Below are 57,671 nucleotides of genomic sequence, written 5' to 3'. Positions count from 1 at the left end.
TGTACTATTCCTTTTTACCCACCTATAATGTCTATTATTGGCCTAATGGCTATGGGTCGTATGATTCTTATGACTATTGGCAAGGCCATTACAGCCGGTATGGGTGGTAAAGGCAAACAGGCCATACGTTAATCCGCTTTTTTACAATATTTTGAACCGGGGGCTCGCTATGAAGTTAATGCAAGATTTCAAAAAATTCGCGGTTAAAGGTAACGTAATGGATTTAGCGATTGGGGTCATTATCGGGGGCGCCTTCTCAACGATTGTGAATTCCATGGTGAAAGATTTAATCATGCCCGTTGCGGGTCTATTTACCGGCGGTTTAGACTTTTCAAATCGTTTCTTCCGGATCGGCTCAATACCCGCCACGTTTCAAGGCAACCCTCACTCTTATAAAGATTTACAGGGAGCAGGCGTAGCCCTTTTCGGCTATGGGAGTTTTATTACCGTCGTATTCAATTTCATCATCCTCGCCTTTGTCGTCTTTTTATTGATGAAATTTATTAACTCCCTGCGCGATAGTGCTCAGACCAGCGCCCCAACCGCTGCTACGCCAGAAGATGTTTTGCTATTGCGAGAAATCCGCGACACGCTCAAACAACCCAAATAAGAAGATTGCTTTAACTGTCTGCGGCGTCGGCTCGACTCATATGCTGCACGCCGCCATTGCCAACCCAACTGCGGATGCGTTTAGCATCGCCTAGGCGTGAGTATTTGCCCGTCGAGTCAAGCAATACGATAATTAGCGGGCGATTTTGAATCGTGGCTTGCATCACCAAACACTCACCCGCTTCACGGATAAAACCGGTTTTTTGCAGACCAATTTCCCAGCTTGGATTGCGCACCAGCGCATTGGTGCTTCGATACTGAAGCGCCTTTCTGCTAGTAAAGACATTATGATTCGCATCCGTTGAGAATTCACGGATCACTGGATACTGATAAGCGGCTTTGACCATTTTAGCCAAATCGCGCGCGCTGGAAACATTATGGCTGGAAAGTCCAGTTGGATCTAAAAAGTGCGTATCTTTCATCCCCAAGCTTTGGGCTTTTTGGTTCATCGCTGTAACAAACGCCAGCCGGCCACCTGGATAGTAGCGCGACAAAGCCGCCGCGGCACGGTTTTCAGACGACATCAACGCGATATGCAGCATATCAGCGCGCGATAAGCGCGACCCTACGGATAAACGTGAGCTCGTTCCTTTTTCAAAATCACGGTCCGCGTTGCTCACCTCAAGTATCTCCGTCAGCGGCAAATTGGCATCAAGCGTTACCATCGCTGTCATCAGCTTGCTAATTGAGGCAATCGGTAACACTGCCTGCGCATTTTTCTCAAACAACGCTTCATTTGTATTCTGATCAATCACGTACGCAACACTTGAACGCAACGCAAGCGCATCTGGCGTTTGATGTAAACCAAAGGAGCGCCCTAACGATGGCGGGGGCTTAAATGCGGCGTGACGCACATTCCTCATGCGCCGCACCTGCGCACGCTGCGCATAAGCTGGGCTCCGATACGCCGCAGTATGACTTTTTACATGGATCGTAGCCACCAATCTAGACGGGGCTGAGCTCGACTTACGCGGCGTATAGGGTGAGTCTGGCGCAGCCGGGACCCCAAAGGCTAACCGAGGTATGATACTTAACACCATCAGCAGGCTTAAATAAGCAACCGGCGGTAGCGCAGAGCGAATAAAGTTATTTCGCATGACCCAAAGCCAAAAAAAGTTGTGATAGCCGATTCGTGCTATGTAATTCTAGCAACCTAAAACATATTTATCAGTGTAGCTAAGGCTTTTATAAATAACCATTACAAACTGTATCAAAGTAAGCGCACACCAAGAGGCGCTTATACGGCTTGCATTTTACGTTTGCGCTCTGAGACTTGCATCATATGGGTGGCGATCACGACACCAATTGTTACAACTGTAATAAAAATCGTAGCAAGCGCATTCATTTCTGGATTCAGACCCAAACGCACACGCGAAAATACGACTAACGGTAAGGTTGTCGAGCCGGGCCCCGACAAAAAGGATGACAGCACGAGGTCATCAATGGATAAGGTAAACGATAGCAGCCAACCGGCAATCAAGGCCTGTGAAATTAAAGGTAAAGTCACCGTAAAAAATACCTTAATTGGCGTTGCGCCAAGATCAAGCGCGGCTTCTTCTAGCGCTGGATTCAAGTCGCGCACGCGCGATTGGACAATAATAGCCACATAAGAAATCCCTAACATCACGTGACCCGCCCAGATCGTGAGGATCCCTCGTTCAGTCGGCCACCCCAAGAAATTACTCAGCTCGACAAACAGCAATAACAACGAAATCCCTTGAATCACCTCAGGAATCACTAACGGCGCATTAATCATCGCGCTATACAGCGTAAAGCCGCGAAAACGCCCCATCCGCGCCAACACAAAACCCGCCCAGGTGCCAATCGCCACCGAGGCAAAAGCGGTGAGCGCGGCAATCCGTAACGATAGCCATGCAGCCGCAAGCAGCTCTTTGTCATGCAGCAGCGCTTCATACCATTTTAAGGAAAACCCGGTCCATACCGTGACTAAAGCCGACTCATTAAAAGAGTAGACAATCAAACTGATAATCGGCGCGTATAGAAAAAAGAAACCCGTGCCCAGCATGGCAAAGCGTAATGATCGGTGTGGTTTGATCATGACTTGCCAGCAAGCTCTTTGACTTGAGAATGCTGAAACAGCGCCATTGGCACCAATAACAGTAATACCATTGCACAAGTGACAGCTGAAGCCATAGGCCAATCAGCATTATTAAAAAATTCATTCCACATAACGCGGCCAATCATTAAAGTGTCAGCGCCGCCCAGCAATTCTGGAATCACATATTCCCCTACTGCCGGAATAAAAACCAGCAGACAACCGGCCATAATGCCATTTTTTGAAAGCGGCAAGGTAATTTGCACAAAAGCTTTCCAGGGCCGCGCCCCCAAATCATGGGCGGCTTCTAATAAACGTAAATCCATTTTGACTAAATGCGCGTAGAGCGGCATCACTAGAAAAGGCAGATATGAATACACCATCCCGATATATACCGCGATATTGGTGTGATAAAGCTCGATTGGCGTTTCGATCAGACCGGCCCAGATTAAAAAATTATTCAATAAGCCGTTATTCTTCAAAATACCAATCCAGGCATAAACGCGAATCAAAAACGAAGTCCAAAAGGGCAGCATGACCGCCATCAGCAAGATATTACGCGTGACTGGGTTTGAGCGAGCAATGTAATACGCCATCGGATAACCGATGAGTAGGCACAGTACAGTAGAAATCGCCGCTACTTTCAATGAATTCACATAGGTAGCAAAGTACAGGTTATCCGTTAATAAAAACCCATAATTGGACAGTTGCAGCGTGATCTTGAGCACGCCCTCTTTGAGCACCGCCAGCTCACTATAAGGGGGGATCCCGAGTCGCAAATCTGCAAAGCTGATTTTAACGACTAACAAAAAAGGGACGAAGAAAAACAGCAAAAGCCAAATATAAGGGCCGGCGATGACCGCGGCGCGGCCTTGTGGGGCTAAGCGTTGCAGCCAGGCTTTCATTTTGTCAGCACCACGCCCGACTCTGGGCTCCAACTAATAAATACTTCATCGTCGTAAGTCGGCGCCTGCATTTCCGTGAGCGCTAAACTTGAAACATTCGCCACCACCATTTTGCCGGAATCAAGCACCACATGGTAAAGCGTATAACCACCGCGGTATGCAATATTGTCCACTTTACCGTGCGCCCAATTGTAATTTTGGGCCGGCGCTTGGCGCGTGACAGCCACTCGTTCTGGGCGCACAGAAATCGTTACTTCCATGCCAAACTGGCCCGTCACGCCATGGCTCACGTATAGAGGCTTAGGCAATTCTGCGCTTTCCACAAAGATATGATCCGCCTCATCCTCCACGATCGTGCCAGCAAAAAAATTCGTTGAGCCAATAAATTCAGCGCAAAAGCGGCTATTCGGATATTCATAGACTTCTTGCGGCATGCCAATTTGCACAATCCGCCCAGCCGTCATCACCGCCAGTCGGTCCGCCATGACCATGGCTTCTTCTTGGTCATGCGTGACCATGATACAAGTCACGCCGACTTTATCCAGAATATCCATCAATTCAATCTGCGTACGTTGCCGAATTTGTTTATCCAACGCCGACATGGGTTCATCAAGCAGCAGCAATTTGGGTCGTTTAACCAAGCTGCGCGCGAGCGCCACACGCTGCTGCTGACCACCTGACAGTTGATGCGGCTTACGCTTAGCCAAGTGGCTCATTTGCACCAGCTCAAGCGCGCTTGCCACGCGCTCTTGAATTTCTGCTTTGGGTCGGCCTTCTTGCTTAAGGCCAAACGCGACATTAGCTTGCGCCGTCATATGCGGAAACAACGCATAAGACTGGAACATCATATTCACCGGACGCCGATATGGCGGCATTTGGGCCAGGTCTTCGCCATCAATCAAAATGCGGCCTGAGGTCAAAGTTTCAAAACCCGCTAACATCCTAAGCAAGGTCGATTTGCCACAACCTGAACTGCCAAGCAGGGCAAAAATTTCCCCTCGTTTGACCGACAAACTGACATTTTGCACAGCCGTAGTCGCGCCAAATCTTTTTACGGCGTCAATAATTTGGACAAAGTCGCTTTCCTGGCTGTGCAGACTCAATGGCTTAGCAGGCGTAACGGGAGGGGGCCAGCCCAATCCATGCGATGAATCTCTGCTCATTAAAACTTAATACCTTTACAATAAAAAAACAAATACTAAAAACCGGTTTTAAATTCAGTCCATAAACGCGTCATTAACCGCGCCGTCTCAGGCGGTAACGGTTTAAGCAAAAATAGCTTTTTAATCATCTCAGAGCTGGGATAAATTGCCGGGTCATGCGCCACTAAAGGGTCTAAGTACTGCTTAGCGAGCATATTCGCACTCGGATAATAGACTTGATTCGTAATTGCCGCATGGACTTGCGGGGTTTCAATATAATTGATCCATTGTAGCGCTGCCTCTTTATGTGGCGCATCTTTCGGGATCGCCATCACATCAAACCAAATCGGTGCCCCGCTCTGCGGAATAAAGTATTGAATTTGATAATCTTTCTTTGCCTCACGCGCGCGCCGCCCAGCAATCACAATATCGCCAGACCAGCCAAAAGCAAAGCAAATATCCCCGCCAACTAAATCATTGATATACCCCGATGAGTTAAATTGCGTAATATAAGGCCGGATCCGCTTAAGGACTTGTAACGCCTGTCTATAATCATCTGGATTGGTGCTATCTGGCGCTTTGCCAAGATAATGTAGCGCTGCGGCAAACAACTGATCTGGCGCATCGAGCATAGACACACCGCAGCTTTTTAACTTCGAAACATATTCCGGATTAAAGAGAATATCCCAACTATCCAACGCCACCTCTGCGCCCAGCACCTGGCGTACTTTGGTGACGTTATAACCTAGCCCTGTTGTACCATAGGCCCAAGGAACAAAATAACGGTTATCTGGATCGGCACCAGCGACAATTGCCATCAGCTGTGGATCAAGATGCTTAAGATTAGGCAATTTTGACTTATCGAGCGGCTCAAAAATGTCTGCCGCGCGCAAGCGGCCTGCATAGTTGCTAGTGGGCATCACCACATCATAACCAGAGCGCCCGGTTAAAAGCTTCGCTTGCAACGTGTCAGCACTATCGTAAACGTCATAACGCACTTTAATGCCAGTTTGCTTTTCAAAGCCCGCAATCGTATCCTTTGCGATATAGTCAGACCAGTTATAAATATTCAGCCGTGCCTCATTGGGGCCGGCCCACGCAAAGGGAGCGACACAGATGAATGCGAGCAAAAACTGCGGCCGGCGGAAAAGGCGTTGAAATAAATTGAGCAAAAACGATGCAGCAGAAAAAGCTCGACAGCGATTCATTTTAATCTTCATTTTACGCTTCCTGATTTTAACGCGAGGCGAAACCTGCTCTTGAAAAACGCAAAAATATCACCAAAGTCTAGCGAAAGCGACCATCGTTATAAAAAATATACGATACCGTCGTAATAAACTTACAGCTCTGTTGTTGCAAACCCTATCTTACTTTAGAGGCCTATATGAACGCTCCTCGCATCCTCGTCTTTGCTGGTTCACTGCGCACCGGTTCCCATAACCTTTCGCTGGCCAAAGCAGCCGCTCAGCAACTCGAGGCGCTTAACGCACAGGTGACTCTATTAGATCTAGCTGATTATCCACTGCCAATTTATGACGGCAATCTAGAGGAAGCCAGCGGCGTACCAACCGCGGCACAGACCTTGCATGCTACCCTAGCTGCGCATCAGGGCGTGTTTATTGCCAGCCCTGAATACAATGCCAGCGTTCCACCGTTGCTCCTGAATGCCATTGCTTGGATCTCTCGCGTCAATGACAATGGCGGCAAACTCGCTGCCTTTGGCCAGCCTATTTTCGCGATTGGCAGTGCTTCACCAGGCTATTATGGAGGATATCGCGGACTTTTAGCGTTGCGTCATTTATTAACCTTAACCCTGAACAGTCGGGTTTTGCCACAGATGGTCACCGTCAGCCAGGCACACCTCGCCTTCAATGAACAAGACCAACTTAAAGATGAAGCCGCGCAAAATATGCTGCAAGAAATGGCAAAGCAACTCGTAAAAGCAGCGCACACTGTAAAATAACGTCACTTGATTGCTTTACTCAGCACTAACCTCACGCCACAACGCGATGTCCTCCGAACCTCATGATCTGCCCGATAGCCCTTGTATTGGCGTTTGCTCCACTCTTTTTGACGAGGTCTGCATGGGCTGCGGGCGGACCGCATTTGAAGTGTCGAACTGGGTATTCTTCAGTGATGAGGAAAAGCGCTTAGTATGGCAGCGCATTATCAAAGAAAAAAAAGCCATACGTTTTACACGCGGGCCAACTTAGATAGAAACATACCTGATGACAAGCGTTTCGCGTTAAGCTAGCGTAGGTTGCATCCGGCAACCTGCCTTTTAACCCATGTAACCCATTCATCTAAGAGGTTATCGTACTCAGCTCCTCATACCTGCGCATTCTCGGTATTGATTGCATTAAAGTGGCTTGATGTACCGCATAAAGTTGAAACGGTAAAGTTAGGCGACCCCGAATATCGCAAGCTCGCGCCGTTAGGCATGGTGCCGGCGATGAAGGCCCCACTCTACGGGGGAAGCAATAAAAGCCGTTAATCCTGAGTAGAACCCAGCATCATGGATAGTTTAAAGTTCAGCGGAATTAGAGGAGCGCTCTCATGAATATGACTACATACGAATTGGATATTTCAAACACGTTTTTCAATTGTTATTGGGTTAAGCAAGGTAGCATCTAAGTCCCTCTCTCTCCGGAGAGCTATACAGATGCTGACACAATACCCCTGCACCTCGAATTGATTGCGTTGTTTTTGATTGAACTTGAGAGGATAAAGACCCGGTTAAGCCTTTATTTTACAAGGCATTTCGGTTTATTTTAGGGGAAAATGATTGTTACTACTCTATGTAGTTGGCGGAGCGGACGGGACTCGAACCCGCGACCCCCGGCGTGACAGGCCGGTATTCTAACCAACTGAACTACCGCTCCAGGCAAAAGATGAAATACTTCTATCATCTACTTGACGCAATCCAGTCAAACTGACTTGATATTTGGCGTCCCCTAGGGGATTCGAACCCCTGTACTCACCGTGAAAGGGTGATGTCCTAGGCCTCTAGACGAAGGGGACAAATTCAGTACTTACGAAAGCATCGAATTATAACGGCAACACTTTAAATTGTGAAGCTTTCTTTGCTTTTTTTAATTGGTGGAGGTAAGCGGGATCGAACCGCTGACCTCTTGCATGCCATGCAAGCGCTCTCCCAGCTGAGCTATACCCCCACAAAGAAAACGCGATTTTAAAGAGCAAATCATACTTTGTAAACAGTTATCTTGCTAATCAGCAGGGCAATCGTGCTATAAAAGTCTTGTCAGCTATAACAACCCGCGGTTGAACTAGCGATCCAACCTTACTTCAAGCGGTTGGTCAGCATTCTGGAAAATCACCAAATTGTGCTACGTTTGCTCCATCTTCAATTTGTATTCGGAACGCATTTATATCATGTCAGATGACGTTATAGATTGATTGATATGTTGTTCCAGCTTCACAATCTCATCTATCACCATTGCGAAATTCGGTACCTCACCAAAAATCATTTCGGCCATCGAGCGGGCTGACTGCAGCATAAGCATAGCTATACTGCTGCGAGATCATTGTACGCACTTGCGGTCGATGGGGTTTTTTATGCCAGCAATAACGCACATCACTGATCCGGCCAAAACGCGCTTCATCCTGAAACATCAGCCGTATGGGCTATGGGGTGGGAAAGGCGGTTATTTCTTCTGCAAGCCGAGTGGGGAGTTTTTTTTCAATCTTCTTGATCACAACAGCCGCTTTATGGTGGCGCTTGCTCGGAGCCAGCTTGCGCCAGCCATGACGAACTCCACTTGCTTTATGGGCCACACTCTTCTCCTTTGGGGCATGACCATATTATTCATTATTTATATTATGTGCGCCTTGCTAGGCACGTATGAACTTTCTGTTGCTTACGAATGAGTGACGCGAGCCAGTCTTGCTAAAACTGTGGTGCGGCCAAACAACTCAAGCACGGCATCAATCGATGGCGTATGTGTAGTTCCCGCTACCAGCAAGCGCAAGGGCATCGCCAACTGCGGCATTTTCAGCCCGTGCGCTTGCAGCACGGCTTTAAGCGCTGCATTAATTTGAGGGCGTGCCCACTCAACCGCGCTTAAACTCTGCGCAAGCTCAGCCAATGCTATGCGTACAGGCTCGGTTAAGCACTGCGCCATTTCATCTAGTTGAGGCTCTGGCGTTCGATAAAAAATCAGTGCCGCCGCCGCTAATTCTTTTAGCGTTGCGGCTCGATCTTTCAGTAGCGCAACCACGCCAATTAACGCCGGCCCTTGCGTCCAATCTACTTCCAGCGCTACTAGAAACGGCTGTACGAGCTCAGCCAAACGAGCCTCATCTGCATGCTTAATATAGTGCTGATTCAACCACTTGAGTTTATCTGGGTCATATTGAGCGGGCGATTTACCTAAATGCTCAAGATCAAACCAAGCCACCAACTGCTCGCGCGAAAAAATCTCGTCATCGCCATGCGACCAACCTAAGCGTGCCAAATAATTGAGCATGGCTTCTGGCAAATATCCCTCATTCTGATATTGCATCACACTCATTGCGCCATTGCGCTTTGACATTTTTTCGCCATTCTGATCTAGCACAGTCGGTAAATGCGCATAAATAGGGGGCGTGTAGCCAAGCGCCCGCAAGATATTCATTTGGCGTGGCGTGTTATTCACATGATCATCACCGCGAATCACATGCGTAATGCGCATATCAATATCGTCAATCACAACACAAAAATTATACGTTGGCGTACCATCTGGCCGCGCAATAATCAGATCGTCCAGCTCTTGGTTCGCAATCTCAACCCGCCCTTTAACCGCATCCTCCCAAATCACTGAGCCAGTAGTTGGATTCTTAAACCGTACAACAGGTTTAACGCCAGCAGGCGGCGGGGGTAGTTGTTTACCCTCCTCGGGCCGCCAACGGCCATCGTAGCGCGGCTTCTCACCTCGTGCACGCTGCTCATCGCGCAGTGTATCCAGTTCCTCAGGGGACATATAACAGAGATAGGCCAAACCGTCCGCTAGCATTTGATCGATTACCTCGCGGTAACGGTCCATGCGCTGCATTTGATAAAAAGGCCCCTCATCCAGATCAAGTCCAAGCCAAGCCATGCCCTCAAGGATGACGTCCACCGCCTCCTGGGTTGAACGCTCGACATCCGTATCTTCAATGCGTAGGATAAACGCGCCCCCCGCTCGGCGCGCAAAAGCCCACGGATAAAGAGCGGAGCGAATATTACCTAAGTGAATGAAACCTGTTGGGCTGGGTGCAAAACGGGTACGTACAGTAGAATTTTTAGTCTGATCCATACGCAGAATTATATCTCAGGAATAGGCAACGCCAGCGCGCTCTTTAACGCCATCCCCACGCCACAGTTATGGAGTGCCCCCCATATCCGCTCGATGATACCTTGCAATTACCCACAATTTTGAGCGGGTTCGAAGCCGACCTGTATATCGATGAATTTTCGCATTCCTCTCCAGATAACAGTATTGCCCGGAGGGGAATCGTTGGCCCGAGCCATGTAGCCGCCAAGTTGGGCGAGCTTGATGATATATCGTGTAAGAAGTTTGGCATTTGAGGTTTTCGGAGTATCTTTAACCCGTTGATCAAGTCGCTGTATAAAACATAAGGGTTTGCGAGCGTATATTGGCAAAAAGTTGTCATTCTTAATTCGTTTTGTAAATTAAGACCTTGCAAGAAATATGAAGCTAGAGATTCATATTCAAGCTACGGCTGTGCATAAAAGAGAAAACTTATCGCGCTTCCGGCAAATAAGAGCCGTTGCCAAGATTTAGCCAATCTAAAGAATGCCCTTGTCTCGCCTGCCTTTGAGAAAGATATGGGACACTTTTCCACGTGGTTATGCACAATATCTGTGGATATGTCTGGGCTGCCTTACCTTTTATAAGGGCAAATCTTATCTTTCTAAAGATAGGTATAAGAAAAAGTATCCGAGTGCTGGAACAATGTATGTCGCCTCAAGGTTCTACATCGCATGCTTGGCTCAACAGTGTTGCGATAGCCTCTAATGGCTGCGGATATTAAGGTTTGCTGAAATCGAAATATAGGATATTCGACCAGTTCCCTAGGCCCAAATTGTAGACTGGTTGTAGCGGATCATCATGCGATTCGACGGCTGGTGGTGACTTCACGCCAAAAAGCTTGGCAAGCCACCCCACTGGCTTGGGCTTCTCAACAGGCTGCGGTTCCAGGCTAGCAAGCGCTCGTTCGACTTCTACGTCAAGATTCCTGATTTCATCGAGAAGTTGGGCATTTTGTTCTTGGATCGGCTCATCATCCATATCGAATATTTCTCCGCACTCAAGGACAAAATACTTGTTGATGCTGTGTTTACTTGCGAGGAATTGAAGTGTTTCCTCAACCAGAGGTCTTGCTGTAGGGAGAGTAATTTTATTCAAAAATTCCTTGAGGCGCTCAACGCCGAGTGCGTAGTCGCCGATTAGTGCGATGTCGTCCGGCATATCCCAAATAGAAGATTTGCATGGCCTTGGATTGCCAGAAAGGAGCAGTTTGTAAATGATAGGGATATCGTAATTCCACTCAGAAATTCCTGTAAACGTGCGCGTCTCCTTCTTCACATCAGGGCCGGGGACAACATTGGTTGAATACAAGTAGCTTCGGTTTGCCATGAGTTTTTCTCTAAAAAGTAAACAGCTTCTCTACCCTGCACTAGTATATGAATATGCACGTAAGCAGGATTAGATCTATTCAATGAACCCCAACAAAAGAATCGCCCCCGTGATAGTGAGTGCTCCTCCTAAGCGGGTCGCTATCTGCGCAAATGGCATGAGTTGTAGGCGGTGTGCCGAAGTCAGAATCGCAATATCGCCAACACCGCCCATGCCACTGTGACACGTATTAATAAGAGCGCTTTCAATTGGATATAAACCGATCCACTTCCCTACAAAAAACCCCACTGTAGTCAGCGTAAAGACCGTGACGACAATTGTAACAATATTGGCTAGGTTGAAAGCCACCATTAAATCAGCCCAAGAAGTGGTTGTTACCCCAATGGCAAATAGCAAAGGATACGTCACTGCTTTAGAGAAGAAACGATAAACTGTACGAGCCCCATTTTCTAATTTGGGTGAAATTGTACAAATGAGTTTGACCAGCACCACAAGAAATAGCATAGCGACGGGAGCAGGCAAGCCAATCAGCTTATGGACTACGATACCTACGATATAGAAGGAGATCGCGATCATGCCTGTAACTGCAATCTGCTCAACCTTGACCGATGAAGTATTAATGGGCTTTGCGAGTACTTCCTCTTCAACATCGTATAAACGCCCTTCTCCACTATAGCGGCTATAACGCCTGCCCAATTGATTCAGCACGCTTGCACAAATAATCTCGACCAAATTCCCCAGCACGATAGCCGGTACAACTTGGGCAAATATCTGGTCTTGTGGAGTATTCAAAATCTCGCCATAAATCGCGCCTTCGCCAATGCCACCCGCCATAATGGGAATAACGATAAAAAGAAGGTGTGATGAGCACTTAGTCCAAAGGCCATACCGGTAGCAGGATAATGCCAACCCTCCTGTTCATTAGCCTTTGCCAATAAATACATTTAAATAAAAAACTAAACTTCCATATTTGATCACACTGCAGAAAGTAGCGCCTCTTTTTAAGCGCCAAAAGACTGCTATCAACTGATGAGTTATTCATTTTACTATATCTCCTTGCCCTAAATCCTCATTTAACCCTCGCTACCAAAAACAGCCTCTGGCATTTTTTTAAGATGCTATTGATCAGAGCGCACCTAAAGAAAGCAACGGCATTTACACACCGTTGCTTAAAGAGATGGATATACATGGAACTTTGTTGTATTAAAGGTATGCCAGCCTCTAATAAACCAGTTCCGGCATTAGTATGGCTAGAAAAAATATTTACCGAATAGGAATCTTGATTTTTATGGTTGTCTTACTTAGTAAAAGTGATCGCTATGTTTGAGTGTGCCATTTATCAATATGTCACATTTAAACTACTGTATGTTTAATCAGTTGCGAGTTTTCTCCGCTTCAAGCATATTAGCTCACTACTCGTTGAGCAACGTAAAAAAACAAATATGCAGTCCAAGTTTTTCTAAACTCACTCTATACTTTTTAGAGCAGTGCACTTTTGGAGCGGAGGCAATGATTATCAATCAGAAGCGATTACGCTATTTTCATGCAGTTCATAACTACGGGCAGGTCCGAAGAGCTGCAGATCATCTACATACAGACTGCTCTGTTATTGCACGCCAGATTTATTTATTGGAACAAGAGATAGGAGCTAGATTGTTTGATCGGCGCCCTAGAGGCATGGTGCCGACTGAGGTAGGCGATTTATTACTTGAATATTATCACCGTAGCCAAAGTGCTCAGCAAGATTTTGAAGTAAGTTTACAAGAATTAGGCAGTATGCGCCGAGGCAACATAAATATTGCTACGTTCTCTAGTTGCGTTGATGTACTTATGGACGAGGTAATTAATGATTTTTATAAAGATAACTCTTCCTGTTTTGTTGGAATTCAAGAAGAAAACAGCACATCTCGCGTGATAAATCAACTACTCTTAGATGAAGTTCACATAGGAATTATTCACAGTAATTATTCTGATCATCCAGAAATATCTAAGTTAGCGCCATCAAATTTTTCCCCAAGCCAAAGGCCCAAAGTCAAGTATTTGCGAACTGAAAAGCGCTGCCTAAACTCCTTTACTTACGGAAAAATTTGATGGCGTCAACTTATAGATTTTTTGTTCCGCTGCAAGCATTGTTCGTATTCGGTTAAATGACTGACGTAGAGCAGCATTGAAGTAGATTTTTTAGTTTTAAGCAGGATATTAATAATGGTCAAAGTGGTGAATGTAATATCGGCTCAACAGATTCCCAAAGCTTACACTTCATCTAGTGAGGCGAGACAAACCGCAGATGATGCTAACACGGCGACGCACTCCTCTACTGTTGATCTTACCCCACCCAATTCGGCAGGCATTTCGTGTAATTCTTATCAAGAGTTCGATGTACCTTCCTCAGGCGTAGTCCTAGAAAATGGCCCTGCGGTGCGGATGGTCTTAAATAAAGTCATAGGCTATCAGCCATCCAAGTTCGAGGGCATCGTAAAAGTCGCGGGACAACTCGCTCAACTCGTATTTTCTAATGCCTATGGCATTCATTTATGGGGATGCAATTTCCTCAATATCAGCCGTATTATATTTACGACAGGTGAGCCGATTATAGGGAGCGACGGCAATCTCGAAGCCTTTCACGTGAGCAAAGGTCATATTAAGATCAAAAATGCCACCAAGCTTAAGCAGTTTAATCAAATTGACCTCATCGCCTATTCCATCAAAATAAATGGCGAATTGCAGGCCAATAACATCAATATTAGCACTGGCAAGCATCAAGTCAATTACACGAATTTAGGCGTGCCAATGATTGCCTCTCAACAAAGGCAACCAGAGACGAGTATCGAGGTTGAGCACAATGATCAGGCAGATGCCGGTCGTCTGGAATTCGCTAAGAAAGCCCAGATACATGCTCATGAACACCTAAGAATTAAAACAGCCATCTTAGATAATTCAAGTCGTCAAATTCAATCAAACCGTGATTTAACAATTGAAGTAGATCGCTTAGACAATGCCGGCGCACTGCGTGCTCAGCGCGGCATTTCGCTGAAAGCGAAAACCCTGGAGAACCAAGCAAATGCCTTGATTGACGGGCAAATTCTGATACTAAACGCCCAAGAACAACTCAAAAATCAAGGTGTGATCCAAGGTAGCACTGTAGCCATCAGTACGCAGAACTTGATCAATGATGGCACAGAAGATGCAGAAGAACATCACGCTGGAAAAATCATCGCAAAGCGTCAACTTACCATTCAAGCGCAGACGTTGCACAACCAAGAACAGGGGTTAGTGTATAGCGATGGCGAGTTAACGATAGGAGACATTCCAGATACTCCGTACAAAGTGGATGGAGCAATGCAAGCGCTCGTTAATTCGAATTCTTCTACAATAGCGTCAAGCAAGAAGCTATCGATTCAAGCGGGTTATTTGGATAATGAAGAGGGGCAAATTAGAGCCGGCTCAGAACTTATTCTGAGAAGTCAAGCCTTGATCAATCGGCGGGGACGCATAGAAGCGGAGGGAGATCAAAGCGTATTGGATGTTCGAGCCAAGACGATTGATAATATTTCTGGCGGGTTGCTGAATGCGGGAACAGGCAAGACCCAGATTATTGCTCAGCAAGCGCTAAGCAATTCTAATCCTGAGGCCATCGAAGGAGCTGGGGCCATCTTGGGTAAAGGCCCGGTGATTATTCAGTCCCCTGAACTGATCAATGACGCCGGTGGAACCATTGTTTCAGGTCATATCATTAAAATAAAAGCGTCTCTCTTGGCGCATAGGCGAAGCATCTTATCAGCATGCCAGAGAATGGAGATTAACGCGGATCAATTCACCAGTGCCGGAGGATGGATAGTCGTGGGTGAAGACGAGAAATTTAAGCCGGAGATCCCTGCCCTATCCCCTTATATTGGTCAAGTAGGCGTGCTTAAAGTGCGTACCAAGAAAATGATCAACACTTGGCATAGAGGGGAGAAAGTACACCACACCCTGATCTGCGTACAAGGCAAAGTCAGCATAAAAGCACAGACTATCTACAACACGTATCAAACCCAGATTCTAGGGCAACACGTTAACCTAAGTGCAGTCAAACTTTTCTCCAACTCAAATAGTGCGATTTCTGCACGTGATGCATTCACGCTCACGGCTGAGCATTTTATCAATACTCATGGAGGAAGTTTACACAGCAAGGGAGGTATTCTGCTTGAGGTGAAAGAGCTAGAAAATCGAACGCGTGCTTTGATTGATGGCAGATTCTTGACGCTACTCTTACAGAATCAGCTCAAAAACAGCGGAGTTATTCAAGGTGGCACAATCATTATCGATGCACAAAACCTGATGAATGATGGCGAAAACAGGACAGATCGACAGCCAGCTGGAGCGATCATCGCGCGGCACCATCTTACGATCGGAGCGCAGGCATTACACAACCAAGAGCATGGGTTACTGCGCAGCGATGGTGACCTGAGTATAGGAGATACGCTTGATGCACAACACCAAGTAAAGAGCTCAATGCAGCGGCTTGTGAATTCGAGTTCCTCTACGATAGAGTCAAAAGAAAAACTATCGATTCAGGCAAGTCAGTTGGAGAATAAAGATGGGCACATTAAGGCTGGCTCAGAACTGATTCTGAGAAGTCAGGTCGTTAACAATCGACAGGGACGCATAGAAGCGAAGAGCGATCAAAGCGTATTGGATATTCAAGCCGATGCGATTAATAATATTTCTGGCTGGTTGCTTAATACGGGGACAGGAAAGACCCGGATTATTGCTCAGCAAGCGCTAGGCAATTTTAATCTTGCGGCACTCGAAGGAGCGGGGATAATTTTTGGTAAAGGCCCAGTGACTATTCAGTCCCCTAAGCTGGTTAATAATGTAGGTGGAGCCATTATTTCTGATCAGATCCTAAAAATAAAGACGCTCCGCTTAGACAATAAATTGAGCACTTTATCGGCCAGCCGGAAGATTGAGATAGACGCGGACGTGTTATGCAATGTTGGAGGATTAATAACGGTTGCTGAAGACGAGAAATTCAAGAAAGAAACTTCACACCCCATAGAAAGTCTGTCCCGCAATGCACCCTACGTAGGCATACTGGAAGTGCGGGCTAAGGAAGTAGTCAACTCTTCGGATGAAAATAAAAAAGCACAAAATACCCTGATCCGTGTACAAGGCAAGATCACAATACAAGCACAGGCTATCTACAACACGCATAAAACCCAGATTTTAGGGCAGCACATCAACCTAAACACAGAAAAGCTTTTCTCCAATTCAGATAGTACGATTTCTGCCAGTGATGCATTCACGCTCGTGGCTGAGCATTTCATAAATTCTGAGGGAGGGAATTTACAAAGCAAGGGAGACATTCTGTTTAAGGTGAAAGAGCTTGAAAATCAAGCACGTGCTTTGATTGATGGCAGGTTCTTGACGCTAACCCTACAGAATCAACTCAAAAACAGTGGAATCATCCAAGGCAGCACTGTAGTCATCGGCGCGCAGAACTTGATCAATGATGGTGTAGAAGACACCGAGAAACATCAAGCGGGGGCAATTATCGCGCGGCACCAGCTTACCATTGGAGCTCAGACCCTGCATAACCAGGAGCATGGGTTGCTGCACAGTGATGGTGAATTGACGATAGGGGGCTCCTTCAATGCTCAGCACAAAGCAGAAGGTCCAGCATACAGTCTAACCAATATGGCGTCCTCTACCATTGAGTCAAGAAAACCACTCTTAATTCAAGCCCATATTTTAGACAATCAAAACGGGCAAATCACGACGGGTTCCGATCTTATTCTGAAGAGTCAATTGCTCAACAATATGCAGGGCCATATAGAAACCCACGGTGCTCAAAGCGCATTGGATGTGCAAGCAGACGTGATTGATAATACCTCAGGCCGGATACTCCATACTGGCACAGGGCCAATGCAGATTTTCGCTCACGCTTCGATCATGAACCGTAAGGAAGAAGGCGTAAAAGGAGCGGGCTTTATCATCGGTAAAGGTCTGGTGACGCTCACGGCCCCTCAAATATTGAACGATGACGGGGCGACCATTCTTTCCCACCACACACTCAAAATAAAAACTTTTTATACAGATTCTCTGACATGCTGTTTATCCAATCTAGCCGGCACACTATCGGCGCACCAAAAAATTGAGATTGATACATATCAACTAGATAACAGCAAAGGTCTGATTGCCGTAGGGAAAGATGAAGCTTCTGAGCTGGAGATTTCAAGTGATCCAGACCGTTCCACACAGCCGACGTATCCAGGCAGTGTCCTTGAAATTCGTGCGCATACAGTCATTAACACGGAGGGGGGGCAAATCGTTCAAAGTGGACAGGGTCAGATCCAGCTTTTTTTAGATGCGAGCGGCGGTGGCTACATAGCACAAGGGGGCTTAATGAATGCCTGGGGTCGCATCACGATAGAAGCGCCGAATATTGTCCATACGAATAAGAGCCAGATGACGGGAAAAGACCTCAATCTGGTCATCGGAGAAAGAATTCTTAACCAAGCCAATGCAACGTTATTTGCCCGCGATAGATTGTCCTTAAAAGCCTTAGCGCTCGATAATATGCAACAAGGGGTTTTGCAAAGTGAGGGGCGCATCTTCATTTTAGCGATGGCTTTTTGTAACGAAGGCACGATACACAGCCAAGGGGAGATCCGGATCCTTTCTAATAAGATGCGTAACCGTCGAGAAAGTGGCACATTGACCCAGCACTTATTGCGTTTGGCGATTCACCCGGGCCTGATTACGGGCGATACGATTTTAATCAGTGCGCGTGGGCCTGACTCTCTGTTGAGAAATACGGAGAGCATGATTTTCGCGCAAAACAGCCTTCAAATCGGGGTTCATGAGATTCAAAATCGTGCCGGTGGTACGCTTTATAGTGGCGGTGATTTAGCCATTGGCAGTAAGCTGAATGCGGAGTCTATCGCGCAGGGTCGCAGTGAACGCATTCTCAATCATGGCTCCACGATGGATGCGGTGGGGGATCTAACGATTCATGCAAAAGCGCTAGTCAATCAAAATGCAAGATTCGAAATCGAAGAAAGGCTGATTGAGGAGCGGGGCATACACGAATGCCACGATGACCAGACAAACCAACGCTTTGATGGCTCCCAAATCGCCTGGCACGGCGACGTAGGGGGCCTCTACCGTGTGCACAGCTCCGGTCATGAAATATTTCGTTTTATCAACTATGTCTTTACGCGCCGAGTGACCACAACCAGGGTGACGCACAGCGAACCTGGCAAGATTCAGGCAGGTGGCGCGATCTCTCTGTCAGACCAGGTGATGAACGATAAAAGTCGGATCATTGCAGGAGGGGCGCTCAGCGACCTCGAAGGCAGGCCTGCCCAGATTGAAAACCGGGATGCCATCGGTCAACGCGTCACGACTGATCAGGGAACCTCGCAATACTCAGACAGAGACTGGCATGGTGGAATTAGTTTCTTCGGCAGCGGCGGTCGGTACTGGGAGCGTAAGTGGAGTGGGCAAGCCCCCTACCATCCTGCCCCAATGGTCGAGTATCACACGCTGACGGTCGCCGTCTCTCAAGAGCATACGGCAGTAGAGCATTCTGCGCCCTCTACCGCCTTAGTGCCGAGTTCTTCTGCTTTAAGCCGTAATACTTTATTAAATAGCGGTTTATTGCGCCTGAACACCGATCCCAATCAACGCTATCTGATCCAGATCGACCCCCGTTTTACCCGCAACAGCGACAGCGTTTCGAGCGATGTATTGCTGCGCTTACTGAATCTGAATCCTCAGCACATTCCTAAGCGCCTGGGCGATGGATTCTATGAGCAGCAACTGATTCGAGACCAAATTATTGGTCTAACGGGCCATTATTATTTATCCAGCTATCACAATCCCATCGCTGAGATTCGGGACTTGATGCACGCCGGGGCAGACTGGGCCAAACGTTTCAATTTGATGCTCGGCATTGAACCGACACCTGAGCAAATCAATGCGTTAACCACCAGCCCCGTCTGGCTAGTGAATCAACGTATTCAATTACCCGATGGCTCAGAACAGACGGTCCTCGTGCCTAAAGTGTATCTGGCCCCAAGCGATGCACCGGCCATCCCACGAAGCAATGCACTGATTTCAGCCGATACGATCGAGTTAGAGAGCGACCGCCCCTTTAAAAACACCGGAACCGTGCTCAGTCGCAGCACAACACGTATTCGCGCAAGCCAGATCGATAACGCGCGCGGCACGCTGGCCAGCCGGGGCACGCTCTCTATCCAAACCCGCGACGACATCGATAGCCGTGCTGGTAAGCTGATTGCCGTTAAAAAACTCACCGTACAGGCCGGCCAAAATCTACAGTTGCAAAGCCAGACGCAGACCACTCATGCCGCCAGCGGCAGCCGAACAAACTTAGCGGGCCTCACCCAGATCCAGGCCGGAGAGCTGGAAGCGACGGTGGGATCCGATCTCCACCTAGCCGCCACCCAAATTGAAGTGGAACACACGGCAAGGTTAGACGCTCAGCAAGATCTGATCTTAGGAACCGCCACCACCGGCTTGCAACAGAAGATCGTCTGGGATGAACGGAATGCCCTCAGCCTAAGCCAGCACACTGAAGTTGGCACCCAGATTCAGGCCGGCGCGCTTGAGCTGAAGGCTGGGCGCGATGTAACCGCAACCGGCGCGTATGTCAAAGCGGCAGAGAAACTCGCGGTAAAAGCCCGCCGAGATATTCATTTGGAAGCCGCGTATGAAGAGACGGATTTTAAGGAGTCTCATTATCATGAATCGAGTCACTTCTTCGGTTCCTCAAGCGAATTAACGCGCACCGCGCTGTACAGAAAACAAGCATTAAGCAGCACCTTATCTGGAGGCACAGTACAGATAGAAGCCGGACATGACCTGAATATCCTCGGCTCAAACGTGGCGGGGATGCATGATGTGGATCTCTATGCGGGAAATGCCCTCCAGCAAAAGGCGGTCGAACAGGCTGAGCGCACTCAGCGCTATTCCGTTCAAGTGTCAACAGCAACCTGAAACTGACCCACTTAAGCTACTGGCCAGCAACTTAAAATTGACCCACCCGATTTTCTTCTAGGGTCTGACGAGGCTGAATAATTCCAGCTTTGCGTTTATCTTTAAGTCTGAAGCTTTCTCCTTTAAGTTGAACGACATGGGCATGGTGAAGTAAACGATCCAACATGGCAGCAGTCAAGGTAGTATCGTTTGCAAAGGCCTGATCCCATTGGCCAAATGGCAAGTTGCTGGTCATGAGCAAGGCTGATTTTTCATAACGCTTGGCGATGACCTGGAAGAAGAGATTAGCCTGATCCCGCTCCATGGGGAGATAACCAATTTCATCAATGATAAGCAGTCGAGGGGCGTTGACATTGCGCTGGATGAACTGCGTTAACCGATCCTGCCGCTGTGCAGCAGCCATGGCGAGGATCAAATCTGCCGCGCAGATGAAACGTGTTTTTATCCCAGCTTGAGTAGCCAAGTAGCCCAAGCTAATAGCCAAATGTGTTTTACCGACCCCTGAGGGGCCAAGCAACACCAAGTTCTCAGCGCGCTCAATCCAAGTGAGCGCAGCGAGTTCTTGTAGGGCTTTTTTATGCACGCCATGCACCGCCGTAAAGTCAAACTGCTCCAGTGTTTTAATGGCTGGGAATCCAGCCATCTGAGACAGGATTTGCCGTGAACGAGTTTGGCGCGTGGCGGCTTCGGATTTCAATAATGCTTCGAAGAAATCGGCAAAGCTCAATTGATTGGAAACGGCTTGAGCGGCCAGTTGTGGGTACGCCTGAGCCATGGTGTCGAGCTTAAGTTGCTCACACCATTGCTCAATCCGTTGATGTTGTAACGCCATTAATAGGCTCCTGTGAACAGTTGTTCATAGATAGCCAGCTTATGCTGCATCGGCTGTTGGCTAAACTGCATCCAATTAGGCGGCAATACCACAGGCGGAGCGCTCTTGGTGTGTCCTAGATAAGGAGGTGGCAAGGATTGTAAGGCGGCTTTCTCCTGACTCAAGCGCGTTTGCACCCCCTCTTGCGTAGTGCCGTGCACGCGGACATTGGCCACTTCACTCAGCCACGTGCGTACTGCTGCATTCGCCGTGTCGACATCTAGATGAAGCTGATTCTGCACCAACCTGGAAGCTAACGGGTTATAAAAGCTGCGCCTCAAATAACCATTGAAACGTTCGACTTTACCTTTGGTTTTAGCTCGGTAAGGTCGACATAGTTTGGGGACAAAACCATAGTGTTTGGCAAAATCGAGGAAGGTAGGCTGAAAACGGTGAGCACCTGGGCCATACGCATCCCGTGCTAGTACAACCGTCTTCATATTGTCATAGAGCACTTCTCGCGTCACACCGCCAAAGTATTCAAAAGCGTGCTCATGGCAAGCCAACAGCGTGTCTAATTTCTCGTTGTTAACAAATTCGACGAAGCTAGCCCGTGACCAACCTAGTGTCATCACAAAAGCAGACAGCGGATATTTGCCGCGGCGAAATACGATCCAATCACACTGCATCTGCTCACCAGCTAACGTCTCAAACCGTACTAATCGCTCTTCAGGCCGTACCACCTGCAAACTACGGACAAACTGGCATACGCGTGAGAGTCCGCCTGCGTAGCCCAATAGCTTGACCTCTTGGCACAACACGGTTGCAGGCAATCGGCAGGGATGCGCCGCACGCAAGCGCTCTTCGAGATAGCGTTTATACGGATCAAGCTTATGTACACGGGCTTGACAAGGTTTGCGTTGCGCTGCATCCACTTCTCGCAGGTAGCGGCGCACCGTGTTACGCGATACCTGTAACTGTCGAGATATCTCTCGAATACTGATGCCTTGACGGGCTAATACTTTAATTTCCACTTGTTCCTCTACGCTTAACATATCCCGACAAAGGGACGAAATTTACGGGAGGTGGGTCAATTGCTAATTGCTCAGGTGGGTCAGTTTAATTGTGCTGGTGACACAAGAACGCTCCGGCTTATTAGAGAGCGGGAAATTCGGCGTGACGATCGGCACGCGAACCCAAAAAGACGCTCAAGAAAAGGAGCACACGCCCCAAATTGGCTCAGTCATAGGCAGCGTATCGGGTCCTGTCAGAGCGATTGCCGGCCGAGACTACGAGCAAAGCGGCAGTCAATGGGTGGCGCCCACCGGCGATATAGAGATTCGAGCCGGTCAAGGCAAGATTGAAGCGGCCTATGAGCAAAGCCGAGTCTGGCAGCGCAGTGAATGGCATCAATCGGGTCTAACGGTATCGGTCAGTGCGCCGGTGATTGCCGCGGCGCAAACGAATCGTCAGATGCTGCAAGCCAGTACCCAGGTCAGCGATGCGCGGATGCACGCGTTAGCGGCCGGTGCAGGCGCACTGGCGGCGAAAAACGCCTACGATGCGATCAAAGCAGATCCGAAAGCAGCCGGTGGCGCCACCGTGAGCGTAATGCTGGGCGAAGAGCATTCTGAAAGCGAGCAGATACAGCTCAGCCGGACGGCGCTCAACAGCACCCTGGCAGCCGGAGGGAATATCTCGATCCAGATCGGTGGCTTAGGAGAAGAGTCCACGTTGGATCTGATGGGCGCTCGCATCGAAGCCAAACAGAATATAGCGCTTAACGTAGAAGGCCGTCTGAAGGTGGAAGCGGCGCCGAATAGCCTGATTGAGCAAAGTCAGCAGCACAGCCAGAGTTCTGCAGTGGGGGCCGTGGCAACGCTGGGCAGCCAGAGCTCAGTGGGCGCATCGGTTGCACTCAGTGTAGGGCATGGCCGTACAAAAGGAGCGCAACTTAACTATACGCCAACTTTGATCCAGGCGGGTGGCACGCTAGAGCTCAAAGCAAAAAGCGATGTGCGCCTCAAAGGCGCTCAGATGGTGGGCAAGCAGGTTAAAGCCCAGATTGAGGGCGGCCTTGACATAGACAGTGTGCAAAACACGGCGAGGTACCAGAGCCACGCTCAAAGTATCTGTGGCAGTGCGACCGCCGGCTCTGTCTCAGCAGCGAGTCTGAACGTCTCACAACGCAGGATGGACAGTGATTATTTGAGTGTGGCAGAACAAGCGGGGATTCAGGCCGGAGAGGACGGTTTTCAGATCAGCGTTCAAGGGGATACGAAGCTGGTCGGTGGCGTGATTGCAGGTTCTGAGCAGGCGGTGCAGAAAGGAAAGAACACACTGATAACAGCGACCCTGCACAACACGGATCTGACGAATCAGGCGAGCTATTCTGCAAGCAGTATCAGCTTAGGCGGTGGGTACAGTCAAAGTGGCAAAGGAGTGGGCTCAGACCCATCAGGAAAAGCCATAACGCCGGCGCATAGCGGCAATCAACTGGCAAGCCGTGGAGGGATGAGTGCTGCGCTACCGATTGTGATGAGTGCTTCCGGTCAGGCAAGATCCACTACCCGCAGTGCGATCAGCGGTGCGGAGATGGTGATTACGGATGAGGCGCGGCAAATCGAGCTGACGGGACATAGCGCGGCCGAGACGATTGCAGACCTAAACCGTCATCCGGCACCGAGTCATCAAGCGTTAGCGCCGATTTTTAATCGAGCGGAGATTGAAGCCGGCTTTGATATTGTCCATGCATTAGGTCGGGAAACCAATACTTTTATCGTCAATCGGGCCCGAGACGCGGATCAAAAGCTCGAGCGAGCCAAGAGTATGGAGCTGCTGGCGGGTGATGAGTTGATGCCTGTAGGACAGCGGCAGGAATTGCTGGAAACCGCGGCTGAGTTGCGTACGCAAGCACAGACCGTGAATAAGCAATGGGGGCCAGGAGGCGCCTACCGTCGTATCGTCACTGCGTTGACGGCAGCGGCATCAAGCAATGTGACGGGGACGACGGCGCAATTTACCCAGGCCGCAGCGCTCAATTATTTGCAAAGCTTGGGAGCAGAAAGAGTCAAGCATATTGCAGATGGCCTGAATGATGAAACGATGCGTGCTGCGTTGCATGGGGTATTGGCTTATGGCGGTGCAGTCGCACGGGGGCAATCGGGTGGCTCAGCGGCTTTAGGAGCCAGTGCCAGTGTATGGGTAAATCATCTGTTAGGCCCTGTAGAAGGTTCTTCTGAAGAGGAGAAAGAAGCGCGCAAGAATATCGTCACCAGCCTAGTAGCGGGGGTAGCTAGTGTAGGAGGAGCTGATGCGACCTCTGCGCAGCATGCGGCGCAGATTGAAACAGAAAATAATGCTGCTGTGGTGCTGGCCGCACCGTTAGCATTCACCCCACCTGGGGTTGTTGTATTAAGCGTGGCAGCTGCGGGCTTAGTGGCATGGAATGCTTATGAAGCGTATCAAAAATATCGAGCCAATCATGCAGAACGAGTTAGAGAGGAGGAGGATCAATTAATACAACTGGTCCCGCCGATGATATTCACGCCGATGGAGCCACCGCAGCCACACCAAATTCCGGGCAGGGCGTGGCATCAGGATGAAGGGCCGTGGCTTGAAGGCAGGCCGGATCAATCGGGTGAGCATATCGTTCAGCCTTTGGTGAATCCAAGAGAGGTTCAATCAACAGGTAATGTGATGGTGAATCCGATTAGCGATGCGTTGGATATATTTGACACAGTCATTTTTAGTCAGAGGACGAAGGCCAATAGAGACAAGGATTACGTGCCGAATGCAGGCTCTGTGGATAATATGAAGCAGTTTTTTAATGAAACAGAGTTTGGGGCGAAAGTAGAACGTGTAGCCAGAAAAACAAATGAATTGTATGATGGGCAAAGTATATATAAAGCGACAGAAGAAATTGGGCGTGAAATAAGAAAAGGAGATCTTTTCTACTTAGATGGCAGCCACATGAATCATTTAGAAGTTCTTACCGAAAAAAGAGTTTTTAGGCATGTTTTAAACCTTGATGGAAAAATTAATGCAACAAAAACAAGAAAAGCCGAAGGCAGAAAATTAAATAAATAGGAAAAAGCAATGTTGGATTTTAATAAATTTAAATACCGTTTAATGGAATTTCTTCAATTTCACGGTTTGACATATGAGAATCTGAATGCTTTCTACAAAAGAACAGGGGACGTGGCATGGTATATTGACTGGAAGGCTGATTATAATAAATCATTTAAAATGGATATGGAGCGACTGGAAAATTCGATCGAGCTATATAGTAATGCATTATCCAAAAAAGATGAGCTAGCAGCTCAGGCAGGTCTTATATATGCCTCTATAAGTATTAAATTAGCGGCAAGCAGTCCATTTCACGCAATTTCAACTGATTTAACAAAGGTACTTAATAATAAAAATTATAATTGGCCTTCCTTTGGAAAAAATTATACCACTCCGAACAAATACTTCCATAATAAAATAAGTGAAACCGACCAAAAAGAATTGGTAGATTTGAATAAAATTCAAATAATTTTGATGGATTTCGTTAAGTCTTATGGTGTAACAGATGAGGAATTAGAGCGTGTAGATAAAAGAACGGGGCGTTTGATATGGGGAATTAATTTAAAAGATGACTTCAATAAATCATTCAATGAGAAGCTGCTAGCTTTGCAGATTGCTTTTGACGGATATGAAGAAGCATCGGTACAAAAAGATTGGCGTGCAGTTCGAGCCATCCTTCAGAGAATTAGGCTAATTAATTTTCAGTTATATAATTTTTCTAATGCAATTGGAACCGCTTTAGAGAATGCATGGTCAGATGAATACTTCAAATGGCCCTCTTTCCCGGAAGATTATAAAGTGCCAGCGCACTATAACTATGAAGAATGAACTAGGCCATAAAGCAAGGTGAGCTTCACTTTGAATGAGCAAAGCAGCTTCTGGCAATGTAACAGATGTGTGACCGAACAGTTTGTACAAAGCGGTGTCGTGAATTTGCTCCAACAGCACGGTGCAGGCTACGTTGGCGAGTTGGTGAAATCCGGGGCAATAAATGAAGGCAGTCCAGCGCATGCAGCGTTGCACGCACTGGTTGGGCTAGGTGGCCGCAGCTGCATCGAATCAAAGCCTTGACGCGGGTGCATTAGGCGGCGCTGTATCGAGCATTTTAACGCACGCCTTTAGTCCAACCCATCCAGATGAAACGCGTACTGAGCAAGAAGCCAAACACAATATTGCGACAACACTGGTTGCAGGTGTAGCAGCACTGACTGGAGTAGATGCGACCGTGGCTACGCATAGTGCAGCAGCGGCTATCGATAATAACTGGCTGGCTACAGAGCAAAAAGTACTGGCCCAAAAAGAATTAGATGCCTGTGAAGACGATATCGTCTGCAATGCAGGGACAATGATTAAATGGACTGGCGTTTCGGCGAAGCAAGATGCATTGACAATGTCGGGTCTAATCAGTGGTTTGTCTGAGGCGGGTTGGCACGATGCGGAAGGGGTGGTTGAATTTATTACAGATTTCCGCAATAACTTAAAAGGATTGGCCTCCCTAATTAACGAGGAAGTACGCGATCAATTAGGAGAAGAGATAGTTGCTGCATTAAATGCCAAAATCAACCGGATACAAGCCGCAGCAAGAGAAGGCGGCGACCAGAATGCATTACAGCTTGGCCGTGAGTTAGGCAATTTATTCTGGCAGATAGGCTCAATCGTATTGGTAGCAACAGGTGCAGCTAAGCTCACTGCATCGCTTGGTAAAATTGGGATCCGTTTAGGCAAAGAAACGGCAAAAGAGTTTTTGCATGTTGACTTAGCGAAAGCGGGAAGAACCTTAGGACCCAATGGCAAGCCGCTATTGGGCACTAGTTTGTTGGTAGCTGAACAAACAACTGCACGTGCTCCGATCCCAAGCCAAGTAATCACTACGGCTTCCAGGCTATCGAAATTTGAGCCTTTGGCAAAGGCGGGCAGTTCTTCTGTAGCTGATGGTAGACTGCTAGCAACCGCTAGCCAACCGTAAGAACGCCACGACCCCCAGGCTATTCGCCGAAATGATCCACAGCGATACTTTCGCTTTCGAACTTAAGAATGAGCGATATGGCCAAGAAGACATTAAGCGCCAAGATTTGGTCAGAGCATTTGTTATCAGCGAGAAAAGAAGGCCTGTCCTTGAGTGATTATGCCAAGCGAGAAGGGTTATCCAGAAAAGCGCTGTATTACTGGAAAAAAAAGTTGAGTGTAGTTGGAGAAAGAGTAGAGCCAAAGCAAGAAAGCAAATTTGTGTCGCTGCGGGTGTCGGAGAAGACAAGTGAGCCGCGCCTGTGCAGCAGCCTAATTCTGGCCTCAGGGGTGAGGCTAGAGTTATCAGGGGTGCCGTCCCCGGAATGGCTGATAGCGCTGGGTCGTGCAGCGCAAGGAGTGCGCTAATGCATCCAGGCTGTGAGATTGAGCAGGTCTATCTGTGCCAGGAGCCGGTTGATTTCAGGAAAGCGATCAACGGATTGAGTGCGCTGGTGGAACAAGAGTTGGGTCTTAACCCGTTTGGAGAAGCCCTGTATGTATTTGTGAATCGGCAGCGCACGAAGCTGAAAGTATTGTACTGGCATCGGAATGGATTTTGCCTATGGCTCAAACGGCTTGAATCGGAGAGATTTGCTTGGCCACGAGATGCACAAGGGGCGACACAAACAATAAGCGTACAGGAGTTTGAGTGGTTGCTGGAGGGTTTTGATCTGTGGCGAAATAAACCGCATAAAACGCTTTATTTTAATACGATTGCATAGGGGAAATTGTTAAAATACGGCATGCTTGAAAGCCCTGCCAAAGAATCGAATGTATCCCTAGAGTTTGATCTACCGGAGATCAAGCTGCCGGAGGTATTGCCCACGGATGTGGCAGGACTCACGGCGCTGTTGCACACGCAAGAGAAAGCCAGCAAGACGTTGTGGATGGAAGCCCAGAGCAAATTGGTCGAAACACAGAGCGAGTTGATCGAAGCGCAGAACGAATTGATCGAGGTGCAAGAGAAATTTAAGCGCCTGATCGAGCAAATTGTGCTGTCGCGGCGACGCATGTTTGGGCCCAGTAGTGAAGCCAGCGGCCAGGGCCGTTTGTTTGATGAGGCCGAGGGATTAGCCCAGGCGAGCACAGAGGCGCAGGAGATTGCCCCGCTGCCGGCCCAGTCAGAACGTAAAGATAAGCCGGCGCGTGGTAAGCGGGGTCCATTACCTGCGGAACTGAAACGCGTTGAGGTGGTGCACGAGGTGCCCGAAGCCGAGCGCAGCTGTGCCTGCGATACGCCCATGGTGGAAATTGGACAGGACGTGAGCGAGCAACTCGACATTGTGCCGATGCAGATACGCGTATTGCGCCATGTTCGTAAGCGCTATGGCTGCCCGAGCAGCCTTCATGCTCCAGTTACAGCGCCCTTGCCGCCCCAGCCGCTGCCTACGAGTAACGCAAGTCCGAACTTCCTGGCGATGCTGTTGACCGTTAAATTCGTCGACGGCTTGCCGCTGACCCGTTTCGCCAAGGTGCTGGATCGGCACGGTATGCCTGTGCCGACCCAGACCCTGGCGCGCTGGGTGATCGGTTGTAGCGCGGTGTTACAGCCGTTGCATAATTTGATGCGCGATACCTTGCTTGAAAGCGCTGTGCTGCATATAGATGAAACCGAGGTGCAGGTGCTTAAAGAACCGGACAAAAGTCCCACTTCGAAATCCTACATGTGGGTGCAAACCGGAGGGCCGCCTGGTAAGCCCGTGGTGATTTACGACTATGATCCTCGTCGAAACAAGGAGGTCCCGGTACGCTTGTTGCATGACTATCGCGGTTATCTGATGACGGATGGCTACGAGGGTTATAGCAAACTGGCCCAAACTGAAGGGGTCGAGCGGCTGGTTTGTTGGGCGCACGTGAGGCGGCGTTATGTCGACGCAGTTAAAGTCCAGCCCAAAAGCAAACGGGGTCATGCTGACGAAGCCGTTACCCTGATTGGTGAGCTCTATCACATTGAACGTCTTCATAAAGACGTGGATGATGAGACGCGCTGGCTTGCGCGTCAGAAGCAAAGCCTACCGATTCTTGAGAAGCTCCACACCTGGATGGAAAGGCTTGTGCCTGGTGTGACGCCGAAGAGTGCACTGGGTGAAGCGCTGTCCTATATGCGGAATCACTGGGGGATGCTGACACGCTATACCGAGCGAGGCGATTTGCCGATCGACAATAACCGCTGCGAGAACGCGATCCGCCCGTTTGTGATCGGTCGAAAGGCGTGGCTGTTCAGCCGTACCACAGCCGGTGCCCATGCCAGTGCTGTCATCTACTCGCTGATCGAAACCGCTAAGGCCAATGGTTTGGAACCCTACACCTGGTTGTGTTGCGTGCTGCATGATTTGCCCGCTGCAAAAACCGTTGAGGAGATCGAGACCCTGCTGCCTTGGAATTTTAACCCCCAGCGCACTCTCCTTTAGCTCCCGTTTATTCTTGGCAAAGTGAGCTAATGCTATACGGCCCGGCCAAATCTTGACTTCCATCTTTACCCTTACTCCGCCTATATTTAATTGGATGAAAGTATCGCTGCTGCCCATTCAGGCTACAAGCCTGGGGATCGTGGCGTTCTTACAGCCAACCAGCAAATATCACAAAAATAGAGGAAAAATTACAGTATTTCTTTGGGAAAGCAACAGGAACAAAGCACAGTACTGATCGCTCTATAGGAATGCTCCGCGAGCTTGAAAAAATCGGGCTATCCGATACTCCTGCCGCTCGGCAACACCTTGCTCAATCTATTTTAGATAGCTTATGGTAACCCAAAAAATATTGCAAAAATTGAAAAAGATGGTCAAATAGTACGTGTAGTACGTGAGTCGATGCTCATGGGGCCGCGTGGTGGTGCGACGCTCCAAACAACTTGGGAAGGTAACCTCCTGACAACAGGAAAGATATTTAAATCTGAGGGTGGTCGGTACATCCACAAACCAAGAATAGGAAAACAATGACGATTTCTATTAGTGAATCTTTTGGTCGCGTAAGCGACCTTGAGTACGAACTCAAGAATAAGCACAAAAAGTGGCTAATCTTAGGTACTAAGCAACAAGTAATTAATGAGTGTTACGAGCTTGAATCTGACTCAAATGAGCTTAATTTTGGGCTTGGTTTGGCAATTTCAAGTATGCTTGAAAAGCCTAAGTTGCTACTTGTCGAAAATCAACAAACCCTTTATGTAGGCTTTGATTCTTATCTTGCGGCGGTTCCTATTGTCCAACAATCTTCAACGATTAAAAGCTACGTGTCATGGCTAAGTGGAGATTTTTTTGATATGGCCCTATTAAAAAATGGGAACCTCTGCGTCGTTTATGAAATAGGCGCATTGCTTGTCAAGAAAGACTTAACAGAGATATGGCATGTTCCCACAGACATTATTTCAGATTGGGTAATTAATGATGAACAAGGGATACTTTCATTGACCGAAATGGATACAGGGAAAGTTATAAATATTTCAACCTCGACAGGTGCTATTTTGCCAGCTTGAGTAACGCTGGAGCAAGAAAATGAATACTAGAGAAAGTTCACTTTTAAAAACAGTTATTTCTAAACGCAATCTTGAGCACTCTTACCTGCTTGCACAAGCTCTATGATTTGTTGACGAAATGCCGGTGGATACGGCGCTTTGCTTTGACGCATTACAGACTCCTTTTAGGTAGTTTAAAAGTGTCCGTCAAAGGTCGTCAACACCAATCAACGCAATCTCAACAAGCTGAAAAATGGGAGCCAAACGCCGAGGAAATGGCCGAAATCCACGCCCGTGATATGCCAGAAGTCAACGACGAATTAGCGCTAAAACCACATGCTCGTCGTGAGCGCACCTCGACCAACATAGAGTAAATATCAGCAAGCGCATTTAAGGCCCCCAACTATAGCCAATGACAACTGAAAGATACCGTCTTTCAAGTCAAGCTGCGTATTTCATCCTATCGTGACCGGTCATTTCAGATTTATCGTGACCGCTGATTACAGAATTATCGTGACCGATTTTGGATAAAATTTTTGAAATCGGCAAGCTAGAAATGATCGGCGATTTGATAAGACTGTAGGCAAGTCGTGACCGATTTGGAGTAGAAGCCCTGTTGGATGCTAATCGTAGAAAACCTAATCTCAAAAATCGTGTTGAAGAAGCCACTGAAATAGCCGTGGCTGAGTCCGCTCTGGACCAACCCGCTTTTGGGCAAATCCGAGTATCGCACGAGCTGCGTAAGCGCGGTATTTTTGTTTCTCCATCTGGTGTTCGGTCTATTTGGCTGCGCCGCGACTTAGAATCGTTTAAAAAGCGCTTGCTCGCACTGGAGCAGCACATTGCTAAAACAGGTGATGTTTTAATAGAATAAGTCTGAAGAGTTGTATTTAAAATAGAGACTGTCAAACAGCGACCAAAATATGCTGACTCATCGTTATTAAAATTTTTCACCCTATTCAATTCAAGTCAACATATAGAGCGTTAATCCAAACTGAAAACTTGTCTTGAGCGACGTCCAGATTAAGAGAGTGCCAATACTTTCTTTGTTGTGGAATCCAAGCAATCCATATCCCGCTGCTGCGAACCCGTGAACAAATCAGCAGGTACGTGCCACGACATGCGCATTTTTCAATCTGCTACATCAAGTCGCCTGCGCGTGGCGAGCAGGAATCGACACATTCAGGTAGTCGTCAGTCAATACAAACTCGGCATCCTTGCCTGCGTAATCCTTTGTCAAAGGAACAATCTTGCGACGCACACCCATTCCGCGAGCATCAACGTAGCCATAGTCGCGCATGATCTCCACAATGATCGGATTGCGTGGCGACCGCTGTCCAGCCAACATTTTCTCAATGGTCATCGAATTTTGTAACGCGCCGGGGCTGGTCACTTCAAGGAGATTCAAGTAGTTGACTACCTCAACTTCTACCGGGCGGGTCCAATCGCGGTGAACAAGTGCATTAAGTAGCGCTTCACGGATTGCATCGAAGGGGTAGCGGTAACTTGATTCTCGGCGCAGCCCTTCGTTAATCTCGCTGGCCTCTTCGGAGATAAACGGGCGCATTCGATCAATCAGGCGTTCCAGCAGCCCATCTTCCACAATGTTACGTCCCGCCCCTGGCCTGCCCTCCCACAGGGCAACCAAAGGACCATCAAGCACGGTGTCATCCTGCGCTTGGTAATCCTTCATATCGCCCGCAAAAAACATCCACCGAACCCCTGCGTAGCGCAGACAACGGCGCGGGCTGCGCCCAAAAAGTACCAAGCCGGCAATTGTGCATGCAGCAGGGCCGTCAGGGCGGCCAACCATGAAGCCCAAGCCGGTCAACCGCTGCTCCCATTCTTCGGCAGATTGCGGTGCCATCTGATCGCCTGCGAGATTGACCAGGTAATCACTAAGGCGCGCCTGATCCAGATCATCCAGGTTGCTGCCGGATACAGGCAAAACCTCGGCATGCAGCATCCCGCAACTTTCAAACAACCGAGCTTGCTGCTCCCTGGTCGCCAGGCGCGATGTGCTGCCAACGCGAACGTAAATTTCCTCGCGATTGTTGTTGCGCACTACATAGGGCTTGGCGATACCCTGAGTAAGCGAAATGACTGCCACGCGTTTAGCATCTTCAAACAACACCTCTTCGTAGAACGGCATGGCCAGCGGATGCACATATCGGCCAAATACCGTATCCATCACCCACGTTTCCAGGTCAGCACGCTGAATGCCGCTGATGGTGCCATCATCCTCTACACCCAGAAGCAATTTACCGCCCTGAAAATTAAGCAGCGCAACAATCTCTTTCGCCAGTTGCTCTGGACGCAGATCATCTCGTTTGAACTCTACCCCAGTTTTCGCCGTTGGCGATGATTTCCAGTAATTCAGATTTCAACATAAGCCATCACCTCAAAACTCGTATTTTTCTTTGCGTTGGATAAACGCATCTCGCCCACCTTCGAGGATGTTAGCCACCTGATCGCGAATGACGGGTACATCAATCGAACCCTGGGCATCAAAGCTCAATGACCCGTGATTTTCAACTGCCGTGAATACACCGATCCACTCGGCGTCACCAAATACCGGAATATTGGCATTGTGTGTGGCGAATAAAAATTGACGACCGGTTTTCGCCGCGCGCAGTTCGTGGACGATATGCTCGGCAATAAAAGCGTTGTCCAGATTGTCTTCGGGCTGATCCATGATGAGCGGATCGACATTTTCCAATAACAGCATGTGCAAGATTGCGGTACATTGCTGACCAGTCGATAGCTTGTTCAGTGGCCGGAAATTAACCGCCGTCTGTCCATGCGACACATTCAGAAAGATGTCTATCCGGTGATCAAGTTCTAGCGCATCCAGTTCCATCAGACGAGACGCGGGTAGTCTCGTCAAAGCATCCGCGACCAAAGGCGTTAGCCCCCAATGGGCTTGAAGCTCTGCTGAGCCGCTGCGGATAGCTTGCGCCAATGCCGATGGGCTAATAGCATCCCACTCATCGATCCAAGACAATCGTTTTTCCCCTACGCCATCAAGTTTGCTATCTAGTAGAAAAATCTTCAGGGGTGTTCGATCTGCCTCGGCCACTACGTCTACTTTCAATTTTCCGTCCAGGCGGCGATTCAGCTTCTTGGCCGCACTCTGTAAGCTCTTAGTACGCTGATCGCGAAGATCAGACAGCTCCGCGAGTAGATTTCGACGCTCCTGCTGTTGGGACTCAAGCAGTTTATCGTGATTGGCCACGCGAGTTTCAAGCGGCTTGATACGCTCGATGTCCTGTAACAGCCGCTGATAAGCCGTTCCTACTTCCTGGCCGCTTTTCCCCGCTGTCGTCGGAAGGCTGCGCAAAGCTTTTTCCAACTCTGCTTCACCTTGCGCAATTGACTGCTGCCATAAGGCAAGTTGCGCCGTTAATTGCTGCTCACCGATTGCCAATTCAGATGTCAATTCAGTGAAGCGGCGTTCAAAATTCTGGCGCAGTTTATCCAGAATTGCCCGCGCCGGACTGAGCAACGCAGCATTTGGCAACCCTTCCAAAACTTTGTCGCTGATGAAAGTCAGGCCGGGCAAATTGTCGCAAAGGCTCGCCACGCGATCCTTCAAGTGCCGGATTTCTTCTTGGGTGCGCTCGACAATTTGACGTTCTCGCGCAAACAGCGGGGTCTTGGCAAGTTTCTCCTGAGTCCCCAGTGCTTGGAAGCCTTGAAGTTGCTCAACCAGTTTGGGCAAGCGTCCAATATGGGCCTTCAGATCATCAACCTCTCCCAACGTCTTGACCAGTTTTTGCTGGTTTTCTTGCAAGCGCTTCTTCAGAGTGGCGTTGTGCTGCGCGTAATCGCCATCATTAGGTAAAAAGCGATCCAGCAACTGAATCCTACTCTGCTCGTCTTGCGCCAGCTCGTAGATTTCATTCTGGCCGTAAATGTCGATCCCCGGCAATAGATCACGTGGTTGTAAGGTCGAGACATTGCTGCTCCCGTCAGACACGACTTCACGCACGATGGGCATTTTGCCAGCAGCGCCTGGTTATAATCGGCCTCACTCATGCCGTGCTCGCTGCCCCGGTAGGCACTGTTGTAGCCAACCAGGCACCTGCAAGGCGCAACGCCAGAAGCGGGCATACGTGTATTGATCGCTCATTTCCTTCTCCCCGCTAAGCTGCCGTAAGTGGGTGTCAATATGGGATACATCATCAGCTCGCCAGTTTCTCAAGCGCGCTCACCACCCCAAGCTGCACTCGATCGCCGCTGCCAGTCTTCTTTGTTTCAGCCGCCAAGTAGAGCGTCGTGTCATTGCTGTACAAAATGGATATCTTTTGAGAAAAAAGCCCGCAGCAATGCGAGCTTAAATGGTTTCTCGTGACTTCTAGGTATTAACTGTCACTGAGTGGCTAGGTCACTCCCACTCAATGGTCGCCGGCGGCTTACCCGAAATATCATAAACCACACGATTCACGCCACGCACTTCATTAATGATCCGGTTTGAGATCTGGCCCAATAATTCATGCGGCAGGTGCGCCCAATGTGCGGTCATAAAGTCTTGCGTTTGCACCGCGCGCAGCGCCACAACATATTCATAAGTACGCGCATCCCCCATTACACCAACGCTTTTAACCGGCAGAAAAACCGCAAACGCCTGACTGGTGAGTTCATACCATGACTTGCCTGTGTGTGGATCGATCGTATTGCGCAATGCATCAATAAAAATTGCATCGGCCTGCGCCAGCAAAGCAGCATATTCGCGTTTAACTTCACCTAAAATCCGCACGCCTAACCCTGGACCCGGGAATGGATGACGATACACCATTGATGCCGGCAAGCCCAGTGCAATGCCTAATTCGCGCACTTCATCTTTGAACAATTCACGTAAAGGCTCAAGCAACTTTAAATGCAAGGTTTCGGGTAATCCCCCTACATTATGATGGCTTTTGATTTTAGCTGCGCCAGGCTTGTTGCTCCCTGCCGATTCAATCACATCTGGATAAATCGTACCTTGCGCAAGCCATTTTGCATCAACCAACTGCTGCGCTTCGTGCTGGAATATTTCAACAAACTCCGCGCCGATAATTTTACGTTTTTGCTCAGGATCAGTTACGCCGGCCAGCTTCTGCAGAAAAGTTTCGCTTGCATTGACATGGATAACATTTACCCCCAGATGACTCGCAAAGGTCTCCATGACCTGCTCTGCTTCATTCAGCCGCAGTAGGCCATGATCAACGAATACGCACGTCAGTTGCGCGCCAATTGCCTTATGCAGTAAAGCTGCCGCCACCGAGGAATCTACCCCGCCAGAAATGGCTAAAATCACCCGCTCGCGACCGACCTGCCGACGAATCCATTGTATGGCTTCTCCGACATAATCACCCATAATCCAATCTGCACACGCGCCACAGGCCTCACGCACAAAACGCGTAAGAAGCGCTTTGCCCTGCGGGGTATGGGTCACTTCTGGATGAAACTGAACCCCATAAAAACGCTTAGCATCATCTGCCATAGCCGCAATCGGACAGGCATCCGTCGACGCAATCAGCGTAAACCCGGGCGGCATGGCGTTCACTTTATCACCATGACTCATCCATACTTTAAGTACGCCTTGGCCCGCATCCGTATGAAAATCTTCCAGCCCGTGCAAAAGTTTGGCATGACTATGCGCTAGAATTTCTGCATAACCAAATTCTCCTACATGACCGTGCTCGACCTTACCGCCAAGCTGCTCAGCCATCGTCTGCATACCGTAGCAAATACCCAACACAGGCACGCCCAGCTCAAACACAATCTGCGGCGCACGCGGCGTATCCGCTCCGGTCACTGAGTTTGGACCGCCCGATAAAATAATGCCTTTGGGTGCAAAATCCCGAATAAAAGCAGGTTCCACATCACAAGGATGAATTTCCGCATATACATGAGCTTCACGCACGCGGCGCGCGATAAGCTGAGTAAACTGCGAACCAAAATCGAGAATTAAAATTTTGTCATGCATGTGCATTTATTCCACTTGATAGTTCGGCGCTTCTTTCATAATCTGCACATCATGCACATGCGACTCACGAATACCTGCCGAAGTAATTTCAACAAAATTAGCCTGTGCGTGCATCTCTTCGATGGTGCGACAACCACAATACCCCATGCTTGCGCGCACGCCACCCACAAGCTGAAATAAAATGGCGCTAACGCTCCCTTTATATGCAACACGGCCCTCAATGCCTTCTGGCACCAGTTTATCGATATTCGCCGAATTATCTTGGAAATAACGATCGGCAGCGCCATCTTTCATGGCACCCACTGAGCCCATCCCGCGATAAGATTTATAAGAGCGGCCTTGATATAGAAACACCTCACCCGGCGCTTCTTCAGTACCCGCCAACATGCCTCCCATCATCACGCTATGCGCGCCCGCAGCTAACGCCTTAGAAACATCCCCTGAATAACGCACGCCACCATCTGCAATCACGGGCACCCCAGTCCCGGCAAGCGCGGCAGACACATTGGCGATTGCCGAAATTTGCGGCACTCCAACGCCTGCCACAATCCGAGTCGTACAAATTGAGCCTGGGCCAATCCCTACTTTTACACCGTCTGCGCCATATTCAACCAAAGCGCGGGCTGCGTCAGCCGTAGCAATATTGCCCCCCACCACTTCAATCTGCGGAAAATGCTGTTTAACCCAGCGCACGCGCTCAAGTACGCCTTGGCTATGGCCATGAGCCGTATCCACTACCAGCACATCAACCCCGGCTTGCACCAGTAATTCAATACGCTCATCATTTTCTGGGCCGACCCCAACGGCAGCGCCAACCCGCAGTTTGCCCTGCTCATCCTTACAGGCATCCGGATGTTCCGTCGCTTTTAAAATATCTTTAACGGTCATTAGACCGCGCAATTCGAACGTCTGATTCACCACTAACACTCGTTCAAGGCGATGGTGATGCATCAACTCTTTAGCTTGCGCAAGGGGCGTGCCTTCCGGCACTGTAATCAAACGCTCAAGCGGCGTCATAATGGCGCGTACAGGCTCATCTAAGCGAGTTTCAAAACGCAGATCGCGATTGGTCACAATACCAATCAGTTTCATGCCTTCAACCACCGGAAAACCCGAAATGCCGTGCTGCCGTGACAGCGCGATCACCTCACGCACTTTGAGATGAGGCGGTACTGTAATTGGATCGCGCACAATGCCAGACTCAAAGCGTTTAACTTTCGCTACTTCACGGGCTTGCTCAGCCGCTAACAAATTTTTATGAATGATACCAATCCCACCAAGCTGAGCCATTGCAATCGCAAGCCGGCCTTCGGTCACCGTGTCCATAGCTGCAGACACCAGCGGCATATTTAACGTGATACGGCGGGTAAATTGGGTTTTAAGAGAGGTTTCTCGCGGCAAAACATTGGAAAACGCAGGCACGAGTAATACATCATCAAAGGTCAAGGCTTTCTGAAGAAGGCGCATAACATATCCTAGAGGCGCAAAAACGGATTATACGCGCAGCAACGCTTACCTAGCAATTACGCCCAATCATTTTTCTGTTTCAGGCGCGCCATCTACGGCCTTCAGGGTGCCCCCTGCGCGCCTTTTCTGCGCGCCGTTGCCGTGCTAGTTTGGGATCCACTTTTAAAGGACGGTAAATTTCAACTCGATCATGCGCCGCCAATACGGTCTCTAATGATTCAATTTTCCCCCAGATCCCAACCGCTTGCTGAGTTAAATCCAGTTCTGGATGGACCTGCGCAATACCCGATGCAGCAATCGCTTGGCGCACCGTTGCGCCGACTGGCAAGATCACCTTCAGCACCGTCTGACATTCAGGCAAGGCATAGCAAATTTCGATTTCAAGCTGGGAGACCATACTTAATTTGTGCACGCTTTACAAAAGATTCAACAAAAGAATTCGCAATATGATGGAACACTGGCCCAATCAATTTACCTAAGATCATACTTGCAAATTCATAATGCAATGAAAATTCGACCTTACAGGCATCCGCGCGGAGCGGCGTAAAACACCAGTAACCCGTGAATTTTTTAAATGGGCCATCGGCAAACACCATATCGATGCGCGTCGGCCGCTGTTGTGTATTACGCGTTGCAAAATGCAACTTGATCCCTTTAAAGTTGATATCAATCCTTGCTTTCATCCCGCGTTCGCTTTGCTCAAAGAGCTCAACCCCAGCACACCACGGCAAGAAATTTGGATAATCAGCAACCTCATTAACAAGGTCAAACATCTGTTCGGCCGCATAGCGCACCAAAACGGTTTTTTGAACATCCGGCATAAAAGTTTACTTAAAAAAATGCGCAGTCTGCGCAAATCAGCCAGCACAAGGTAAGCGGCTTTGTTAGAATGGTTATTTTAGCCGAAGCACGTTCCCTCTCATCATGAGTATCAGCAACAATAAAAAAGTACTCTTCGATTATTTCATTGAAGAGCGTTACGAAACCGGCCTTGTACTCGAAGGCTGGGAGGTAAAGGCTATCCGCGCTGGCCGCTCTCAGATCAAAGAAGGCTATGTCGTAATCCGCAATGCTGAACTCTTTCTAATCGGCGCACATATTAGCCCACTTTTAAGCGCTTCGACCCATATTCGGCCAGATCCCGTGCGCACTCGAAAATTGCTCATGCATAGAGCACAAATCAAACGGCTGATCGGTAAAGTCGAACAACGGGGTTATACGCTCGTGCCATTAGATTTGCATTACACGAAGGGGCGGGTTAAATGTGAAATTGGTTTAGCCAAAGGCAAGAAGATGCATGATAAACGGGAAACGGAGAAAAAGCGGGATTGGGAGCGGGAGAAAGCCAGGTTGATGCGTAGGGCTGGGTGAAAAAGCGACCTATTGGCAAAGCCGCTATGGAACTCTGCGACAGTGCTCAGAAAAAATATCAAAAAAGGTTATGAAGGGAGTATGAGCCCATTGCGCATTCTTTTTGCGCACACTGAAACCACGTCAAATTGAGGAATCGGTGATTTAATCCGAGACAGCCGCGGGGAGCAAATGCAGGTTAAAGGATCCACTCTATGCGCTTTACCCGATACACGGTTACACGAACGAGCCATGTAGAATTTGTAGCGGCTAAAGAAACCAAACCCGCTCATTGACTTGCCACCCAGAGGGCGTTGGGGGAGCCGTCGAAGCAAGAGTTCTGTACGATCAGATCAGAAACTAATACACCTTAGCAAAACAACTGGATCGGACAATACCGACAACCGATCCAGTTTTAATGGTAATAAAGCCAGCGTCCGTCAGATCACGAGCCAGGTTGTTGCGCCCGCGCCGCCGCCCTTTTTTCGGCCTTAGTACGCTTGGGGGATGATGATGTTCCTTCTGATGTTCCTTCAGTAGTCTCAGCCTCTCTCTGAGCTTGAGCATCTCTCTGAGCTTGAGCATCTCTCTGAGCTTGAGCATCTCTCTGAGCTTGAGCATCCCTCTGAGCTTGAGCATCCCTCTGAGCTTGAGCCTCTCTCTGAGCTTGAGCCTCTCTCTGAGCTTGAGCCTCTCTCTGAGCTTGAGCCTCTCTCTGAGCTTGAGCATCCCCCTGAGCTTGAGTATCCCCCTGAGCTTGAGTATCCCCCTGAGCTTGAGCATTCCGAGCAGCCATCTCAGCAAAAAAATCACGCCAAAGCTGTTGTCTCTTAGCACTATACTCATTAATAAGCTTAAGCTTCATTAACTCAGTCTGAACATCAATACTCTTAGCAGAAACAAACTCCTTCGGAATTTGCGTCGCGTATATACCTGGATGTGGCGCATCGATTATCACCAAGCAATCTTTTTGGGGGCCCCAAACGAAATATAAGTCTTCTTCCGATAGCTGGCGTACCGCTGTCTGGCCCTCTACTTGTACTACAAAATTCAATATACCATCTCGAATCAATTCCAACAGTACTTCTTCTGAGCCGATTCCACTCGGAAGATACACAGCTAATTTAGGTTGACGTGCCTGGCTGTTATAATCTATCCCGCTTAACTGTTTAATTTCAAACTGAAAAAGTCCATCTGCTCGACTTTCAGACGTCAAAGAAGCAAAATTTTCTGCATCCAATGCATCTGATTCTGTATAAATTAGCATGGAACGCATTCCATATAGCGCGGCATCACTTTCATATTCATGCCGATTAAGAATCTTAACCTCACCATCTTTAGAATATGTGCCACTTTGGTCATTTTGTAACCACTCTACAGTTCGGCCATCCTTAAGGGTAAAGGAATATTTTTGATTGATTTCTGCCTGCATAACACTTTGTGGTTGAGAATCGTTACTATCATTCCCACCGCCACCGCCACCGCATCCGCCGATCCAGCCCATCGCTAACAAACTTATCAAAACTCGTTTTTTCATGTTCTCTTCCGTAAAATTCAAGTACCAATCTTTATAAAACAATCGTGTCGGTCAGTCAGACATTAATAAATACCTACTATCAGCGCAAAAAACCAGTGGTTTATCACTCCCACAATCAATTTCTATTGATCATAGAGTAGTAGCACTAAATTTACAATCAATTACGCTTCTATTATTATGAATCTTGTAAAAAAACAACTATAGGCCTGCTCTCACTTTCCCTGCTTAAAGATCGACAACGCTGCCCCAATCATTGTACTTACTTCGCTCAAATTCGCTGGCACAATCAACGTATTGCCGGTCTTAGCCAGATTACCAAAGGCACTCACATATTGCTCCGCAACTTTCAAATTGACCGCCTCGGTACCGCCAGCCGATTGAATTGCATGGCCCACTTTTGCAATTGCTTGCGCATTTGCTTCGGCTACGGAGAGAATCGCCGATGCCTGCCCTTGCGCTTGGTTAATTGCAGCTTGTTTTTCACCTTCCGATTTTTGAATCGCGGCTTCGCGTGCACCAGTGGCTAGGTTAATTTGCTCTTGCCGTTTGCCTTCAGAGGCGGCAATCAATGCGCGTTTCTCACGCTCAGCCGTGATTTGCGATTGCATTGCATGTAATATTTCTTTAGGTGGCGTGAGATCTTTGATTTCATAACGCAATACTTTAACGCCCCAATTGGCCGCTGCTTCGTCTAAGGCTTCAACGATGCCGTGGTTGATGAGTGCGCGCTCTTCAAAAGTTTTATCGAGTTCGAGCTTGCCAATCACCGAGCGTAATGTGGTTTGCGCAAGTTGCGTGATGGCGAGGATATAGTTGCTTGAGCCATAAGAAGCTTTCATCGGGTCAGTGACCTGAAAATATAGAACGCCATCTACTTGCAATTGCGTGTTATCCCGCGTGATGCAAATCTGACTAGGCACATCGAGCGGAATTTCTTTTAAGATATGCCGATAGGCAACCCGATCAATAAAAGGGAGCACAATGTTCGCGCCTGGCGTTAGCGTTGCATGATAGCGGCCAAGCCGCTCCAGCACCCAAGCATGTTGTTGGGGCACAATTTTCACGGATTGCGCTGCAATTACAATCGCGATGATAAATATAATAAGCGCGAGGAAGCTGGTATCGACTAACATCATTTCTCCTTACAAATAAACCTGATGATTAACTACGTTTGGCCACAACAATCAAAAGATTGCCGCGCATTTCTTTAATTTCATACCATTCACCAGCTATATTCTCACCTGCTGCCAGTTCAACATCCCATTGCGCACCACGATACAATGCGCGCGCGCGGCGCCCTTGCCAAGCCTCAACTTGCAAGAATGCCCCTAGATCGAGGTTGTTACTGGGATTATTGAGCGCGTTGCGCCCTCTCGCCGCAGCGAGACGGGAACGGCGTAACAGTAGCAATGCGCTCAGCGCGACTGCAGCTGCCATGGCGAGCTGCTCGGTGACCGAAAATCCGAGTAAGGTCATCACGCCGCCGGCCAGACAACCCAGCGCAACCATTAATAGGTAAAAGGTGCCCGTGAGCAACTCGGCAATGACGAGCCCCCCGGCTAAAAGCCACCAGATCAGGCTTGCTTGCATCATAAAAGCTCCTTGATTAAGCTAAAAAGCGTAGGCACCTTTAAACCCTTTAATTCGTTTTCGCGAGCGCACGCCAAGTCTCGATGACTGTATCAGGATTGAGCGATAGTGACATGATGCCAGCGTCCATCAGCCATTGCGCAAAATCCAAATGATCAGATGGCCCTTGCCCGCAAATACCGACATATTTGTTTTGCCGTTTACATTCATCAATCACGCGGCTTAGCATAAACTGTAGAGCCAAGTCGCGCTCATCAAAATCTTGCGCCAGCAATGGCATGCCAGAATCTCGGTCCAGTCCAAGCGTGAGCTGGGTCAAGTCGTTTGAGCCAATTGAAAAACCGTCGAAATATTGCAAAAATTCAGCCGCCAAAATCGCATTCGATGGAACTTCGCACATCATAATTAGGCGTAGGCCATGCGCACCGCGTTTTAGGCCAAATTGCGCCAGCAGCGCCACCACACGCTCGGCCTGCGCCAGCGTACGCACAAAGGGTACCATGATCTCAACATTCGTCAGGCCCATTTCTTCACGCACGCGCTTAAGCGCAATACATTCCATCTCAAAAGCGGGGGCAAACGCATCAGAAATATAGCGCGCCGCACCACGGAAACCTAACATTGGGTTTTCTTCGTCAGGTTCATAGCGTGAACCGCCAATCAACTTTTTATATTCATTTGACTTAAAATCAGACAACCGCACGATAACCGGCTTTGGATAAAAAGCAGCGGCAATCGTGGCGATCCCTTCCGTCAATTTTTCTACATAGAATGCGCGTGGCGAAGCATAACCGCGAGCGATGCTTTCCACCGCTTTTTTGAGATCCGGTGCAACATTAGGATAATCCAGCACGGCTTTTGGATGCACGCCAATATTATTATTGATAATGAATTCGAGCCGCGCCAGGCCCACTCCCGCATTTGGCAATTGGCAAAAGTCAAAGGCCAGTTGTGGACTACCAACGTTCATCATGATCTTCACAGGCAAAGCAGGTAAATCACCCCGCTCAATTTCAGTGACTTCCATTTCAAGCAAGCCATCATAGATTTTGCCTTCATCACCTTCAGCACATGAAACGGTGACAAGCGCGCCATCTCGTAATAGGTCCGTAACCTCGCCACAGCCAACCACCGCAGGCACGCCTAATTCGCGTGCAATAATGGCGGCATGGCAAGTGCGCCCGCCTCGATTGGTGACAATAGCGGCAGCGCGTTTCATTACCGGCTCCCAATTCGGGTCTGTCATATCGGCGACCAGCACATCGCCAGGTTGTACGCGTTCAATCTCGCTCATATCGCGGATCACGCGCACTGGACCTGCGCCGATTTTTTGACCGATGGCTCGGCCTGTAGCCAATACTGGGGCAACATTTTTAAGTTTAAAACGTTGCTCACGTTTGCCATCAGCTTGACTCTTGACTGTTTCAGGCCGCGCTTGCAAGATATAGAGCTTGCCATCACATCCATCTTTGCCCCATTCAATATCCATCGGGCGGCCATAGTGCTGCTCAATAATCACTGCGTATTTGGCAAGCTGGATCACATCTTCATCGGTAATCGAATAGCAATTACGTTGCGTGACTTCTACATCCACTGTTTTGACCCGCTCCGCATCATCGGGGGGTGCGAATTCCATTTTGAGCAATTTTGAGCCAAGCGTACGGCGAATAATTGGGTCATGGCCGCTCGCTAACGTTGGCTTGAAGACGTAAAATTCATCAGGGTTCACCGCACCTTGCACTACGGTTTCTCCCAAGCCATAGCTTGAGGTGATAAATACAACGTCCTTAAAACCGGACTCGGTATCTAGCGTAAACATCACGCCAGCAGCGCCTACATCTGAGCGCACCATACGCTGGACTCCTGCCGATAAGGCAACCTCTGCGTGTGCGAACCCTTTATGCACGCGATATGAAATCGCGCGATCATTGTAGAGTGAAGCAAAAACATGTTTGATACGGTCCAGAATTGACTCGATGCCAACTACATTAAGGTAGGTTTCTTGCTGACCGGCAAACGAAGCATCTGGCAGATCTTCAGCCGTTGCTGAGGAACGCACAGCAAATGACAGTTCCGCCGCGTCTTTTTGCAGCACCTCAAAATGTTCTCGAATTTCGGCAACTAATCTGGCTGGCAACGGCGCGTCGATAATCCACTGGCGAATTTCACATCCAGCTACGGCGAGCGCTTTGACATCCTCTGTATCTAGATTTTGTAACCGCTGCGCAATGCGTGTGCCCAGATTATTGAGCTGTAGAAAATCACGAAATGCGTGCGCGGTTGTCGCAAAACCAGCCGGCACACTCACGCCAGCAAGTGTAAGCTGACTAATCATTTCACCCAATGATGCATTTTTACCACCGACGATCTCAACATCCGTCATGCGCAATTGCTTAAACGGCATCACGTAAGCATTGCTATCCACTGCCCTATTCATCACAGTCCCTAAAATGTAAAAAAGCTTTATTGACGCTCAAAAACCGCTATTCTACCGTGCTATGCGTGATCGCCCAACGGGCAATAACACAGCCTGTCCTATCTATGCTCTAAATTGACTGCAATACAACACACTATGCCACCTACTGCATTTATTGTTTCTGACGGAACCGGTATTACTGCCGAAACCTTTGCACACTCAATTCTTTCACAATTTGATTTGAAATTTCGTTTAGTGCGCGTACCTTTTGTTGACTCGCCGGATAAGGCTTATGCCGCGCTGAATCAGATCAACCACGCCGCTGAGCTGAGTGGCCGCCGGCCGATTGTTTTTACCACGTTAGTCAATGGCGAATCAAATGAGATTGTGAAACGCTCAAACGCCCTTGTGCTGGATATGTTCCAAACTTTTATCGAGCCGCTAGAGCACGAACTTAAAATTAAATCCAGCCATGCGATGGGACGCGGGCACCAAGCCGCAGATACCGAGGCTTATAAAAACCGGATTGAGGCGATCAATTTTTCTCTCACCCACGATGATGGCCAGTCCCACGTTAACCTTGAGGACGCCGAGGTTATTTTAGTAGGCGTCTCGCGCAGCGGGAAAACGCCAACTACACTCTATTTAGCCATGCAATACGGCGTAAAAGCAGCCAATTATCCGCTGATTCCAGAAGATTTTGAGCGCAGCAAACTGCCGACGCCCCTGCTCCCTCATAAGTCGAAAATTTTTGGCTTATCAATCGAAGCTAACCGGCTTGCGGAAATCCGCAATGAGCGGCGTCCTGGCAGTAAATATGCATCGCTTGAAAATTGCCGCTATGAAATCAATGAGGCCCAAGCGTTGATGCGCCGCGAAAATATTAAGTGGCTTTCTTCTACGCATAAATCAATCGAAGAAATCGCTGCGACTATTTTGCAGGAAATTAGGCTTGATAAACCATCGTATTAAATATTAAAGTCGTGCTCAATCACAGCATAAAGATAGCCAGGCGCGCCAGCAATATTTAAGGCATAGACAATATCTGTCTGCACAACATTTAAAACTGTGCTCGCAATTAAGCGTTGCGCTGCCGACGCTGCTCAAATAAACACACCGCGGCAGCCGCTGCAACATTGATTGACTCGATCTCCCCCACTTGCGGGATCGTTACGCAGTATCTAGCGTGTTCACGCCATACCGCGGAAACGCCTGCACCTTCGTTACCCCAAATCCAGGCGCAAGGCTTGGTTAGGTCTTGCTCGTAAATTGAAGCTGGGCTGTGCGAATCCGTGACGATTAACGGTATCGCAAAATGCGGCATGAGTTTTTCGATTTCAATTTCTGTAAAAATGTGCAGGAAAAAATGCGCGCCCATTCCCGCGCGCAATACTTTAGGAGACCAGGCATAAGCTGTACCTGGAGCACAGAAAATATATCGAACGCCAGCCGCCGCGGCGCTACGCAAGATAGAACCCACATTCCCCGCATCTTGCACGCCATCGAGAATCAAGCAATCCTGAGTCAGGTGTAACGGCAATTCTGGGGCTGGAATATCGATTAGAAAGATGACGTTGCCACACTGCGCCGCGCGCGCAAGGGTCGACAATTGCGCAAACAAGGTATCTGCTAGCACGACGATCCGCGCTGGGTCAATGCGCGCCATAATAGGCTGCAGAGGGTGCGCAGATAATGCACTCGCGGCGATCATACAGGCCCGCGGCTGCCCTAGCGTATCAAGGTAGGTAGTGGCTAAATGTAGCCCTTCAGCCAGCGCCTGGCCGGCGCGGCGATCACGGCGGACCGTGCCAGCAAGTTGCTTGAGTCGCTTAAAAAAAGGGTTATCGCGGGCTGTGATGGTTTTCATGCTTTATGGGTGCGTGCCACACCCTGCATGAGCGCTTTGCGCACTGGCGCAAACGAGCGGCGATGGTGGTGACATGGGCCATACTGCTTAAGGGCGGCAAGATGTTGCGCTGTGCCATATCCGGCATGAGCCGCAAAACCATATTCGGGATGCAGCGCATGCAATTCAAGCAGCATTCGATCACGGGTTACTTTGGCCAGAATAGAAGCGGCCGAAATCTCCGGCAGCAATGCATCCCCACGCACAATCGCTTCCGCTTGCATCTTTAAAGTTGGGCAACGATTACCATCAATCTTGGCGAGACTTGGCGTGATGGGTAGGGTTTCAACTGCGCGCTGCATTGCCAGCATGGTGGCGTACAAAATATTTAAACGGTCGATTTCTTCAACCGAAGCCGACGCGATACTAAAAGCGAGCGCGCGTTCACAGATTAATTCAAACAACACTGCGCGCTTTTTTGCACTGAGGGTTTTTGAATCAGCGAGCCCTTCAATCGGCCGTTTTGCATCAAGTATCACAGCGGCGGCCACTACCGGGCCGGCTAACGGGCCCCGGCCCGCTTCGTCAACACCGCAGATGAGCCGGCTTGGAGCATCTAGCGACCCGTCACAATGAGTTAGCATATTAAGATTATGGGCTTTAAGCAACTCACGAGCGACGCTGTCCGCCGCGTGAGGTTTCAATGAACTCAGCAATCGCGTCAGCCGCAACCACCGCTGAATCACACTTTAAGGTGTGGTGCATCTGGGTAAAAATGTCGGTGAGCCTAGCTCGATTTGCCGGATCATTGAGTTGATCCATCATGGCACGCGCGAGTGCCTCAGGCGTGGCATGATGTTGCAGAAGTTCAGGCACCACAAACCGGCCCGCGAGAATGTTAGGTAGCCCGACATAAGGCAGATAGCCTTGTCTTTTCATAATTTGGGCGGTGAGCCAAGGGACTTGATAAGAAATCACCATGGGCTTTTTGTACAGCGCGGCTTCTAAGGTGGCGGTGCCACTGGCAATCAACACAGCATCTGCAGCTTCTAATGCGCTATGTGAATCTCCCTCAAGCACCGTAATAGAAAGCTGTGGATGCGCGTCTAGCAGGGGTTGCAACTGGGCACGAATTGCGGCTGATGCGGCTGGCAAGATAAACCGTAGCCCAGGCTCAGAAGCTTGCATAAGCGCCATAGCCGCTAAAAAAGTCGGTGCGATCAGGGCGATTTCCGAGTGCCGGCTGCCCGGCAACACAGCTACGATCGGGCCTGCTTCAGATAAATTCAGACGGTGCCGAGCAGCGCTTGGGTTCGGCGTGAGCGGGATCACATCCGCTAACGGGTGACCCACATAGCGCGCAGTCACGCCTGCGCGCGCGTAAATTTCCGGCTCAAAGGGGAAGACGCACAGCATGAGATCTGTCGCCCGCTTAATTTTCTTGATGCGGGCACCGCGCCAGGCCCAAATCGAGGGGCTAATAAAATGCACGGTAGGAATGCCCGCGCGACGCAATTGTTCTTCAAGCCCAAGATTAAAATCCGGCGCATCAATGCCAACCAAGGCCGCAGGCGGCGCAGCAAATAGTTGGCGCTTCAAAGCACGGCGAATCCGCAGGATTTCAGGGATGCTGCGCAGAGCTTCAACATAACCACGCACCGCTAATTTCTCACTCGGCCAGCATGCGTCAAAGCCCGCCGCGATCATCTGCGGCCCGCCAATGCCAAAGTATCTATGTACTGCTGGCAAACGCGCTGCAAGCTGTTGGATAAGAGCCGCGGCGAGTAAATCTCCGGAAGCCTCACCCGCCACCATGGCTAAGCTGATGGGCGCAGGAGGCTGGTCAACTGGATGTATGCTGGACGCCATACGCTTAACGCACAATACCGCGCTGCGTACTAACGATAAAGGCTAATAACTCTTGCAAATAGGCATAGCCCTCGTCCGTTTGCGCCACTTCAGCGAGCTGGGTTTTTGCGTCTTCAAGAGAAAGACCGGCTTTGTATAGCGTTCGATAGGCAGCGCGCAGCGTGACAATTGCTGCATCGGTAAAGCCACGGCGGCGCAAGCCCTCAATATTAATGCCGTACGGCTTCGCCTTATCGCCCGCCGCTATGATAAACGGCGGTAAATCTTGGATGAGAACCGCAGCCCCTCCTAGCATTGAATATGCGCCAATGCGCACAAACTGGTGCACGCCAGCCATGCCGCCTAAGATCGCCCAATCGCCGACCTGCACATGCCCAGCGATTTGCGCATTGCTAGAGAAAATAGTATGGCTGCCAACGCTGCAATCATGGGCGATATGCACATAGGCCATGATCCAATTATGGTCGCCGATTTGTGTCACGCCACGATCTTGTACCGTGCCAGTATGAATTGTCGTGAACTCACGAATGGTATTGCTATTTCCAATTTCTAAACGCGTTGGCTCGCCCTTATACTTCATATCTTGGGGCGCGCCACCGAGTGCCGCATAATGGCCGATCTGGTTATTTTCGCCGAGCGTAGTATGGCCTTCAAGCACGCTATGAGAACCAATTTTTGTACCCGCGCCAATTTTAACGTGTGCGCCAATCACCGCATATGGGCCGATCTCGACGGTCTCGTCAAGCTGAGCACCCGGCTCAATGATTGCGCTACTGTGAATTTTTGTCATGCTGAATTGTTGTTTTGTTAAGCATTTGAGATTTAGGAATTATTTGCCGCGGGTTTAACCGTACACATTAAATTCGCTTCAGCCGCCACAACGCCATCCACCTCAGCACATGCGTTAAATTTCCAAATGCCCCGCAAATAACGCTCAAACTCTACCTTCAAAATCAATTGATCGCCCGGCTCGACTGGCCGTTTAAAACGCGCATTATCAATCCCGACAAAATAGTAAAGCGATTTAGCTGGGTCATATTCTTCTTCAGCAAAAGTTAAAAGCCCAGCCGTCTGCGCCAATGCTTCAAGGATTAATACCCCAGGCATGACCGGGCAAGCTGGAAAATGCCCCGTAAAATAGGGCTCATTGATGGATACATTTTTCAGCGCTTTAATGCGTTTATGCGGCTCAAGCTCTAAAACTCGATCGACCAGCAAAATCGGGTAACGATGCGGCAATAAAGTCAGGATCCGGTGGATATCGAGTTGAATGTTTTGGGTACTCATCAATTTCCTAAATAAAATGATTGGTCTCAGTCACGCTGATAGTTATTTATTTTGGCTAGTGAATAGCAATGCTTCAAGTTGCTTAAGACGCGCCTTCATTTTATCGAGATTACGCATCAAAGCAGCATTACGATTCCAAGCAGCATTTTCAATCGCGGGAAATGCGCTAGTATAAACGCCGGGCTTAGATAAAGATTTTGAAACGCCTGATTTGGCGGTCACAATGACTCGATCCGCTAATGTCAAATGGCCGGCGATACCCACTGCGCCGCCGATCATACAATGTTGGCCAATCACGGTACTGCCGGCAATGCCGGCACAAGCGGCAATCACGGTGTAAGCGCCAATCCGACAATTATGGGCAATTTGCACTAGGTTATCAATTTTCACACCGTGCTCAATCACCGTATCCGTCATTGCGCCACGGTCAATCGTGGTATTCGCGCCAATTTCAACATCTTCGCCCAGCACGACCGCACCAGTTTGTGGAATTTTGACCCATTCGCCCGTGCCACCATTAAAATCGGGGGCAAAACCAAAACCATCTGCGCCAATCACGGCACCCGCATGAATCCGCGCCCGCGCGCCAAGCGTACACCCATGATACACCGTAACCTGCGCAGACAAATGCGCGTCGTCGCCAAGCGTAACACCATGCCCAATATAGACATGTGCCTCTAGACGCACGCGCTCGCCAATCACTGCATTAGCCTCAATCACCACATGCGGCCCAATCGATGCCGTAGCCGCAATGCGCGCGCTAGGGTCAATCACGGCGCTGAGATGAACCCCGGGCGACACCGGTAATTGTTTCACTGCGGCAAAGCATTGCGCAACGCGCGCGAAATAGGCGTACGGATTAGGTGTGACAAGAAACGAGCACGCGCCACGGTTTTTAACTTTCAGTAAATCAGCGCGGGTAATCAATACAGCACCGGCTTGCGTTGTTTCAAGCTGAGCCAGGTATTTGGGATTAGCCAAAAAGCTGAGCTGCTGCGACTGCGCGCTCTCCAAGGGCGCCAAACCGCGAATGCAACAAGCGCCATCGCCCACAACTTCACCACCAAACTGCTGCGCAAGTTGCTCGAGAGTGAATATTTTGTTGTTGGAAGCCGGCTGCGCTTTCATTTCAGAGGCCGCTATTGGGTTTACTCAGCGCTTTGAGTACATCATCCGTAATATCAATGCGCGGATTAACGTAGACGGCTTCTTGTACAATCAAATCATAATTTCTTGCTTCAGAGATCTGCTTGATCACTTTATTGGCGCGCTCCAACACAGCAGCCAATTCTTCATTGCGGCGTTGATTAAGGTCCTCACTAAATTCACGTTGCTTGCGCTGAAAATCGGCATCTAGTTGCGTCAGCTCCAATTGCGCTCTTTTGCGCTCAGGATCGGATAGAGTGATGGCATTTTTATCCAGCTTATTAGACTTCGCTTTTAAAGTCTTGGCAAGAGTTTGCAGTTCTTGATCGCGCTTTGAGAATTCCTGCTTGAGCTTTTCTTGCGCCGCCTTAGCCAATGCGGATTCACGCAAAATACGATCTGAATTGACGGCCGCAATCCGCACTTCATGGGTCGGCACTTCCACAGGGCTTGCGTATACGCGGGCCGAACTCATGCACAAAAGAAATGCGAAGCAACACGCGTAATGCGATGTAGAGAGATTATTTAACACGGTACGCCTCTATATTGGGTTGTCTGCACAATTTTAATCGATACGTTTTCAGAAGGCCGTGCCAAGCTGAAATTGAAATTTTTGGTAGCTATCGCCAGGCTTTTTACTTAATGGGAAGCCCAAGCTAAATTTTAATGGGCCAACTGGCGAAATCCAGGCGAGCCCTACCCCATAGCCATAACGCAAGCTGCCCAAAGAAATCTGCTGATCTGGACCCCACACATTACCCCCGTCAATGAAAGTAAATAAACGTAGCGTACGATCATAGCCTGTTTTGGGTAACGGAAAAGTGAGCTCAATATTGCCAACTAACATTTTAGAGCCGCCAATTGCGTCGCTACTCTCGGTATCTTTAGGGCCCAATGAACTCGGCTCATAGCCGCGCACAGAGCCAATTCCACCCGCGTAGTAGTTTTTAAAGATCGGATACGGTTTGCCAGAAAGTCCGCGCCCATAACCCAACTGCCCATTTAAGCCCAGCACAAAACCACGCGCAAACGAGTAATAATATTGTTGCTGCAAATCGATTTTGTAATATTGAGTGTCACCTGCTGGCGTACCCAACTCGCCATTGGCTTGAGTGTAATAACCGCGGCTTGGTACTAAAGCGCTATCACGACTGTCGCGCGCCCAGCCAATCGTCAGGGGAACGTTATTCACCACCCGACCAAATTGATCAATGTAGTTCCGGTAAGCTTTGGGTGCAGTTTCATCTGCTTTCATTTGGTCTTGCTCAAAACCGGCACCGAGATAAACGGTATCAAATTCAGAAAACGGGATGCCAAATTTCAGATTACCGCCAATACTGATGATTCTGAAATTACTGGTACCTGACATCAGGTTTGAGCCGCCATATAGCAACGGCTGATAAGTCCGATAATAAGCCTCGGTAATCCGTTTAATGCCGTCTATCGTAAAATAAGGATCGACTTGCGTAACCGACAGCGTACGATAGGTTTTAGCCGTATTCACATTAATGGCCAGGCTGGTGCCCGAGCCAAATACATTATCTTGCGAGACACCCGCTGACAGCACGATCTTATCTGTCGATGAAAATCCCGCACCCACGTTGACTGCGCCAGTCGGTTTTTCCGCTACTTTAACATCGACATCAACTTGGTCGTTGGTTCCTTCAACCGGCACCATAGCGACATTCACATCCGTAAAATAGCCCAGGCGATTCACTCGATCTTGCGATAATTTCAGCCGCTGTCCATCGAACCAAGCGCTTTCAAATTGGCGCATTTCACGACGAATGACTTCATCGCGCGTACGATTATTGCCAATCACATTCACTCGCCGCACATAGACCCGCTGTCCCAGTTTAATTTGAAAATTAAGCGCTACCGTATACCGCTGTTGGTCAGTCGCTTGCTGCACATTAACCGTAGCGAAAGCATAGCCGTACTCACCCAGTTTATCCGTTAGCGCTTTGCTGGCAGCGCGCAGCTTTGCGGCTGAAAAACGCTCGCCAAGCCGGATTTTAATCAACTTCAACAACTCTTCTTTTTTGTCGAGCAACTCGCCGCTGAGCTCTAAATTAGCCACCGTGTACGGCTTACCTTCATGCAGGTTAAACGTCAAATAAATATCTTTTTTATCCGGGGAAATGGAAACCCGTGTCGACTCAAAATCAAATTCTAGATAGCCCCTATCATGATAGTAGGAACGAATGCCTTCCAGGTCATTTTCCAGTTTTTCACGCGCATACAAATCATTCCTGGTGTACCAAGAAAACCAGTTAGGAGGCGAGAGTTGCATCTCATCTTCCAGCGTGCTTGTTCTAAACGCCTGATTGCCAATGAAATTGACTTGCCGGATGCGAGCGACGGGTCCTTCGGTCACTGAAAATAGCAGATTGACTTGGCTGCGATCAAACGGCGTGACTGTCGTCGTCACTTCAGCTGCGTAGTAACCTCGTGTGAGATAACGGCGCTTAAGCTCTTGTGTCGCTTTATCGATGAGATTTTTATCGTAATAATGGCCTGGCGACAAACCTAATGCGCCGCGCAGCAATTTATACAGATTGTCTTTATCAAATTCGCGCAAGCCGGCAAAATCAATCGATGCAACAATTGGCCGTTCTTGCACTTGAACCACAACCAGATCGCCTTGCGCCAGCACGCGCACATCGCTAAAGAATCCCGTTGCATAAAGCGCGCGAATCACTTGCGAGCCTTTTTCATCGGTAAACGCTTGGCCTTGCTTAAGAGGCAAATAAGCAAACACCGTCCCCGCTTCAATCCGGCGCAGACCTTCAATCCGAATATCTTTCACTACAAAAGGAGCGACTGCGTGCGTCAGCGTGACATACGCTGAGACAGCAGCAAGCATAAACGCCTTAAATGCAAAACGAAGTAGAAGCAACATCTATCCTTAACGAAAAACTTAACCAATAATCATAACAGATCATGCTATCTTATTTCCTAGACAGCCATGCCCCGATCAGCCGGTACTGCGCTTTCCCCCCCCCCACTCAACCTAATTCGATTGAACGCTTAAACTCAAGCAAATTTATATTGCCAGCGCCGCAATTTCTGTCGCAGCCAACCGCCGCGCCTGCGCATCGGCTGCGCGTATGTCATCTAGCGTATGGACTGCACTAGGCTCAATCCGTTCCAATACCTCAGCCACAACTTCAGCAATCGAAGTAAAGCGTAGCGCACCACATAAAAAAGCCTCAACCGCCACTTCATTCGCCGCATTCAGTACCGCACTCGCTATACCCCCCTGCCGTAATGCTTCGAGGGCCAGCGTTAAGCAGGGAAATCGCTCCGCTTGAGGCCGTTCAAAACTGAGCGTGGCAAGCGCAGCTAAATCTAATGGCGCAACTCCTGCTGCAATCCGCTCGGGAAAAGCCAGCGCGTGCGCAATAGGAGTCCGCATATCTGGGTTGCCAAGTTGCGCTAACACTGACCCATCGATATAACTGACCATCGAATGAATTACACTTTGTGGATGAATCAGTACTTCAATTTGCTGCATCGGCACGTCAAACAACCAATGCGCCTCGATAACCTCAAGCCCCTTGTTCATCATGGTGGCGGAATCAACCGAGATTTTACGGCCCATGCGCCAATTCGGATGAGCACACGCTTGATCTGGGGTAACCTCGGCCAACGACGCAAGTGCACGGGTACGAAATGGCCCACCTGACGCCGTCAGAGTAATCTTCTCAACGCCAGCGCGGGTGGATAAACATTGATAAATCGCATTGTGCTCACTGTCTACCGGAAGCAGCTGTGCGTTATGATGGCGTACAGCCGCCATAAACAAGCCACCCGACATGACCAGCGCTTCTTTATTGGCTAACAAGATGCGCTTACCCGCATAAGCAGCGGCAAGCGTTGGCGCAAGCCCGGCCGCGCCCACAATCGCGGCCACTACCGTATCGCACTGCGCGGCATGCGCCAACTCAATCAGCGCTGCTTCGCCATAAGCCACTTCGGTGCGACTGCCAGCAGCCTTTAACTGAGCTTCTAGCTGAGTCGCCAAGCCAGCATTTCCAACCACTGCAAACTGTGGGGCAAAACGTAAGCACTGCTCAAGCAATTTATCAATATTGCGGTGCGCGCTAAGCCCAAATACAGAAAAACGCTCTGGGTGACGCGCAACAATATCCAGCGTGCTGTCGCCGATTGAGCCAGTGGCTCCAAGTATAGTTAGACGCTGTCTCATATCGCTTTGGGCTTCACACCTTTAGAGAGGCATCAAGCGCACCAGCCCCCCATACAGGCCAACTGCCAATGTGAGCATTGGCAACAACGCGTCCAATCGATCTAACACCCCACCATGGCCGGGCAAGAGCCCACTCGAATCCTTCAGACCGGCTTGCCGCTTCATCAATGATTCAAATAAATCACCTGCAACGCCAACGCCAACCAGTAAGGTTAATATAATGAGTAAACCACACCAGCCGCTGAACGAGCCAACGTAAGCAGTAAAAGGCAATACATCGAAAACGCGACTTACGCCTGCCACCGCAGCCATGCTTGTTAGCACTAACAACCAAGCGCCTAACACGCCTTCCCAAGTCTTGCCTGGGCTAATTAAGGGCGCCAATTTATGCTGCCCGAAGCGTTTGCCAGCAAAATAAGCGCCGCTATCGGCCAGCCATACAACCAGTAAAATAGAGATGAGAAAAGTCGGCCCTACACTATGCGCGGCCATCAACGCATGCCAACCTACGGGAAAAATTACAAAACCGACCAGCAACAAAAACCCTCGCCAGAGACCCGCCGCTAACGTAGATTTGCGCAGTAGGATAAATGGCACCACTGCGCCCCAAAAAAAGGCTGCAATCCAATATAAAATCGGCCACCACTCATTGCCAAAAAACGCGGGCGACGCGTCTTGCAACAGACCCTTAATCTGCCATGGCGCTAGCGCAAAAAAAACCAATAATAAGCCCACCAGCACCGCATAGCTGATCTGCAGTTTAGGCGCGAGCTTCAATAAACGCGCCCATTCCCAAGCCGCCAACGTTAGTACGCCAATCACCAGCATACTTAATAAATGGGTCATTCCTGTGCAAAAAATCATTGGCAGAAACACTGTCAATAAAATTGCAGCCGTCATAATGCGGGTTTTTAACATGACAACAAATTTTCTGCAGCTTCAAGTTGCGCACTGATGCGACCAAAACGGCGTTCGCGTTGACGATACCAATCGAGTGCAAGATCTAGTGCCTGGGCATCGAAATCAGGCCAAAAAATATCCGTGAAATAGAGTTCAGTATAAGCAAACTGCCACAGCAGAAAATTGCTTAAACGCTGTTCGCCGCCAGTACGGATAAAAAGATCGGGTTCTGGCGCATACGCCATTGCCAAATGTTTTGATAAATCCGCCTCGTCTATGGGCTTAACACTTTTTTCAGCGACGGCTTGCGCAGCCAGCTTAGAAGCCGCTTGCGTGAGGTCCCACCGGCCGCCATAGTTAGCCGCGATAGTCAGCGTCATGCGTTGATTCTTTGCGGTCTTTGCCTCAGCGCCGCGCACTAGCTCTTGGATGTGTGGCTCAAATTTAGTCAAATCGCCAATCACACGCAGCCGAATGCCATTCGCATGCATCTTGCCAATTTCACGTTCAAGCACGCTGACAAAAAGGCGCATTAGAAATGAAATTTCATCTGTTGGCCGACGCCAGTTCTCAGAGCTAAAAGCGAATAGGGTTAAGTATGAGATATTACGCCGCGCACAGGCTTCAACCATGCTACGCACGGTTTCAACGCCTTTAGTATGGCCGGCCACGCGCGGCAAGCGCCGTTGCGTCGCCCAGCGACCATTGCCATCCATGATGATGGCAATATGCCGCGGGCTTTGAGCTGCAGCCGGCGCCTCTATAGTAGAGCTTGTATAGGTCATAGCTGTTTCGCAGACCCGCAAGTGCGATGCCTTACACCTTCATAATTTCGCTCGATTTGGTTTGCACCAATTCGTCGATTTCAGAAACAAACTTATCGGTTAATTTTTGCACATCATCCTGAGCGCGGCGCCCGCTATCCTCTGGCACACCTTCGTCTTTAACCAATTTATCGAGCTGCTCTTTAGCATCCCGACGCAACCCTCGAATCACGATTTTCGCGGTTTCACCTTCGCTCTTAACCACTTTCGTCAACTCGCGGCGACGCTCTTCTGTCAAAGCGGGCATCGGCACCCGCAATAACTCGCCGTGCGTAGCTGGATTCAAACCCAAATCAGATTCACGAATCGCTTTTTCGACCACCGATACCATCTTCTTTTCCCAGGGCTGAACCCCAATCGTGCGCGCATCAATAAGCGTCAGATTAGCAACCTGCGAAAGCGGCACATGAGAGCCATAGTAATCGACCTGGATATGCTCAAGTAACCCCGTATGCGCGCGGCCCATACGGATTTTTGCAAGTACCTGTTTGAATGCATCTATCGAGCGTCCCATCTTGTGCTCAATATTTTTTTTAACCTCAGCTATACTCATTTAAAGCTCCCA

The 57,671-nt window shown here is 49.0% G+C and carries 50 protein-coding genes, 3 tRNA genes and 2 pseudogenes (1 of these 55 only partly in view); 20 read left to right on the top strand and 35 right to left on the bottom strand.

Annotation, left to right across the window (positions count from 1 at the left end; all coding sequences use genetic code 11):
* Together MPB2EB_RS03700 and mscL are read left to right on the top strand one after the other, a co-directional pair.
* Positions 1-110 carry the end of a hypothetical protein gene (locus tag MPB2EB_RS03700; protein ID WP_185182500.1) on the top strand. The gene continues 205 nt to the left of window position 1, outside the view, so the window shows 110 of its 315 coding nt (coding positions 206-315); its start codon lies beyond the left edge, outside the window; the stop codon is at positions 108-110.
* A 59-nt stretch (positions 111-169) separates the two neighbouring features.
* Positions 170-610, top strand: coding sequence for a large conductance mechanosensitive channel protein MscL (gene mscL / locus MPB2EB_RS03695; RefSeq protein ID WP_185182499.1), 441 nt, complete (start codon positions 170-172; stop codon positions 608-610).
* A 10-nt stretch (positions 611-620) separates the two neighbouring features.
* Here the strand turns inward: mscL and pbpG are convergent, their stop codons facing one another.
* The 5 genes from pbpG to MPB2EB_RS03670 all read right to left on the bottom strand — a co-directional run bounded on the left by pbpG (position 621) and on the right by MPB2EB_RS03670 (position 5,932).
* Positions 621-1,706 carry a D-alanyl-D-alanine endopeptidase gene (gene pbpG, locus MPB2EB_RS03690; protein WP_185182498.1) on the bottom strand — a complete coding sequence of 362 codons (1,086 nt, stop codon included), beginning with the start codon at positions 1,704-1,706 and terminating at the stop codon, positions 621-623.
* A 140-nt stretch (positions 1,707-1,846) separates the two neighbouring features.
* Positions 1,847-2,665, bottom strand: a complete 819-nt coding sequence (locus MPB2EB_RS03685; RefSeq protein WP_185182641.1) for an ABC transporter permease subunit — start codon at positions 2,663-2,665, stop codon at positions 1,847-1,849.
* A complete protein-coding gene (locus MPB2EB_RS03680; protein ID WP_185182497.1) occupies positions 2,665-3,570 on the bottom strand; it encodes an ABC transporter permease subunit in 906 nt (301 codons plus the stop codon). Before MPB2EB_RS03680 ends, MPB2EB_RS03685 begins: the two co-directional genes overlap by 1 nt.
* Positions 3,567-4,733 (bottom strand): ABC transporter ATP-binding protein, encoded by a 1,167-nt coding sequence (locus tag MPB2EB_RS03675; RefSeq protein WP_185182496.1) that lies wholly within the window; start codon positions 4,731-4,733, stop codon positions 3,567-3,569. The genes MPB2EB_RS03680 and MPB2EB_RS03675 overlap by 4 nt, the downstream gene beginning before the upstream one ends.
* A 35-nt stretch (positions 4,734-4,768) precedes the next feature.
* Positions 4,769-5,932 carry a polyamine ABC transporter substrate-binding protein gene (locus MPB2EB_RS03670; RefSeq protein WP_232534481.1) on the bottom strand — a complete coding sequence of 388 codons (1,164 nt, stop codon included), beginning with the start codon at positions 5,930-5,932 and terminating at the stop codon, positions 4,769-4,771.
* 164 nt (positions 5,933-6,096) lie between these two features.
* Between MPB2EB_RS03670 and MPB2EB_RS03665 the strand changes: the two genes are divergently transcribed.
* Genes MPB2EB_RS03665 through MPB2EB_RS08615 form a run of 3 tightly spaced genes read left to right on the top strand, consistent with a single transcriptional unit; the run spans position 6,097 to position 7,206 of the window.
* A complete protein-coding gene (locus MPB2EB_RS03665; protein ID WP_185182495.1) occupies positions 6,097-6,675 on the top strand; it encodes an NADPH-dependent FMN reductase in 579 nt (192 codons plus the stop codon).
* 46 nt (positions 6,676-6,721) lie between these two features.
* Positions 6,722-6,925: a DUF1289 domain-containing protein gene (locus tag MPB2EB_RS03660; RefSeq protein WP_185182494.1), complete on the top strand. Its 204-nt coding sequence runs from the start codon at positions 6,722-6,724 to the stop codon at positions 6,923-6,925.
* 47 nt (positions 6,926-6,972) lie between these two features.
* Positions 6,973-7,206 carry a hypothetical protein gene (locus MPB2EB_RS08615; protein WP_370576617.1) on the top strand — a complete coding sequence of 78 codons (234 nt, stop codon included), beginning with the start codon at positions 6,973-6,975 and terminating at the stop codon, positions 7,204-7,206.
* 311 nt (positions 7,207-7,517) lie between these two features.
* Here the strand turns inward: MPB2EB_RS08615 and MPB2EB_RS03650 are convergent.
* From MPB2EB_RS03650 to MPB2EB_RS03640, 3 genes are all read right to left on the bottom strand, one after another.
* Positions 7,518-7,594, bottom strand: a tRNA-Asp gene (locus MPB2EB_RS03650).
* Positions 7,595-7,657: 63 nt separating this feature from the next.
* Positions 7,658-7,733: transfer RNA gene (locus MPB2EB_RS03645), tRNA-Glu, on the bottom strand.
* A 76-nt stretch (positions 7,734-7,809) separates the two neighbouring features.
* A tRNA-Ala gene (locus tag MPB2EB_RS03640) sits at positions 7,810-7,885 on the bottom strand.
* A 391-nt stretch (positions 7,886-8,276) separates the two neighbouring features.
* Here MPB2EB_RS03640 and MPB2EB_RS03635 point away from each other — a divergent pair.
* Entirely contained in the window at positions 8,277-8,600 is a 324-nt protein-coding gene (locus tag MPB2EB_RS03635) for a hypothetical protein (protein ID WP_185182492.1), read from the top strand.
* Here MPB2EB_RS03635 and gltX read toward each other — a convergent pair.
* The 3 genes from gltX to MPB2EB_RS03615 all read right to left on the bottom strand — a co-directional run bounded on the left by gltX (position 8,591) and on the right by MPB2EB_RS03615 (position 12,259).
* On the bottom strand, positions 8,591-10,006 hold the full coding sequence (gltX, locus tag MPB2EB_RS03630) for a glutamate--tRNA ligase (protein ID WP_185182491.1): 1,416 nt from the start codon (positions 10,004-10,006) through the stop codon (positions 8,591-8,593). The genes MPB2EB_RS03635 and gltX overlap by 10 nt on opposite strands.
* A gap of 735 nt (positions 10,007-10,741) precedes the next feature.
* On the bottom strand, positions 10,742-11,350 hold the full coding sequence (locus MPB2EB_RS03620) for a hypothetical protein (RefSeq protein ID WP_185182489.1): 609 nt from the start codon (positions 11,348-11,350) through the stop codon (positions 10,742-10,744).
* A 75-nt stretch (positions 11,351-11,425) separates the two neighbouring features.
* Positions 11,426-12,259, bottom strand: coding sequence for a 2-hydroxycarboxylate transporter family protein (locus MPB2EB_RS03615; protein WP_370576616.1), 834 nt, complete (start codon positions 12,257-12,259; stop codon positions 11,426-11,428).
* A gap of 600 nt (positions 12,260-12,859) precedes the next feature.
* Between MPB2EB_RS03615 and MPB2EB_RS03610 the strand changes: the two genes are divergently transcribed.
* Together MPB2EB_RS03610 and MPB2EB_RS03605 are read left to right on the top strand one after the other, a co-directional pair.
* Positions 12,860-13,441, top strand: a complete 582-nt coding sequence (locus MPB2EB_RS03610) for a LysR family transcriptional regulator (RefSeq protein ID WP_185182487.1) — start codon at positions 12,860-12,862, stop codon at positions 13,439-13,441.
* Between the two features lie 114 nt (positions 13,442-13,555).
* Positions 13,556-20,356, top strand: coding sequence for a filamentous hemagglutinin N-terminal domain-containing protein (locus MPB2EB_RS03605; RefSeq protein WP_185182486.1), 6,801 nt, complete (start codon positions 13,556-13,558; stop codon positions 20,354-20,356).
* A gap of 31 nt (positions 20,357-20,387) precedes the next feature.
* Here MPB2EB_RS03605 and istB read toward each other — a convergent pair whose 3' ends face one another.
* Complete coding sequence (istB, locus tag MPB2EB_RS03600; protein WP_185181250.1) at positions 20,388-21,188, bottom strand: IS21-like element helper ATPase IstB; 801 nt, start codon at positions 21,186-21,188, stop codon at positions 20,388-20,390.
* The gene (gene istA, locus MPB2EB_RS03595; protein ID WP_185181249.1) at positions 21,188-22,222 is read right to left on the bottom strand and encodes an IS21 family transposase; all 1,035 of its coding nucleotides are present in this window, start codon (positions 22,220-22,222) and stop codon (positions 21,188-21,190) included. The genes istB and istA overlap by 1 nt, the downstream gene beginning before the upstream one ends.
* Positions 22,223-22,292: 70 nt before the next feature.
* On the opposite strand from istA, the gene MPB2EB_RS03590 reads away from it, so the two are divergent.
* The 10 genes and pseudogenes from MPB2EB_RS03590 to MPB2EB_RS03545 form a co-directional block, all read left to right on the top strand.
* Positions 22,293-25,256 (top strand): hemagglutinin repeat-containing protein, encoded by a 2,964-nt coding sequence (locus MPB2EB_RS03590; RefSeq protein WP_185182485.1) that lies wholly within the window; start codon positions 22,293-22,295, stop codon positions 25,254-25,256.
* A gap of 9 nt (positions 25,257-25,265) precedes the next feature.
* Positions 25,266-26,063 (top strand): hypothetical protein, encoded by a 798-nt coding sequence (locus tag MPB2EB_RS03585; RefSeq protein ID WP_185182484.1) that lies wholly within the window; start codon positions 25,266-25,268, stop codon positions 26,061-26,063.
* A gap of 69 nt (positions 26,064-26,132) precedes the next feature.
* On the top strand, positions 26,133-26,306 hold the full coding sequence (locus MPB2EB_RS03580) for a hypothetical protein (RefSeq protein ID WP_185182483.1): 174 nt from the start codon (positions 26,133-26,135) through the stop codon (positions 26,304-26,306).
* Positions 26,275-27,201 (top strand): hypothetical protein, encoded by a 927-nt coding sequence (locus MPB2EB_RS03575; protein WP_185182482.1) that lies wholly within the window; start codon positions 26,275-26,277, stop codon positions 27,199-27,201. The genes MPB2EB_RS03580 and MPB2EB_RS03575 overlap by 32 nt, the downstream gene beginning before the upstream one ends.
* 77 nt (positions 27,202-27,278) lie before the next feature.
* Entirely contained in the window at positions 27,279-27,608 is a 330-nt protein-coding gene (locus MPB2EB_RS03570) for a hypothetical protein (RefSeq protein ID WP_185182481.1), read from the top strand.
* Entirely contained in the window at positions 27,608-27,964 is a 357-nt protein-coding gene (gene tnpB / locus MPB2EB_RS03565) for an IS66 family insertion sequence element accessory protein TnpB (protein WP_198422345.1), read from the top strand. The genes MPB2EB_RS03570 and tnpB overlap by 1 nt, the downstream gene beginning before the upstream one ends.
* Before the next feature lie 165 nt (positions 27,965-28,129).
* Positions 28,130-29,653 carry an IS66 family transposase gene (locus MPB2EB_RS03560; protein ID WP_370576627.1) on the top strand — a complete coding sequence of 508 codons (1,524 nt, stop codon included), beginning with the start codon at positions 28,130-28,132 and terminating at the stop codon, positions 29,651-29,653.
* Positions 29,654-30,177: 524 nt separating this feature from the next.
* On the top strand, positions 30,178-30,714 hold the full coding sequence (locus MPB2EB_RS03555; RefSeq protein WP_185182479.1) for a hypothetical protein: 537 nt from the start codon (positions 30,178-30,180) through the stop codon (positions 30,712-30,714).
* A 179-nt stretch (positions 30,715-30,893) separates the two neighbouring features.
* Entirely contained in the window at positions 30,894-31,067 is a 174-nt protein-coding gene (locus MPB2EB_RS03550) for a hypothetical protein (RefSeq protein WP_185182478.1), read from the top strand.
* 227 nt (positions 31,068-31,294) lie between these two features.
* Positions 31,295-31,564 (top strand): annotated as a pseudogene (locus MPB2EB_RS03545) (IS481 family transposase); the annotation flags it as partial.
* Between the two features lie 273 nt (positions 31,565-31,837).
* Here MPB2EB_RS03545 and MPB2EB_RS03540 read toward each other — a convergent pair.
* The 6 genes and pseudogenes from MPB2EB_RS03540 to MPB2EB_RS03515 form a co-directional block, all read right to left on the bottom strand.
* Positions 31,838-32,977 carry an ATP-binding protein gene (locus tag MPB2EB_RS03540; protein WP_232534507.1) on the bottom strand — a complete coding sequence of 380 codons (1,140 nt, stop codon included), beginning with the start codon at positions 32,975-32,977 and terminating at the stop codon, positions 31,838-31,840.
* Positions 32,978-33,094: 117 nt separating this feature from the next.
* Positions 33,095-34,699: pseudogene (locus MPB2EB_RS03535) on the bottom strand (hypothetical protein); the annotation flags it as partial.
* Positions 34,700-35,080: 381 nt separating this feature from the next.
* Positions 35,081-36,664, bottom strand: a complete 1,584-nt coding sequence (gene guaA / locus MPB2EB_RS03530) for a glutamine-hydrolyzing GMP synthase (RefSeq protein WP_185182476.1) — start codon at positions 36,662-36,664, stop codon at positions 35,081-35,083.
* Between the two features lie 6 nt (positions 36,665-36,670).
* Positions 36,671-38,131 (bottom strand): IMP dehydrogenase, encoded by a 1,461-nt coding sequence (guaB, locus tag MPB2EB_RS03525; protein WP_185182475.1) that lies wholly within the window; start codon positions 38,129-38,131, stop codon positions 36,671-36,673.
* Between the two features lie 79 nt (positions 38,132-38,210).
* Positions 38,211-38,528, bottom strand: a complete 318-nt coding sequence (locus MPB2EB_RS03520; RefSeq protein WP_185182474.1) for an RnfH family protein — start codon at positions 38,526-38,528, stop codon at positions 38,211-38,213.
* A complete protein-coding gene (locus MPB2EB_RS03515) occupies positions 38,512-38,952 on the bottom strand; it encodes a type II toxin-antitoxin system RatA family toxin (RefSeq protein ID WP_185182473.1) in 441 nt (146 codons plus the stop codon). The genes MPB2EB_RS03520 and MPB2EB_RS03515 overlap by 17 nt, the downstream gene beginning before the upstream one ends.
* 103 nt (positions 38,953-39,055) lie before the next feature.
* On the opposite strand from MPB2EB_RS03515, the gene smpB reads away from it, so the two are divergent.
* Positions 39,056-39,502: an SsrA-binding protein SmpB gene (gene smpB, locus MPB2EB_RS03510; protein ID WP_185182472.1), complete on the top strand. Its 447-nt coding sequence runs from the start codon at positions 39,056-39,058 to the stop codon at positions 39,500-39,502.
* A gap of 424 nt (positions 39,503-39,926) precedes the next feature.
* On the opposite strand, the gene MPB2EB_RS03505 is transcribed toward smpB, so the two are convergent.
* From MPB2EB_RS03505 to ppsA, 4 genes are all read right to left on the bottom strand, one after another.
* On the bottom strand, positions 39,927-41,060 hold the full coding sequence (locus MPB2EB_RS03505; protein ID WP_185182471.1) for a hypothetical protein: 1,134 nt from the start codon (positions 41,058-41,060) through the stop codon (positions 39,927-39,929).
* A gap of 170 nt (positions 41,061-41,230) precedes the next feature.
* Complete coding sequence (locus tag MPB2EB_RS03500) at positions 41,231-42,154, bottom strand: SPFH domain-containing protein (protein ID WP_185182470.1); 924 nt, start codon at positions 42,152-42,154, stop codon at positions 41,231-41,233.
* Between the two features lie 25 nt (positions 42,155-42,179).
* On the bottom strand, positions 42,180-42,611 hold the full coding sequence (locus MPB2EB_RS03495) for an NfeD family protein (RefSeq protein WP_185182469.1): 432 nt from the start codon (positions 42,609-42,611) through the stop codon (positions 42,180-42,182).
* Positions 42,612-42,657: 46 nt separating this feature from the next.
* On the bottom strand, positions 42,658-45,045 hold the full coding sequence (ppsA, locus tag MPB2EB_RS03490) for a phosphoenolpyruvate synthase (protein ID WP_185182468.1): 2,388 nt from the start codon (positions 45,043-45,045) through the stop codon (positions 42,658-42,660).
* Positions 45,046-45,180: 135 nt separating this feature from the next.
* Here ppsA and MPB2EB_RS03485 point away from each other — a divergent pair, with 135 nt between their 5' ends.
* Complete coding sequence (locus MPB2EB_RS03485) at positions 45,181-45,996, top strand: pyruvate, water dikinase regulatory protein (RefSeq protein ID WP_185182467.1); 816 nt, start codon at positions 45,181-45,183, stop codon at positions 45,994-45,996.
* Positions 45,997-46,102: 106 nt separating this feature from the next.
* On the opposite strand, the gene MPB2EB_RS03480 is transcribed toward MPB2EB_RS03485, so the two are convergent.
* The 12 genes from MPB2EB_RS03480 to frr all read right to left on the bottom strand — a co-directional run bounded on the left by MPB2EB_RS03480 (position 46,103) and on the right by frr (position 57,659).
* Positions 46,103-46,891 carry an RNA methyltransferase gene (locus MPB2EB_RS03480; RefSeq protein WP_185182466.1) on the bottom strand — a complete coding sequence of 263 codons (789 nt, stop codon included), beginning with the start codon at positions 46,889-46,891 and terminating at the stop codon, positions 46,103-46,105.
* Positions 46,888-47,514: a ribonuclease HII gene (rnhB, locus tag MPB2EB_RS03475; protein ID WP_185182465.1), complete on the bottom strand. Its 627-nt coding sequence runs from the start codon at positions 47,512-47,514 to the stop codon at positions 46,888-46,890. Before rnhB ends, MPB2EB_RS03480 begins: the two co-directional genes overlap by 4 nt.
* A 25-nt stretch (positions 47,515-47,539) precedes the next feature.
* A complete protein-coding gene (gene lpxB, locus MPB2EB_RS03470) occupies positions 47,540-48,739 on the bottom strand; it encodes a lipid-A-disaccharide synthase (protein ID WP_185182464.1) in 1,200 nt (399 codons plus the stop codon).
* Between the two features lie 4 nt (positions 48,740-48,743).
* Entirely contained in the window at positions 48,744-49,529 is a 786-nt protein-coding gene (gene lpxA, locus MPB2EB_RS03465; protein ID WP_185182463.1) for an acyl-ACP--UDP-N-acetylglucosamine O-acyltransferase, read from the bottom strand.
* Between the two features lie 32 nt (positions 49,530-49,561).
* The gene (gene fabZ / locus MPB2EB_RS03460; RefSeq protein WP_185182462.1) at positions 49,562-50,026 is read right to left on the bottom strand and encodes a 3-hydroxyacyl-ACP dehydratase FabZ; all 465 of its coding nucleotides are present in this window, start codon (positions 50,024-50,026) and stop codon (positions 49,562-49,564) included.
* A gap of 42 nt (positions 50,027-50,068) precedes the next feature.
* Positions 50,069-51,154: a UDP-3-O-(3-hydroxymyristoyl)glucosamine N-acyltransferase gene (lpxD, locus tag MPB2EB_RS03455; protein WP_185182461.1), complete on the bottom strand. Its 1,086-nt coding sequence runs from the start codon at positions 51,152-51,154 to the stop codon at positions 50,069-50,071.
* Between the two features lies 1 nt (position 51,155).
* Positions 51,156-51,647 carry an OmpH family outer membrane protein gene (locus tag MPB2EB_RS03450; RefSeq protein ID WP_185182460.1) on the bottom strand — a complete coding sequence of 164 codons (492 nt, stop codon included), beginning with the start codon at positions 51,645-51,647 and terminating at the stop codon, positions 51,156-51,158.
* 105 nt (positions 51,648-51,752) lie between these two features.
* Positions 51,753-54,074, bottom strand: a complete 2,322-nt coding sequence (gene bamA, locus MPB2EB_RS03445) for an outer membrane protein assembly factor BamA (protein WP_185182459.1) — start codon at positions 54,072-54,074, stop codon at positions 51,753-51,755.
* A 144-nt stretch (positions 54,075-54,218) separates the two neighbouring features.
* Entirely contained in the window at positions 54,219-55,382 is a 1,164-nt protein-coding gene (locus tag MPB2EB_RS03440) for a 1-deoxy-D-xylulose-5-phosphate reductoisomerase (RefSeq protein WP_185182458.1), read from the bottom strand.
* Between the two features lie 21 nt (positions 55,383-55,403).
* Entirely contained in the window at positions 55,404-56,300 is an 897-nt protein-coding gene (locus tag MPB2EB_RS03435; RefSeq protein WP_185182457.1) for a phosphatidate cytidylyltransferase, read from the bottom strand.
* Positions 56,294-57,067: a polyprenyl diphosphate synthase gene (gene uppS / locus MPB2EB_RS03430; protein WP_185182456.1), complete on the bottom strand. Its 774-nt coding sequence runs from the start codon at positions 57,065-57,067 to the stop codon at positions 56,294-56,296. The genes MPB2EB_RS03435 and uppS overlap by 7 nt, the downstream gene beginning before the upstream one ends.
* A gap of 31 nt (positions 57,068-57,098) precedes the next feature.
* The gene (frr, locus tag MPB2EB_RS03425; RefSeq protein WP_185182455.1) at positions 57,099-57,659 is read right to left on the bottom strand and encodes a ribosome recycling factor; all 561 of its coding nucleotides are present in this window, start codon (positions 57,657-57,659) and stop codon (positions 57,099-57,101) included.
* Positions 57,660-57,671: the final 12 nt, after the last annotated feature.

Origin of the sequence: Mycoavidus sp. B2-EB (genome assembly GCF_014218255.1) — a bacterium.
GTDB lineage: Bacteria > Pseudomonadota > Gammaproteobacteria > Burkholderiales > Burkholderiaceae > Mycoavidus.
Note: the sequence above shows the minus strand (reverse complement) of the source record. Positions and strands in the feature narration are given on the sequence as shown.

Excerpts from the sequence above, each read along its gene's own strand:
- mscL (WP_185182499.1), top strand. The coding sequence starts at position 170 with ATGAAGTTAATGCAAGATTTCAAAAAATTCGCGGTTAAAGGTAACGTA.
- pbpG (WP_185182498.1), bottom strand. The coding sequence starts at position 1,706 with ATGCGAAATAACTTTATTCGCTCTGCGCTACCGCCGGTTGCTTATTTA.
- MPB2EB_RS03680 (WP_185182497.1), bottom strand. The coding sequence starts at position 3,570 with ATGAAAGCCTGGCTGCAACGCTTAGCCCCACAAGGCCGCGCCGCGGTC.
- MPB2EB_RS03675 (WP_185182496.1), bottom strand. The coding sequence starts at position 4,733 with ATGAGCAGAGATTCATCGCATGGATTGGGCTGGCCCCCTCCCGTTACG.
- MPB2EB_RS03670 (WP_232534481.1), bottom strand. The coding sequence starts at position 5,932 with ATGAAGATTAAAATGAATCGCTGTCGAGCTTTTTCTGCTGCATCGTTT.
- MPB2EB_RS03665 (WP_185182495.1), top strand. The coding sequence starts at position 6,097 with ATGAACGCTCCTCGCATCCTCGTCTTTGCTGGTTCACTGCGCACCGGT.
- MPB2EB_RS03660 (WP_185182494.1), top strand. The coding sequence starts at position 6,722 with ATGTCCTCCGAACCTCATGATCTGCCCGATAGCCCTTGTATTGGCGTT.
- MPB2EB_RS03635 (WP_185182492.1), top strand. The coding sequence starts at position 8,277 with ATGGGGTTTTTTATGCCAGCAATAACGCACATCACTGATCCGGCCAAA.
- gltX (WP_185182491.1), bottom strand. The coding sequence starts at position 10,006 with ATGGATCAGACTAAAAATTCTACTGTACGTACCCGTTTTGCACCCAGC.
- MPB2EB_RS03620 (WP_185182489.1), bottom strand. The coding sequence starts at position 11,350 with ATGGCAAACCGAAGCTACTTGTATTCAACCAATGTTGTCCCCGGCCCT.
- MPB2EB_RS03610 (WP_185182487.1), top strand. The coding sequence starts at position 12,860 with ATGATTATCAATCAGAAGCGATTACGCTATTTTCATGCAGTTCATAAC.
- MPB2EB_RS03605 (WP_185182486.1), top strand. The coding sequence starts at position 13,556 with ATGGTCAAAGTGGTGAATGTAATATCGGCTCAACAGATTCCCAAAGCT.
- istB (WP_185181250.1), bottom strand. The coding sequence starts at position 21,188 with ATGGCGTTACAACATCAACGGATTGAGCAATGGTGTGAGCAACTTAAG.
- istA (WP_185181249.1), bottom strand. The coding sequence starts at position 22,222 with ATGTTAAGCGTAGAGGAACAAGTGGAAATTAAAGTATTAGCCCGTCAA.
- MPB2EB_RS03585 (WP_185182484.1), top strand. The coding sequence starts at position 25,266 with ATGTTGGATTTTAATAAATTTAAATACCGTTTAATGGAATTTCTTCAA.
- MPB2EB_RS03570 (WP_185182481.1), top strand. The coding sequence starts at position 27,279 with ATGGCCAAGAAGACATTAAGCGCCAAGATTTGGTCAGAGCATTTGTTA.
- tnpB (WP_198422345.1), top strand. The coding sequence starts at position 27,608 with ATGCATCCAGGCTGTGAGATTGAGCAGGTCTATCTGTGCCAGGAGCCG.
- MPB2EB_RS03560 (WP_370576627.1), top strand. The coding sequence starts at position 28,130 with ATGGAAGCCCAGAGCAAATTGGTCGAAACACAGAGCGAGTTGATCGAA.
- MPB2EB_RS03555 (WP_185182479.1), top strand. The coding sequence starts at position 30,178 with ATGACGATTTCTATTAGTGAATCTTTTGGTCGCGTAAGCGACCTTGAG.
- guaA (WP_185182476.1), bottom strand. The coding sequence starts at position 36,664 with ATGCATGACAAAATTTTAATTCTCGATTTTGGTTCGCAGTTTACTCAG.
- guaB (WP_185182475.1), bottom strand. The coding sequence starts at position 38,131 with ATGCGCCTTCTTCAGAAAGCCTTGACCTTTGATGATGTATTACTCGTG.
- MPB2EB_RS03520 (WP_185182474.1), bottom strand. The coding sequence starts at position 38,528 with ATGGTCTCCCAGCTTGAAATCGAAATTTGCTATGCCTTGCCTGAATGT.
- MPB2EB_RS03515 (WP_185182473.1), bottom strand. The coding sequence starts at position 38,952 with ATGCCGGATGTTCAAAAAACCGTTTTGGTGCGCTATGCGGCCGAACAG.
- smpB (WP_185182472.1), top strand. The coding sequence starts at position 39,056 with ATGAGTATCAGCAACAATAAAAAAGTACTCTTCGATTATTTCATTGAA.
- MPB2EB_RS03500 (WP_185182470.1), bottom strand. The coding sequence starts at position 42,154 with ATGATGTTAGTCGATACCAGCTTCCTCGCGCTTATTATATTTATCATC.
- MPB2EB_RS03495 (WP_185182469.1), bottom strand. The coding sequence starts at position 42,611 with ATGATGCAAGCAAGCCTGATCTGGTGGCTTTTAGCCGGGGGGCTCGTC.
- ppsA (WP_185182468.1), bottom strand. The coding sequence starts at position 45,045 with ATGAATAGGGCAGTGGATAGCAATGCTTACGTGATGCCGTTTAAGCAA.
- MPB2EB_RS03485 (WP_185182467.1), top strand. The coding sequence starts at position 45,181 with ATGCCACCTACTGCATTTATTGTTTCTGACGGAACCGGTATTACTGCC.
- MPB2EB_RS03480 (WP_185182466.1), bottom strand. The coding sequence starts at position 46,891 with ATGAAAACCATCACAGCCCGCGATAACCCTTTTTTTAAGCGACTCAAG.
- rnhB (WP_185182465.1), bottom strand. The coding sequence starts at position 47,514 with ATGCTAACTCATTGTGACGGGTCGCTAGATGCTCCAAGCCGGCTCATC.
- lpxB (WP_185182464.1), bottom strand. The coding sequence starts at position 48,739 with ATGGCGTCCAGCATACATCCAGTTGACCAGCCTCCTGCGCCCATCAGC.
- lpxA (WP_185182463.1), bottom strand. The coding sequence starts at position 49,529 with ATGACAAAAATTCACAGTAGCGCAATCATTGAGCCGGGTGCTCAGCTT.
- fabZ (WP_185182462.1), bottom strand. The coding sequence starts at position 50,026 with ATGAGTACCCAAAACATTCAACTCGATATCCACCGGATCCTGACTTTA.
- lpxD (WP_185182461.1), bottom strand. The coding sequence starts at position 51,154 with ATGAAAGCGCAGCCGGCTTCCAACAACAAAATATTCACTCTCGAGCAA.
- MPB2EB_RS03450 (WP_185182460.1), bottom strand. The coding sequence starts at position 51,647 with ATGAGTTCGGCCCGCGTATACGCAAGCCCTGTGGAAGTGCCGACCCAT.
- bamA (WP_185182459.1), bottom strand. The coding sequence starts at position 54,074 with ATGTTGCTTCTACTTCGTTTTGCATTTAAGGCGTTTATGCTTGCTGCT.
- MPB2EB_RS03440 (WP_185182458.1), bottom strand. The coding sequence starts at position 55,382 with ATGAGACAGCGTCTAACTATACTTGGAGCCACTGGCTCAATCGGCGAC.
- MPB2EB_RS03435 (WP_185182457.1), bottom strand. The coding sequence starts at position 56,300 with ATGTTAAAAACCCGCATTATGACGGCTGCAATTTTATTGACAGTGTTT.
- uppS (WP_185182456.1), bottom strand. The coding sequence starts at position 57,067 with ATGACCTATACAAGCTCTACTATAGAGGCGCCGGCTGCAGCTCAAAGC.
- frr (WP_185182455.1), bottom strand. The coding sequence starts at position 57,659 with ATGAGTATAGCTGAGGTTAAAAAAAATATTGAGCACAAGATGGGACGC.